Origin of the sequence: Anaeromyxobacter soli, from assembly GCF_022808855.1 — a bacterium.
In the GTDB taxonomy this organism is placed as follows: domain Bacteria; phylum Myxococcota; class Myxococcia; order Myxococcales; family Anaeromyxobacteraceae; genus Anaeromyxobacter; species Anaeromyxobacter soli.
Window position 1 is genome coordinate 1 of the sequence record NZ_JAKZLF010000032.1, and the last position, 55,844, is coordinate 55,844.

The 55,844-nt window shown below is 73.2% G+C and carries 50 protein-coding genes (1 of these 50 running past the window's edge); 24 read left to right on the top strand and 26 right to left on the bottom strand.

The genetic code is table 11. The features are described from left to right. Nucleotides 1-113 precede the first annotated feature (113 nt). Nucleotides 114-314 carry a hypothetical protein gene (locus MLV88_RS18665; RefSeq protein WP_242333179.1) on the bottom strand — a complete coding sequence of 67 codons (201 nt, stop codon included), beginning with the start codon at nt 312-314 and terminating at the stop codon, nt 114-116. A gap of 221 nt (nt 315-535) precedes the next feature. On the opposite strand from MLV88_RS18665, the gene MLV88_RS18670 reads away from it, so the two are divergent. Next, nucleotides 536-1,390, top strand: a complete 855-nt coding sequence (locus MLV88_RS18670) for an NmrA/HSCARG family protein (protein WP_243338365.1) — start codon at nt 536-538, stop codon at nt 1,388-1,390. 105 nt (nt 1,391-1,495) lie between these two features. Next, nucleotides 1,496-3,160 (top strand): energy-dependent translational throttle protein EttA, encoded by a 1,665-nt coding sequence (ettA, locus tag MLV88_RS18675; protein WP_242333184.1) that lies wholly within the window; start codon nt 1,496-1,498, stop codon nt 3,158-3,160. A 69-nt stretch (nt 3,161-3,229) separates the two neighbouring features. Here the strand turns inward: ettA and MLV88_RS18680 are convergent, their stop codons facing one another. Together MLV88_RS18680 and MLV88_RS18685 are read right to left on the bottom strand one after the other, a co-directional pair. Beyond that, nucleotides 3,230-3,646 (bottom strand): hypothetical protein, encoded by a 417-nt coding sequence (locus tag MLV88_RS18680; protein WP_243338367.1) that lies wholly within the window; start codon nt 3,644-3,646, stop codon nt 3,230-3,232. Between the two features lie 139 nt (nt 3,647-3,785). Then, nucleotides 3,786-6,125 (bottom strand): aldolase/citrate lyase/malate synthase family protein, encoded by a 2,340-nt coding sequence (locus MLV88_RS18685; protein WP_243338368.1) that lies wholly within the window; start codon nt 6,123-6,125, stop codon nt 3,786-3,788. 264 nt (nt 6,126-6,389) lie between these two features. Between MLV88_RS18685 and MLV88_RS18690 the strand changes: the two genes are divergently transcribed. Beyond that, on the top strand, nt 6,390-7,352 hold the full coding sequence (locus tag MLV88_RS18690; protein ID WP_242333190.1) for a sigma-70 family RNA polymerase sigma factor: 963 nt from the start codon (nt 6,390-6,392) through the stop codon (nt 7,350-7,352). Here MLV88_RS18690 and MLV88_RS18695 read toward each other — a convergent pair. Further along, the gene (locus MLV88_RS18695) at nt 7,306-8,256 is read right to left on the bottom strand and encodes an NAD-dependent epimerase/dehydratase family protein (protein ID WP_242333192.1); all 951 of its coding nucleotides are present in this window, start codon (nt 8,254-8,256) and stop codon (nt 7,306-7,308) included. The two genes, MLV88_RS18690 and MLV88_RS18695, sit on opposite strands and share 47 nt — an antisense overlap. Before the next feature lie 258 nt (nt 8,257-8,514). Here MLV88_RS18695 and MLV88_RS18700 point away from each other — a divergent pair, with 258 nt between their 5' ends. Next, the gene (locus MLV88_RS18700; RefSeq protein WP_243338369.1) at nt 8,515-9,231 is read left to right on the top strand and encodes a succinate dehydrogenase; all 717 of its coding nucleotides are present in this window, start codon (nt 8,515-8,517) and stop codon (nt 9,229-9,231) included. 19 nt (nt 9,232-9,250) lie between these two features. On the opposite strand, the gene MLV88_RS24700 is transcribed toward MLV88_RS18700, so the two are convergent. Then, on the bottom strand, nt 9,251-10,063 hold the full coding sequence (locus MLV88_RS24700; RefSeq protein WP_242352044.1) for an SWIM zinc finger family protein: 813 nt from the start codon (nt 10,061-10,063) through the stop codon (nt 9,251-9,253). 81 nt (nt 10,064-10,144) lie between these two features. After that, on the bottom strand, nt 10,145-12,892 hold the full coding sequence (locus MLV88_RS18710) for a DEAD/DEAH box helicase (RefSeq protein WP_243338370.1): 2,748 nt from the start codon (nt 12,890-12,892) through the stop codon (nt 10,145-10,147). Between the two features lie 93 nt (nt 12,893-12,985). Here MLV88_RS18710 and MLV88_RS18715 point away from each other — a divergent pair, with 93 nt between their 5' ends. From MLV88_RS18715 to MLV88_RS18725, 3 genes are all read left to right on the top strand, one after another. Next, complete coding sequence (locus MLV88_RS18715) at nt 12,986-14,200, top strand: pectin acetylesterase-family hydrolase (protein ID WP_243338371.1); 1,215 nt, start codon at nt 12,986-12,988, stop codon at nt 14,198-14,200. A 142-nt stretch (nt 14,201-14,342) separates the two neighbouring features. Continuing rightward, nucleotides 14,343-16,193: a glycoside hydrolase family 15 protein gene (locus tag MLV88_RS18720; protein ID WP_243338372.1), complete on the top strand. Its 1,851-nt coding sequence runs from the start codon at nt 14,343-14,345 to the stop codon at nt 16,191-16,193. Further along, a complete protein-coding gene (locus MLV88_RS18725; protein ID WP_242333204.1) occupies nt 16,190-16,672 on the top strand; it encodes a hypothetical protein in 483 nt (160 codons plus the stop codon). The genes MLV88_RS18720 and MLV88_RS18725 overlap by 4 nt, the downstream gene beginning before the upstream one ends. A gap of 25 nt (nt 16,673-16,697) precedes the next feature. On the opposite strand, the gene MLV88_RS18730 is transcribed toward MLV88_RS18725, so the two are convergent. Further along, a complete protein-coding gene (locus tag MLV88_RS18730; protein WP_242352048.1) occupies nt 16,698-18,431 on the bottom strand; it encodes a cache domain-containing protein in 1,734 nt (577 codons plus the stop codon). A 203-nt stretch (nt 18,432-18,634) separates the two neighbouring features. Here MLV88_RS18730 and MLV88_RS18735 point away from each other — a divergent pair, with 203 nt between their 5' ends. Together MLV88_RS18735 and MLV88_RS18740 are read left to right on the top strand one after the other, a co-directional pair. Then, on the top strand, nt 18,635-20,560 hold the full coding sequence (locus tag MLV88_RS18735) for a DUF294 nucleotidyltransferase-like domain-containing protein (RefSeq protein WP_242352049.1): 1,926 nt from the start codon (nt 18,635-18,637) through the stop codon (nt 20,558-20,560). Between the two features lie 11 nt (nt 20,561-20,571). After that, entirely contained in the window at nt 20,572-21,288 is a 717-nt protein-coding gene (locus tag MLV88_RS18740) for a 3'-5' exonuclease (RefSeq protein WP_242352050.1), read from the top strand. Between the two features lie 70 nt (nt 21,289-21,358). Here the strand turns inward: MLV88_RS18740 and ureG are convergent, their stop codons facing one another. From ureG to MLV88_RS18770, 6 genes are read right to left on the bottom strand one after another with little or no spacing between them, the layout of a single operon-like run. After that, on the bottom strand, nt 21,359-22,063 hold the full coding sequence (gene ureG / locus MLV88_RS18745; RefSeq protein WP_242352051.1) for an urease accessory protein UreG: 705 nt from the start codon (nt 22,061-22,063) through the stop codon (nt 21,359-21,361). 2 nt (nt 22,064-22,065) lie between these two features. Beyond that, entirely contained in the window at nt 22,066-22,722 is a 657-nt protein-coding gene (locus tag MLV88_RS18750) for an urease accessory protein UreF (protein WP_242333214.1), read from the bottom strand. Beyond that, nucleotides 22,722-24,437 (bottom strand): urease subunit alpha, encoded by a 1,716-nt coding sequence (gene ureC, locus MLV88_RS18755; RefSeq protein ID WP_242359906.1) that lies wholly within the window; start codon nt 24,435-24,437, stop codon nt 22,722-22,724. The genes MLV88_RS18750 and ureC overlap by 1 nt, the downstream gene beginning before the upstream one ends. A 1-nt stretch (nt 24,438) precedes the next feature. Next, nucleotides 24,439-25,212: an urease subunit gamma gene (locus tag MLV88_RS18760; RefSeq protein ID WP_242333218.1), complete on the bottom strand. Its 774-nt coding sequence runs from the start codon at nt 25,210-25,212 to the stop codon at nt 24,439-24,441. A 13-nt stretch (nt 25,213-25,225) separates the two neighbouring features. Beyond that, nucleotides 25,226-26,119 (bottom strand): urease accessory protein UreD, encoded by an 894-nt coding sequence (locus tag MLV88_RS18765; RefSeq protein ID WP_243338373.1) that lies wholly within the window; start codon nt 26,117-26,119, stop codon nt 25,226-25,228. Nucleotides 26,120-26,176: 57 nt separating this feature from the next. Beyond that, entirely contained in the window at nt 26,177-27,784 is a 1,608-nt protein-coding gene (locus MLV88_RS18770; RefSeq protein ID WP_243338374.1) for a PocR ligand-binding domain-containing protein, read from the bottom strand. A gap of 297 nt (nt 27,785-28,081) precedes the next feature. On the opposite strand from MLV88_RS18770, the gene MLV88_RS18775 reads away from it, so the two are divergent. Together MLV88_RS18775 and MLV88_RS18780 are read left to right on the top strand one after the other, a co-directional pair. Further along, nucleotides 28,082-29,383 (top strand): phospholipase D-like domain-containing protein, encoded by a 1,302-nt coding sequence (locus MLV88_RS18775; RefSeq protein ID WP_242352055.1) that lies wholly within the window; start codon nt 28,082-28,084, stop codon nt 29,381-29,383. Continuing rightward, nucleotides 29,371-29,853, top strand: a complete 483-nt coding sequence (locus tag MLV88_RS18780) for a VOC family protein (protein WP_243338375.1) — start codon at nt 29,371-29,373, stop codon at nt 29,851-29,853. The genes MLV88_RS18775 and MLV88_RS18780 overlap by 13 nt, the downstream gene beginning before the upstream one ends. A gap of 54 nt (nt 29,854-29,907) precedes the next feature. On the opposite strand, the gene MLV88_RS18785 is transcribed toward MLV88_RS18780, so the two are convergent. Further along, nucleotides 29,908-30,546 carry a DNA-3-methyladenine glycosylase I gene (locus tag MLV88_RS18785; protein ID WP_242333228.1) on the bottom strand — a complete coding sequence of 213 codons (639 nt, stop codon included), beginning with the start codon at nt 30,544-30,546 and terminating at the stop codon, nt 29,908-29,910. Between the two features lie 102 nt (nt 30,547-30,648). Between MLV88_RS18785 and MLV88_RS18790 the strand changes: the two genes are divergently transcribed. From MLV88_RS18790 to MLV88_RS18800, 3 genes are all read left to right on the top strand, one after another. Continuing rightward, nucleotides 30,649-30,906: a hypothetical protein gene (locus MLV88_RS18790; RefSeq protein ID WP_242333229.1), complete on the top strand. Its 258-nt coding sequence runs from the start codon at nt 30,649-30,651 to the stop codon at nt 30,904-30,906. A gap of 104 nt (nt 30,907-31,010) precedes the next feature. Then, the gene (locus tag MLV88_RS18795) at nt 31,011-31,448 is read left to right on the top strand and encodes a thioredoxin family protein (RefSeq protein ID WP_242352056.1); all 438 of its coding nucleotides are present in this window, start codon (nt 31,011-31,013) and stop codon (nt 31,446-31,448) included. Between the two features lie 68 nt (nt 31,449-31,516). Next, complete coding sequence (locus MLV88_RS18800) at nt 31,517-31,732, top strand: hypothetical protein (RefSeq protein WP_242352057.1); 216 nt, start codon at nt 31,517-31,519, stop codon at nt 31,730-31,732. A gap of 136 nt (nt 31,733-31,868) precedes the next feature. Here the strand turns inward: MLV88_RS18800 and MLV88_RS18805 are convergent, their stop codons facing one another. From MLV88_RS18805 to MLV88_RS18825, 5 genes are all read right to left on the bottom strand, one after another. Beyond that, nucleotides 31,869-33,422 carry a methyl-accepting chemotaxis protein gene (locus tag MLV88_RS18805; protein ID WP_242352058.1) on the bottom strand — a complete coding sequence of 518 codons (1,554 nt, stop codon included), beginning with the start codon at nt 33,420-33,422 and terminating at the stop codon, nt 31,869-31,871. Nucleotides 33,423-33,435: 13 nt separating this feature from the next. Beyond that, nucleotides 33,436-34,161, bottom strand: a complete 726-nt coding sequence (locus MLV88_RS18810) for a rhodanese-like domain-containing protein (protein WP_242352059.1) — start codon at nt 34,159-34,161, stop codon at nt 33,436-33,438. 91 nt (nt 34,162-34,252) lie between these two features. Further along, on the bottom strand, nt 34,253-34,801 hold the full coding sequence (locus tag MLV88_RS18815) for a rhodanese-like domain-containing protein (RefSeq protein ID WP_242333239.1): 549 nt from the start codon (nt 34,799-34,801) through the stop codon (nt 34,253-34,255). A 267-nt stretch (nt 34,802-35,068) separates the two neighbouring features. Next, on the bottom strand, nt 35,069-35,275 hold the full coding sequence (locus MLV88_RS18820; RefSeq protein ID WP_242352060.1) for a hypothetical protein: 207 nt from the start codon (nt 35,273-35,275) through the stop codon (nt 35,069-35,071). Nucleotides 35,276-35,374: 99 nt separating this feature from the next. Continuing rightward, nucleotides 35,375-36,475 carry an ATP-dependent DNA ligase gene (locus MLV88_RS18825; protein ID WP_242333243.1) on the bottom strand — a complete coding sequence of 367 codons (1,101 nt, stop codon included), beginning with the start codon at nt 36,473-36,475 and terminating at the stop codon, nt 35,375-35,377. Between the two features lie 91 nt (nt 36,476-36,566). Between MLV88_RS18825 and MLV88_RS18830 the strand changes: the two genes are divergently transcribed. Together MLV88_RS18830 and ppk1 are read left to right on the top strand one after the other, a co-directional pair. Further along, complete coding sequence (locus MLV88_RS18830) at nt 36,567-37,817, top strand: DNA polymerase domain-containing protein (protein WP_242352061.1); 1,251 nt, start codon at nt 36,567-36,569, stop codon at nt 37,815-37,817. 286 nt (nt 37,818-38,103) lie between these two features. Continuing rightward, a complete protein-coding gene (ppk1, locus tag MLV88_RS18835) occupies nt 38,104-40,338 on the top strand; it encodes a polyphosphate kinase 1 (protein WP_242333246.1) in 2,235 nt (744 codons plus the stop codon). Nucleotides 40,339-40,363: 25 nt separating this feature from the next. Here ppk1 and MLV88_RS18840 read toward each other — a convergent pair whose 3' ends face one another. Beyond that, nucleotides 40,364-40,552, bottom strand: a complete 189-nt coding sequence (locus MLV88_RS18840) for a hypothetical protein (RefSeq protein ID WP_242333248.1) — start codon at nt 40,550-40,552, stop codon at nt 40,364-40,366. Between the two features lie 421 nt (nt 40,553-40,973). On the opposite strand from MLV88_RS18840, the gene MLV88_RS18845 reads away from it, so the two are divergent. From MLV88_RS18845 to MLV88_RS18875, 7 genes are all read left to right on the top strand, one after another. Beyond that, a complete protein-coding gene (locus MLV88_RS18845) occupies nt 40,974-41,174 on the top strand; it encodes a hypothetical protein (protein ID WP_242333250.1) in 201 nt (66 codons plus the stop codon). A 63-nt stretch (nt 41,175-41,237) separates the two neighbouring features. After that, complete coding sequence (locus tag MLV88_RS18850) at nt 41,238-42,188, top strand: sigma-70 family RNA polymerase sigma factor (protein ID WP_242333252.1); 951 nt, start codon at nt 41,238-41,240, stop codon at nt 42,186-42,188. A gap of 217 nt (nt 42,189-42,405) precedes the next feature. After that, the gene (locus tag MLV88_RS18855) at nt 42,406-42,822 is read left to right on the top strand and encodes a VOC family protein (protein WP_242333254.1); all 417 of its coding nucleotides are present in this window, start codon (nt 42,406-42,408) and stop codon (nt 42,820-42,822) included. A gap of 16 nt (nt 42,823-42,838) precedes the next feature. Further along, nucleotides 42,839-43,312, top strand: coding sequence for a VOC family protein (locus MLV88_RS18860; protein ID WP_242333256.1), 474 nt, complete (start codon nt 42,839-42,841; stop codon nt 43,310-43,312). A 940-nt stretch (nt 43,313-44,252) separates the two neighbouring features. Continuing rightward, nucleotides 44,253-44,921 carry an NADPH-dependent F420 reductase gene (locus MLV88_RS18865; RefSeq protein ID WP_242352062.1) on the top strand — a complete coding sequence of 223 codons (669 nt, stop codon included), beginning with the start codon at nt 44,253-44,255 and terminating at the stop codon, nt 44,919-44,921. 69 nt (nt 44,922-44,990) lie between these two features. Beyond that, complete coding sequence (locus MLV88_RS18870; protein ID WP_242352063.1) at nt 44,991-45,395, top strand: VOC family protein; 405 nt, start codon at nt 44,991-44,993, stop codon at nt 45,393-45,395. Continuing rightward, complete coding sequence (locus MLV88_RS18875; protein ID WP_243338376.1) at nt 45,395-46,105, top strand: SDR family oxidoreductase; 711 nt, start codon at nt 45,395-45,397, stop codon at nt 46,103-46,105. Before MLV88_RS18870 ends, MLV88_RS18875 begins: the two co-directional genes overlap by 1 nt. Before the next feature lie 43 nt (nt 46,106-46,148). Here MLV88_RS18875 and MLV88_RS18880 read toward each other — a convergent pair whose 3' ends face one another. Then, on the bottom strand, nt 46,149-47,312 hold the full coding sequence (locus MLV88_RS18880; RefSeq protein ID WP_243338378.1) for an esterase/lipase family protein: 1,164 nt from the start codon (nt 47,310-47,312) through the stop codon (nt 46,149-46,151). Between the two features lie 148 nt (nt 47,313-47,460). Then, on the bottom strand, nt 47,461-48,483 hold the full coding sequence (locus MLV88_RS18885; protein ID WP_242359897.1) for an AraC family transcriptional regulator: 1,023 nt from the start codon (nt 48,481-48,483) through the stop codon (nt 47,461-47,463). 133 nt (nt 48,484-48,616) lie between these two features. On the opposite strand from MLV88_RS18885, the gene MLV88_RS18890 reads away from it, so the two are divergent. Continuing rightward, on the top strand, nt 48,617-50,125 hold the full coding sequence (locus tag MLV88_RS18890; RefSeq protein WP_242359896.1) for a nitrilase-related carbon-nitrogen hydrolase: 1,509 nt from the start codon (nt 48,617-48,619) through the stop codon (nt 50,123-50,125). 48 nt (nt 50,126-50,173) lie between these two features. Here MLV88_RS18890 and MLV88_RS18895 read toward each other — a convergent pair whose 3' ends face one another. From MLV88_RS18895 to MLV88_RS18910, 4 genes are all read right to left on the bottom strand, one after another. Next, nucleotides 50,174-50,578 carry a DoxX family protein gene (locus MLV88_RS18895; protein ID WP_242359895.1) on the bottom strand — a complete coding sequence of 135 codons (405 nt, stop codon included), beginning with the start codon at nt 50,576-50,578 and terminating at the stop codon, nt 50,174-50,176. Nucleotides 50,579-50,807: 229 nt separating this feature from the next. Beyond that, entirely contained in the window at nt 50,808-52,172 is a 1,365-nt protein-coding gene (locus MLV88_RS18900) for a TAXI family TRAP transporter solute-binding subunit (RefSeq protein ID WP_242359894.1), read from the bottom strand. A gap of 185 nt (nt 52,173-52,357) precedes the next feature. Next, a complete protein-coding gene (locus MLV88_RS18905) occupies nt 52,358-53,593 on the bottom strand; it encodes an anaerobic sulfatase maturase (protein WP_243338380.1) in 1,236 nt (411 codons plus the stop codon). Then, nucleotides 53,593-55,844, bottom strand: partial view of an arylsulfatase gene (locus tag MLV88_RS18910; RefSeq protein ID WP_243338382.1) — the 3' portion only. It continues 112 nt past the right edge of the window; the window shows 2,252 of its 2,364 coding nt (coding positions 113-2,364); its start codon lies beyond the right edge, outside the window; it ends in the stop codon at nt 53,593-53,595. Before MLV88_RS18910 ends, MLV88_RS18905 begins: the two co-directional genes overlap by 1 nt.

Below are 55,844 nucleotides of genomic sequence, written 5' to 3' on the forward strand. Positions count from 1 at the left end.
GACGCCGCGGAAGCGGCGAAGCCGCTCGCGGCGTCGCACGGGACCCGGCGAGCAGGGGTGGGCCCCCGACGAGCTTTGCTCGGCGGGGCGGGGGCGCAGCCCCCGTTCGACGTTCAGTGCAGCTTGTCGGCCTCGCTCTTCAGCTCGTTCCAGGCGGCGTCGAACTCCTTCTTCAGCGTCGGCTGGCGGTCGGCGCCCGCGTCGACGATCTCGTCGATGCGGTGATCGAGCTCGTCGCGGAGCGCCGCGAGGCGCGCGGCCCGGGGTTGCGACGAGGCGGACGGCGTCTGCTGCGGCTCTGCTGGGTTCGCCATGGGAGCTCCTCTTCGTTTCCTGGTCACTGCTCAATTGCGCCGTGCGGGCAGGCGACGCTCGAACAAGGTGGGCGTCGCGGGGGGAAGGATGGGATCGCCTGCACGGGCATGCCGCCGTCCGGGCGAGCGCCCGGTGGGTCCCGCGCGGTGCGTGGCGGCGCCGGCCTCGACAGGAAATGGAGTGGGCCTCGCCGCCGAGGCTCGTCGAGGAGGGACAGCGCATGGCCGAGGAGAGGATCGTGCTCGTCACGGGCGCCACCGGCAGGCAGGGCGGCGCCACGCTCCGTCACCTCGCGGAGCGCGGCGGCTTCGCGCTCCGGGCGATGACGCGCAAGCCGGAGGGGGACGCTGCGAAGGCGGTCGCGGCGCTCGGGGCGGAGGTGGTCCGGGGCGACCTCGACGACGCCGCGTCGCTCTCGCGCGCGCTCACAGGCGCGTGGGGCGTGTTCGCGGTGCAGAACACCTGGGAGGCGGGCGTCGAGCGGGAGGAGCAGCAGGGGAAGCGCCTCGCGGAGCTGGCGCGGCGCCAGGGCGTGCAGCACTTCGTCTACAGCTCGGTGGGCTCGGCGCACCTCGCGACCCGGATCCCGCACTTCGACAGCAAGGCGCGGGTGGAGGAGTCCTTGCGGTCGCTCAGGTTCCCGTCGCACGTGATCCTGCGGCCGGTCTTCTTCATGGATAACCTCGTCTCGCCCGGGTTCCTGCAGGGAGACGCGCTCGTGAGCGCGCTCAGCCCGGCGACGAAGCTGCAGATGATCGCCTCCGACGACATCGGGCGGTTCGCGGCGCAGGCGTTCGCCGAGGCGGAGAAGTGGAGCGGCTCCGAGACGGACCTCGCGGGCGACGCCGTGACCCTGCCGGAGGCGGCGGAGGCGGTGAGCGGGTTCGTCGGGCGGAAGGTCGCCTACCGGCAGATCCCGATGGAGGCCGTGCGGGCGAACAGCGAGGACTTCGCGCTCATGCTGGAGTGGTTCGAGCGGGTCGGCTACTCGGCCGACATCCCGGCCCTCGAGGCGCGCTGGGGCATCCGGCCCCTGACGCTGCGGGAGTGGGCAAGCCAAAAGCGCCGCCGCTGAGGCGAGAGGCCGCTCCCCGGAGCGTGGGGCCATCGCGCCCGGGCAACGGGGCGGGTTTTCGATTAGGCTCTCGCGCCTTCCACTCCACCTTCACCCCCGAGCGCCATGGCCCAGTACGTGATGTCGATGCTCCGCGTGAGCAAGGTCGTCCCGCCCAAGCGGCAGATCATCAAGGACATCTCCCTCTCCTTCTTCCACGGCGCCAAGATCGGCCTCCTCGGCCTGAACGGCGCCGGCAAGTCCACCGTGCTGCGGATCATGGCCGGCGTGGACGAGGAGTTCGACGGCGAGCTGCAGCGCCAGAACGGCATCAAGATCGGCTACCTGCCCCAGGAGCCGAGGCTCGACGGCGACCGGAGCGTGCGCGAGGAGGTCGAGTCCGCCCAGGGCGAGGTGGCGGAGGCGCAGAAGCGGCTCGAGGCGGTCTACGCCGCCTACAGCGAGCCCGACGCCGACATGGAGAAGCTCGCCGAGGAGCAGGCGCGGCTCGAGGCGATCATCGAGAGCGCGGGCGCCGACACCGGCAACGCGCTCGAGATCGCCGCCGACGCGCTGCGCCTGCCGCCCTGGGACGCGACCATCAAGCACCTCTCCGGCGGCGAGAAGCGGCGCGTGGCGCTCTGCAAGCTCCTGCTGTCGAAGCCGGACATGCTGCTCCTCGACGAGCCGACGAACCACCTCGACGCGGAGTCGGTCGAGTGGCTCGAGCAGTTCCTCACCCGCTTCCCGGGGACGGTCGTGGCGGTCACGCACGACCGCTACTTCCTCGACAACGCCGCCGAGTGGATCCTCGAGCTCGACCGCGGCCGCGGCATCCCGTGGAAGGGCAACTACTCCTCCTGGCTCGACCAGAAGGAGCAGCGGCTCGAGGTCGAGGCCAAGCAGGAGAGCGCGCGCATCAAGGCGATGAAGCTCGAGCTCGAGTGGGTGCGGCAGAACCCGAAGGCGCGGCAGGCGAAGAGCAAGGCGCGCCTCGCCCGCTTCGAGGAGCTCTCCAGCGTCGAGTACCAGAAGCGCAACGAGACGCAGGAGATCTTCATCCCGGTGGCCGAGCGGCTCGGCGACAAGGTCATCGAGTTCAAGGGCGTCACGAAGGGCTTCGGCGACCGGCTGCTCATGGACGACCTGTCGTTCATCGTCCCGCCGGGCGCGATCGTCGGGATCATCGGACCGAACGGCGCGGGCAAGTCCACGCTGTTCAAGATGATCACCGGCGCCGAGAAGCCCGACGCGGGCGAGGTCGCCCTCGGCCAGTCCGTGAAGCTCGCGTTCGTCGACCAGAGCCGCGAGAACCTCGCGAGCGACAAGACCGTCTTCGACGAGCTCTCGGGCGGGCGCGACGTCATCCAGGTCGGCCGCTTCGAGATGCCGAGCCGCGCCTACATCGGGCGCTTCAACTTCAAGGGCGCCGACCAGCAGAAGATCGTCGGCGCGCTCTCCGGCGGGGAGCGCGGCCGGCTCCACCTCGCGAAGACGCTCATGACCGGCGGCAACGTGCTGCTCCTCGACGAGCCGTCGAACGACCTCGACGTCGAGACCCTGCGCGCGCTCGAGGACGCCCTGCTCGAGTACGCGGGCAGCGTCATGGTCATCTCCCACGACCGCTGGTTCCTGGACCGGATCGCGACGCACATCCTCGCCGCCGAGGGCGAGTCGAGGTGGACGTTCTTCACCGGCAACTACCAGGAGTATGAGGCCGACAAGCGGCGGCGGCTCGGCGAGGAGGGGGCGAAGCCGCGGCGCATCCGGTACAAGCCGATCAGCCGGTAGGCGCGCGGCGCGGCGCGCCTCACCGCGCGGGCGGCCGCGCAGCGCCGGGCCGGCGGCCGGGGCGAGCCGCTACTGCTTCTGCGCCCGGAAGTTGATCGTCCCGGTGGTGTGCGTGAAGTCCACGACGATGGTCCAGTCGCCCGCGGCGCCGGCCACGGTCGACACCGAGCCGGTCGCGCCGTCGAGCGCGCCCTGGTAGACCTGCGCGCCGGCGGCGTCACGCAGCGTGAGCGTCACGCTGCCGGCGCTGACGGCGCTCGAGCGGTCGACGGAGGCCATCGTGCCGGTGTTGTGCCACGTGTACGAGAGCGTCCCGTCGCCGTTCGCCACGCCCGTGAGCTGGAAGCCGAAGCTGTCGGCGACGTTCGTGATCTGCGGCTGGTACTGAGGCTGGACCGGCGCCGAGCCGGAGTCCGACCCGCCGCAGGCCGCGAGCGAGACCGCGAGGATCGTGGCGAGGGCGACGGACGGCAGGCGCAGGCGCATGAGTGACCTCCAGTGGAGGTCCCACGCTAGCGGCTCGATTGACGGGCATCAAGGGAGCGGAGGTGCGCGGAGAGCGCACCTCGCCGGCGCCACCCGCGCCCCGTGACGTCGCGTCCCGCGGGGCGCCCCGCGCGGCCGCTCAGCTCCGCGCCGGACCGACCGGCTGCGACGCGGAGTCCCCTCCGAAGACGTCGTGCACGTAGTCGTGCGACGAGAGCGCGGCCGGAGCGAGCGCGCCCGTGCGGACGCCCTCGACGATCTCCGGGCGCTCGAGGTCGAAGATCGCGTCCAGGATCTGCCCGCGCTCCCGCGCGTTCGCCTGCCCGACCACGAACAGCACGCGCGCGCTGTGCTGGACGTAGCGGGGCGAGAGGAGCTGGCGCTTCAGGAGCTCCATGATCACGTCGGCCTTGGAGCGGTCGAAGCGCGGCGGGTCGCCCCGACGGTCCTGCTCCGCGAAGAACTCCCGCGTCCACTCGAAGTGGTAGTCCCAGACCTTCTGGAACAGGTCGCGGGTGAAGCGCGTCCCGGCCTTGATCGGCTCCGCGTTCGCGCCGATGACGACGCCGTCCTCGGTGAGGGTCTGCCGCTGCAGGTGGCCGTCCTTCGTGATCGGCGCCTGGTGCTGGACCAGCGTCCACAGCCACGACACGTAGATCCGGTACGTGGCGAGGTCGTTCATGAACCGCTGCCGGAGCTCGTAGTCGTCGATGGCCGCGGCGAAGTTGCCGTTCAGGATCTGGAAGCCGTAGTTCGCGGCCATGTAGAACGAGTGCTGCACGTGCTCGATCGTCACGTCGCCCCTGGGCGGCGCGTAGATCGCCTCCCAGCGCTCGGCCGAGAAGATCTTCTCCGGCGCGTCGAGCTGCTCCTTGCGGACGATCGACGGCGTGATCCTGCCCTGCGCGTCGAGGAGCCCGCGCGACTGGAAGAGCTGCCGCTCGGCCGCGTCGAGGCCGCTCGCCACCGTCGGCACCGCCTTCCCCTTCACGTCGATGGTCTCGAGCTTCGCCTCGACGAGCGCCTGGAGGCCGGACAGCTCGGCGCGGAGCGGGCCGTTGCCCGCGGCGACGTACTCCGCCTCCGGGCTCGCCACCCAGCTCTGCCGGAAGGCGTCGTGGAGCGTGCCCTTCACCTTGCCGGCGAGGATGTCGGCGAGCGTCGGCTGCGCGTCCGCCGCGAGCGGCGCCTCGGGCATGAACATGAGGCCCAGGATGCGCTCGCGGAGCTTGTCGATCGTGATGGCGCGCAGCGCCACCGGGTTGTAGCGGGAGCGCCCGTACGGATCGCCGCCCTGGTAGATCATGACGGCGGCCATCCCGCCGATGGGCGCCGCGTTCGTGAGCGCGCCGCCCTTCATTCCGGCCATGAGCATCATGAGCGCGGCGTAGCGCTGGTAGGCGATCATGATCGGCGTCGCCATCCCGATGCTCTGCGGGTCCGGGAAGATCCCGGCGGGATCGTCCTTCCAGAGCTCGATCATGCTGCCGAGGTAGTCCCAGCGGCCGACGTTCATGCCGAGCAGCCGCCGGCGCAGCACCCACGCGATGCCGGGGAGGTAGCGGCCCGCGTTCCCTTCCTCGTACAGCATCTTCACCTTGAGGGTGCCCGCGGGGACGCCGATGAGCCCCTCCAGGCGCGAGAGCAGCCGCTCGACGATGAGCGCCTCGCGCGGCGTCTGGAGCTTCGGGATGTAGTAGTAGACGCCGCTGCCGGCGCGGGTGAGGGCGTCGTAGTTGTTGAGGGCCCACAGCGTCGTGATGACCACGAGCCCGGGCGCCGGCTCGCCGTCCACGAGGACGTGGTCGTAGCGCAGGTGCAGGCTCGGCGGCCGGGCGAGCCGCGTCGGCCACTGCGCCGGCGGCTTCGTGATCTGGTACGCGCGCTTCTTGCCCTTCTTCACCACCTCGTACGGGCGGCCGGTCCAGCGGCCCTCGTGGATCTCCTTCGCGTTCGCCATCGCGGCGAAGATGCCCACCGGCTGGTTCGTGGGGGTGCCGTCGGGCTGGAAGTGCGGCGGCGACGCGTCCTCGAAGTCCGGCATGTTCATCGGCGCCGGCGAGTTGAGCGCGTTGAACGCCATGTCGAGCGGGTGCCATGGCCCGGTGAGCTCGAGCCCCGGGTTCTTCGTCGGGTGGACGTGGTCGGGGATGGGCACCTCGTCGTTGAGGCGCCAGCGCCGCTCGCTCTCGCGGCCGAGGAAGTTGTCCACGAGGCCCTGGACGATCTCGCGGTACGTCCAGGCCTTGCCGCTCACCGGATCCTCGAACGTCTCGTCCCAGCGCGGCCACGCGTACTTCGTGCGGGCCGGCGCCGGGTCCTGCAGGAGGGCCCGGCGCGCGGTGAGGGCGGCGGCGATCGCGGGGCGCAGCTCGCGGGTCAGCGTCGCGATCGTCTGCTCGACGTCGATCTCGCGGCCGTTCACGCGCTGGGTCCCGAAGAGCTGCGGGAACTGCTGGAGGATGTCCGGACGGATCATGGGCTCTGGTCCTCTCTCTGCAGGCGCGCCTGCGCGATCAGGTGTAGTGGCACACACGCGCGCCATGGGCATGGACCAGGAAGGTTGGGTCCCTCGCGCCACCCGCGGCGGAATCCGGCGAGACCCTTCCGGGCCCACCGGCCGGAGGCGCCGGGCTGCCAACGAGGTGGACTCCGCCCGCCCGCCGCCCCATTGCGCGCTGCGCGCGGCGATGGCCTCGTTACCTTCTGCCACCGTCGGGCGTGATCGCCCCCCATGACCACCATGGCTGCGAAGGCCCCAGCTCTCGAACCGAAGAACCGCGCGCTCGGACAGGCGCTCGACGGGCACCGGCGTGCGGTGTGGGGCATCTGCTACCGCATGACCGGGGTCGCGGCGGACGCGGACGACCTCGTCCAGGAGACGTTCACGCGCGCGCTCACGGCGCGCCCCGATCGGTCGGGCGAGCCGCTGCGGCCCTGGCTCGCGCGGGTCGCCGTCCGGCTCGCGATCGATCACCTGCGCCGCCGCCGCGTCCGCGGGTACACGGGCCAGTGGCTGCCCGCCCCGGTCCCGACGGACACGCCGGACCTGGAGCCGACGCCGGACGCGCGCTACGACGCCGCGGAGTCGGCCTCCTACGCGTTCCTCGTCGCGCTCGAGCGGCTGACGCCGCTGCAGCGCGCGGTGCTCCTCCTCCGCGACGTGCTCGGCCACTCGGTGCGCGAGGCGGCGGCGGTGCTCTCCACCACGGAGGGGGCGGTGAAGGTCGCGCACCTCCGCGCGCGGCGCGCGATGGAGGGCTACGACGCGGCGCGCCTGCCCGCGTCTCCGGCGCTGGAGGCGCGCACGCGGGCGGCGCTGGAGGCGTTCGTCGGGGCGATCCTTGCGGGCGACCTGGCCCGGGCGGAGGCGCTCCTCGCCGCGGACGCGCGCGCCGTCTCGGACGGTGGCGGCGAGTACCTGGCGGCGCCGCGGGTGCTCGAGGGCGCGCGCAACGTCGCGCGGTTCTTCGTCGGGGTCACGCCGCGAGGCGGCGGCGAGCGGAGAGCGACCTGGGTCCGGCTCAACGGCCTCCCCGCGCTCGTCGTGGACCTGCCGGCGGGCGGGCCGCGGGTCGCGCCCCGCATCGTGCTGCGCGTCGATCTCGACGCCGAGGGCCGCATCGCGCGCATCCACGCCATCGCCGCGCCGCGCAAGCTCACGGCGCTGCCTCCAGCTCCGCCGGCGCAGCCGGCTGCTCGCTGAGCGCGCCGATCGTCGCCGCCCAGCCCTCGCGCACGCTCGGATACCGGGGCGCCCACCCCGCGGCCTCGCGCAGCTTCCAGTTGGAGATCCTGAGCGAGCGCGCCAGGAGCTCGCCGAGCGAGCCGGAGACGAGCTTCACCCAGGGCGGAAGCAGGCGCGGCGGCGGGACGCCCAGGGCGGCCGCGAGCAGGTCGAAGTACTCGCGGCGGCGGACGGGCTCGTCGTCGGCGACGTCGTAGACGCCGGGGGGGACCCTCAGCGCCGCCACGACCGCCGACGCCGCGTCGTCGTGGGAGATCGACGAGATGAAGGCGTCGCCGGCGCCCGGCAGGGCGGCGAAGCCCCGCCGCGCCGCGGCCAGGAGCGGCCGCAGGTGGGAGGCGTCCGGGCCGTAGAACGCGGCGAAGCGGAGCACCACGCCCGCTCCCCCATGGCTCGCGAAGCGGGCCGCGGCGCGCTCGGCGTCCAGGACCGAGCGGTTGTAGCGGACCGGCCGGATGCGGGAGCGTTCGGCCACCCACGCGTCCCCGGCGTCCTCGTAGACGAGCGCGAAGGACTCCTGGACGAAGCGAGACGCCCCGCCGGCGAGCGCCGCCTCGCAGAGGTTCGCGGAGGCCTCGCGGCGGAGGCGGTCGTTCTCGCGCCACGCGAAGGGCAGGAGCATCCGCCCCGGCGACGGGATGTGCGTCGCGAGGTTCACGACGATCTCGTGGCCCGCGACGGCGCGCCGAACGGCGGCTGGGTCGAGCAGATCGAGCGCGATGGCGTTGGCCCCGGCGCGGACGAGCCGCTCGCGCGCCTCCGGCGCCCGCGCCACCGCGGTGACCTCGTGGCCGGCCGCGAGCAGCGCGGGGACCACCCGCCGGCCGATGACTCCCGTGGAACCCGTGATGAAGATCCTCATCCTGCCTCCTTGCGCCACCTCACGAGCGAGGAGGCGCGAAGGTTACGTGGGGCCCCGGCCGAGCCCCCGATCCGACCGGCCTCGGGGCCGTGCGGGATGAGAGCCCCGGGTCGCGGGACCGACGCGTCCGCGTGCTCGACCTCCGGCGAGCGCGCCGCAGGGCCGCGGGCGCGTACACGGAGGAAGGTGACGCGGGCGGGGCTGCGCGAGCGCCGCGGGCGGCCGTAACCTCCGGGGCCGCTCGCGCGTGGACACGGCATGGCGAGCACGATCGAGGCGGAGCGGCCGGTCGGAGCCGGCGAGCGGCACGGGCAGCGGTCCGCTGCCGGCGCGCGTCCGGTTCGCGCCGGCGTCGTGGCGGGCACGTTCCTGGGCTCGAAGCTCGCGTCGCTCCTCGGGCTCCTGCCGGTGGGCGTCTGGACCGTGAACCACCTGTGGGACAACCTCGCCGCGCTGCGCGGGGGGGCGGCGTGGGAGCGCGCGGTCACCGAGCACTCGAGCCCGGCAACGCAGGCGGTGACGCTCGCGGTCGTGCTCGTGCCGCTCCTGCTCCACTCGGGCTGGGGCCTCGCGCGGCTCCCGCGGACGCGCGTGCCGCGCCACGTGGGCCGGTTCGCGAGCCTGCGGCATGGCCTGCACCGCCTCTCCGCCCTGGGCCTCCTCCTGTTCCTGGGAGCTCACCTGTGGCTCGCGCTCATCCGGCCGCGCCTCCTCCAGGGCGGACCCGAGCCGTTCGAGCATCTGGCTCACCAGATGCGGTTCCACCTGCCGACACTCGTCGTGTACGTGCTCGGGGTGCTCGGGACGGCGTACCACCTCGCGAACGGCCTGCAGGCGGTCGGGGTCGGGTGGGGACTCCGCTTCGGGCGCGGGACGATGTCGCGCCTGAGCCTCACGTCGGGGGCGGCCTTCGTCGTGCTCCTCGCGATGGGGTGGACCGCAGTCTGGGCCCTGTGGCGGGCGGGGGGAGGGTGACGCTCCCGCCGTGCCCGCCTCACCGGCCTCGCCGCGAGCCCCTCGCACGCCGGCGCCGCGGGGCCGGCGCCGCGGGCCTCGCGCCTCGCCCGCGGGGGCGCGCGGGCCGGGAGAGCTCGAGCTCGATGCCGAAGATCTCCGCCAGCCGATCGTCCGCGACGAGCGCGGCGCCGGGCGGCGCCTCGGACGCGACCGTCCCGGCGGCGCCGGCTTCCTCGACGAGCTCGGCCATCTCCACGCCGCGCAGCGTGAAGAGCAGCTCCGGGGCCTGGTCGAGGCGCGCGCCGACGCCGTAGAGCACGGCCGCGAGGTGCTTGCAGAGCCGGGCCTCGTCGGGACACGAGCAGCGCAGGTCGAGCTCTGCGCTCGTCGGGAACAGCCCGCGCTCGCGGTCGCACAGCACCTCCATCACGGCGGAGGAGAGCCGCCCGGAGAGGAGCTCCACGACCGTGGCGATGCGGCCCGCGCAGGCCCGCCTCACGGCGCGCCAGCGCGCCGGCGACAGCGGGCGGATCCGCACCTCGGCCTCGTAGAGCTCGGTGCCGCTCACGAACGCGCTGACGAGCCCGCGCGAGATCGCGAGGTGCACGACCGAGCCGTTCCGCGCGTAGGCGCGGCCGCGCGGCAGGCGCGTCGCGAGATCGGCGAGAGACTCGAGCTGGTCGCACCAGGCCCTGCCCCAGAACGTGGTGGCGAGGTCGCGCCCCTCGATGGCGACGGGCTGCGGCACGATGCCCTTGCGCACGAGGCGCTTGCGCGCGAGCTCGGCGCGCAGCCGGCGCTCGGCCGCCGTCACGTACTCGGGGAACCGATCGCCGTCCTCGAACGCCACCGTGCGATCTTAAGCGGCGACCGGCGCGCGAGGCGAGTCCGCCGGGGCGGGGGGCGCAGCCCGGGGCGGCTCCCCTCACGATCAGAACTCCGCGCTGCGCAGATCGAGCGACACGAGGCGGAGGAGCTCCCGGTCGTCGAGCTCCGTCAGGCGGATCTCGTCCGTCCCCTCGAGGAGCTCCTGCGAGAGCCTCCGCTTGTCCTCGAGCATCGCGTCGATGCGCTCCTCGATCGTGCCCCGGCAGACGAGCTTGTGCACGAGCACGGCCTTCCTCTGGCCGATGCGGAACGCGCGGTCGGTCGCCTGGGTCTCGACGGCGGGGTTCCACCACCTGTCGAAGTGGACGACGTGCGAGGCCGCCGTGAGGTTCAGGCCCGTGCCGCCGGCCTTGAGCGAGAGGACGAAGAACGAGACGGTCTCGTCCTCCTGGAACCGCCGCACGAGCGCCGCGCGGTCCTTCACGGGCGTCTGCCCGTGCAGCACGAGCCCGGGGCGCCCGAAGGCGCTCGCGAGGAAGCGCGCGAGCGGAGCGGTCATCTCGCGGAACTGCGTGAAGACGAGCGCCTTCTCCTGGCGAGAAGCGACGGTCTCCGCGATCTCGGCGAGCCGCGCGAACTTCCCGCTCGCTCCGGGGGCGTACTCGCCGTCCCCGAGCCACTGCGAGGGGTGATTGCAGATCTGCTTCAGCCTGAGGAGGTACGCGAGGACGACGCCGCGCCGGCGCGCCCTGTCGCCGGAGGACACGGCCGCGAGCTCGCGCGCGAGCGCCTCGACCGACTCGACGTAGAGCGCGGCCTGCGCCCGCGAGAGGGCGCAGAAGGCCTTCACCTCCGTCTTGGCGGGCAGGTCGGCGATGACCGCGCGGTCCGTCTTGAGGCGGCGCAGGAGGTACGGGCGGACGAGGGCCCTGACCGCGGCGTACGGCGAGGGCTGCGCGGCGCCGTCCAGGGCCGGCGCCGGAGGCGGGGGCGGGGGCGCGGCGGCGGCCGACGCGGTGCGCTTCAGGAACGTCGCGAACTCCTTCGCCGAGCCGAGGAGCCCCGGGTTCACGAAGTCGAAGATGGACCACAGGTCGCCCGGGCGGTTCTCGACGGGCGTGCCGGTCAGGGCGAAGCGGACGCGCGCGCGGATCGCCTTCACGGCGCGCGACTGCCGCGCCGCCGGGTTCTTCACCGCCTGCGCCTCGTCGAGCACCGCGAGGCCGAAGTCGGCCTGCGTCGCCCACGGCAGACGGGCGACCGCGCCGTACGTCACGACCACGAGGTCGTGCGCGGCGAGGGCGTCGGCGTCGAGGGCGGCGAGCGTCTCGCGCGGCGTGGCGGAGGGATGCGCGACGAGCACCCGGAGCGACGGGGCGAACCGCTCGGCCTCCGCCTTCCAGTTCGCGAGCAGCGACGCGGGCACGACGAGGAGGTGGGGCCCTTCGAGGAGGCGGCGCCGCTTCAGGAGCAGGAGCAGCGCCAGGATCTGGACGGTCTTGCCGAGCCCCATGTCGTCGGCGAGGCAACCGCCGAGGCCGAGCCGCGCGAGCGTCCAGAGCCAGCGGACGCCCTCGCGCTGGTAGGGGCGGAGCGTGGCGTGGAGCGCGGCGCCGGGGTCGGCCTCCTCGGTGCCGCGGGCGCCCCGGAGCGACGCGAGCGTCTCCTCGAGCCACGTGCCCGCGCGGACCCCCGTCCACTGCCGGTTCGGGTCGAGGAGGACCACCTCCGCGCCGAGCTCGGCGCCGGCCACGAGGCGCATCGCCTCCACGAAGGAGACGCCCTCGGCCGCGGTCCGCTGCGCGTCCTGGAAGCGCTTTAGGACCAGGTCGAGCTGCTCGCGATCGATCTCGACCCAGCGCCCCTTGAACAGGACGAGCCCGCTGCCGGCGGCCCGCAGCGCGCGCAGCTCCGCCTCCGTGAGCTCGGCCTCTCCGAGCGTCAGGCGGACGTCGAAGTCGAGGAGGGCGTCGAGCCCCAGCGCGGCGGGCTTCGTCTCGCCGACGCGCATCGTCACGCGAGGCCGCGGCGCGTGCCGTCCGCTCCACCACGCGGGGACGCGCACGAGGACGCCGCTCTCCTCCAGGGCGGGCACCTCGCGCAGGAAGAGGTGCGCCTCGGCGGGGGTCCAGGCGAGGGGCTGGAAGAGCGCGCCGGAGTCGGCGAGGGCCTTCACGAGAGGGCTCCGCTCGGACGCGCGGTGGACGGGCTGGAGCAGCGCGAGGAGACGGCGCCGGTCGGCGGCGGAGGACGCCTCGCGGACGGCGTCGCCGAGGCGGCGGTGACGGGGCCTGCCGCTCGGGGCGAGGCCGGTCGTGTACGTCGCGAGGAACGCGAAGGGACGCTCGGGGTCCTGGCGGTTCTCGGCGAGGTGCAGGTGCACGCGGCCGACGACGCTCCAGGCCGGGTCACGCTCCGCGAGCCAGGCCTGCACCGTCCCCGCCGCGCGGGCGATCTCCTCGCGCCAGGCGGCGAGCGTGTCCGCCCAAAGCGAGCGCAGCACGGCGGGGGAGAGGTACTCGCCCCCGAGCAGCGGAGGCGCGGACGCGGCGAGCTGCTCGAGCTCGCCCGGGCTCGGCTCCGGATCGGCGTCCTCCCGCCGCTCCTCGAGGTCCGGGACGGCGCAGAGCGCGGCGACGAACGCGCGCGCGAAGTCGCGCCAGAACGCGAGCGCCGGCGGCAGCGCGGTGCGCGCCTCGCGGGCGCCGAGGTGAAGGAGGCCGGGGCCGTGACCCCGCTCGAGCGCGGCCCGGATGCGGCGGGCGACGGTCTCGCCCAGGGCGTCCACCGGCTCGCCCGGGCGCAGGACGAGATGACCTGACGGGGTCAGCGCGACGGTGAAGGGCTCCACGGCCGCGGAAGATAGCGCGCTCGGGGGCCGCTCGCGCCTTCGCCGCGCACGCGAGCGCTGCTCGCTCCCGAGCGCGGAGGTACGATGCAGCGCATGCGGATCCCGGACGCCGTGCGCCGCCTCCTCGCCGTCGCGCTCCTCACCGCGGCTGCCTGCGGAGGCGGAAACGACCCGGCTCCGGGCGGCGACGCCACGCCGCCGCCGCTGGGCGCGCCGATCTCGCGCACCGAGGGCGCTGCGATCGCGGGGGCCGCGGGGTGGACCTGGATCCCGTTCGAGGACGCGTTCTGCACCGACGCGGTGCTGCAGCCGTCGGGGGACTATCAGTTCGGGACGAGCACGACCGGACTCGCGCTGAGCTGGGGCTCGCCGGCGAGCACGGACCTCGTCGTGTTCCTCCAGGGCGGCGGCGCGTGCTGGGACTTCTTCACCTGCGGGGGTGCGCCGGAGCTCGTGCAGAAGACCGCGAGCAGCGGTCCGTTCGGGCCGGACGAGTTCGCGCGCGACATCTACGCGAAGTACCCGCGCTCGTGGGTGAGACGGGAGAACCTCCCGGCCGCCCTGCGCGACGCGACGATCGTGTTCGTGCCGTACTGCACGGGCGACGTTCACAGCGGCGACGCGGTCGCGACATACGCCTCACCCATCCAAGGCCGGCCCTCGGTCACGTGGCACCACGTAGGGCACGCGAACGTGCTCGCGTTCCTGAAGCGGCTCGGGGCCACGTTCCCGAGCCCCGCGAAGCTCGTCGTGTCCGGCTCCTCGGCGGGCGGCTTCGGCTCGCTGTCGAGCTACTCCGCCGCTCGACGCTACTGGCCGCACGCCAAGGGCTATCTCGTGGACGACTCCGGCCCGCCCCTCGCCGGCGCCGCGATCCCCGCGAGCACGCGCGACACCTGGTACGCGCGCTGGGGCATGGGCGCGTCGCTCGACGGCTTCTGCCCGGGGTGCCGGACGGACCTGTCGCAGGGCCTGCGCGAGCTCGCCGAGCGCTACCCGGGGGACCGCATCGCGCTCCTCTCGCACCTCCAGGACCTCACCATCCGGGGCTTCTTCGGGACGTTCACGCTCCTGCCGAGCCCGGCGTTCACGCCGATGCCCGCGGACCGCTTCGAGGCGGAGCTCCGCCTGCTCGGCACGAGCGTCATGGATCCGGCCACCTCGAACGCGAAGTACTTCTTCACCACGGGAGACGCGCACCCCACGCTCGAGGATCCGACCGTCGTCACGACGCCGGCCCCCGGGCTCGAGGCCTGGCTCGAGCTCATGCTCGCGGACTCGGCGGCCTGGGTGAGCGAGACGGACTAGGGCTCAAAGGGGGGCGCGACGCCGTGCTGCGCTGCCGACGGCGTGCCGGTCCGGGGCCGCGTGCTCAAGCTCGCGTGGACCGGGCTCGCTCGCGCGTCACCCGACCCCGGCGCCGTGCGTCTCTCCGGAGGAGGGCGAGGCGGTGGAGCGGATCGGCGATCACGCGGTCGTGGGGAACGGCCGGGCGGCCGCGCTCGTGTCGCGCGGCGGCACGGTCGACTGGCTGTGCTGGCCGCGATTCGACAGCCCTTCGATCTTCGCCGCGCTCGTCGACGACGGCGCCGGGCGCTGGACGCTCGCCCCGGCCGCGCCGTTCCGCTCGGAGCGCCACTACCTCCCGGAGACGAACGTCCTCGTGACGCGGTTCATCACGGCGACGGGCGCGCTGGCGGTGACGGACTTCATGCCGGTCGCCTCGCAGGAGGAGCAGCGGCGGCTGCTCCTCCCGGACCACGAGCTCGTGCGGATGGCCACGTGCGAGCGCGGGACGGTGGAGCTCGAGACCGTCTTCGAGCCACGGCCCGACTACGGCCGCGTGGGGCCGCGGCTGCGCGACGCCGGCGGGCTCGGCCTCCGGGCCGAGACACGGGCGGGCCTCCTCACGCTCCGCGCGGATCTCCCGCTCGCGATCGAGCCCGCCGGGCGTGCGACCGGGAGAGCGGTCCTGCAGGCCGGCGAGACGCGGCACCTGTCGCTCTCCTACGCCGACGAGTGGCCCGCGATCCTGCCGCCGCTCGGAGCGCCCACGCGCGAGGCGCTCGCGCGCACCGTCCGCTGGTGGCGCGCCTGGGTCGGGCAGCTCCGCTACGACGGGCCCGGGCGCGACGCGGTGGTGCGGAGCGCGCTCGCGCTGAAGCTCCTCGTGTACGCGCCGTCGGGCGCGGTCGTCGCGGCGGCGACGACGTCGCTCCCCGAGCGCGTGGGCGGCGATCTCAACTGGGACTACCGCTTCTGCTGGCTGCGCGACGCGGCGCTCACCGTGCGCGCGCTCTTCGGGCTCGGCTTCCGCGACGAGGCCGACGCCTTCGTGAGCTGGCTCCTCCACTCGACGCGGCTCACCCAGCCCGAGCTGCGGGTCCTCTACGACGTGCACGGCAACGCGCCCCCGCGCGAGCGCACGCTCGAGCACCTCGCGGGCCACCGCGGGTCGCGACCGGTGCGGGTCGGGAACGGCGCCGCGGATCAGCTCCAGCTCGACGTCTACGGCGAGGTGATCGACGCGGTGACCCACTTCGTCCGGAGCGGCGGGACGCTCGACCGGGAGACGCAGCGGATGCTCTGCGCGCTCGGGGACGAGGTGTGCCGGAGCTGGCAGGGCGCCGACGAGGGGATCTGGGAGCCGCGCTCCGGGAAGGGGCACAACACCCACTCGCGCGTGCTGTGCTGGACCGCGCTCGACCGGCTCCTCGAGCTGCACGCGAAGGGGCACCTCTGCAGCGCGCCGGTCGAGCTGTTCGAGCGGAACCGCGCCGCCATCAGGCGCGACGTGGAGGAGCACGCCTGGAACGCGCGGCTCGGGAGCTACACCGCACGGCTCGGCGGCGAGGAGCTCGACGCGGCGCTGCTGCTGCTCGCCTGGTACGGGTTCGAGGACGCGCGCTCGGCGCGCATGCGCGCGACGTTCGCGCGGATCCGCGAGCGGCTCGGCGCGCGCGACGGCCTCCTCTACCGCTACCGGAGCGGCGACTCTCCCGGCGAGGGCGCGTTCGGGATCTGCAGCTTCTGGGGCGCCGAGGTGCTGGCGCTCGGCGCGGGCAGCGCAGCGGAGGCGCGCGAGACCTTCGAGCGGCTCTGCCGGCTCTCGAACGACGTGGGGCTCTTCGCGGAGGAGCTCGACCCCGGGACGGGCGAGGCGCTCGGCAACTTCCCCCAGGCGTTCACGCACGTGGGGCTCATCAACGCGGCGCTCTCGCTCGAGCAGCGGCTCCGGGGCGAGGCGCCGCTCACGCACGCGGTCCCGCCGCGCGCGGCGCTCGAGGAGGCGGACGCATGAGCGTCGGGAGCTGGCTGTTGTGGGGCTTCGTCGCGACGATCGTGCTCACGACGATCCTGGCGGGCACCCAGGGGCTGCGCCTCACGCGCATGAACCTCCCCTACATGCTCGGCACCATGTTCACCCCGAGCCGCGATCGCGCGAAGCTCCTCGGGTTCGCCGTCCACCTCGTGAACGGCTGGCTCTTCTCGCTCCTGTACGTGGCCGCCTTCGAGGCCTGGGGCCGGGCCACCTGGTGGCTCGGCGCGGCCATCGGCGTCGTGCACGCCGCCTTCGTCCTCACCGCCGGCATGCGGATCCTGCCCGGCCTGCACCCCAGGATGGCGAGCGAGACGCACGGCCCCACGGTGACGCGGCAGCTCGAGCCGCCCGGCTTCCTCGCGCTCAACTACGGGGTCCGGACGCCGCTCGGTGCGCTCGCGGCGCACGCGGTGTTCGGCGCGATCCTCGGGGCGTTCTACCGGCTCGCCGGCGGGTGAGCGCCCGCTGAGCGCGCGGGGACGCTCAGCGCGCGGGCGCCTCCGGCGGGAGCGCGACGAACACGCCGAGCACGCCGATGAGGTTCCCGGCCTGGTCGCGCAGCGGCACCCGGCTCGCCAGGCAGTCGATGTCCCCGCCCGACGCGTCGCGCAGGGTCTCGCGCGCGTCGAGCAGCGGCGCTCCGGCGTCCATGACGCCCCGGTCCCGCTCCAGGAGGCGCGCGCGCTGCTCGTCGCTCCAGCCGAGCTGCGCGTCGGTCTTCCCGACGATCGCCTCGGCGGAGGGGAGGCCGAACCGCTGCGCGAAGCGGTCGTTGCACCCGAGGTAAACGGAGCGCCGGTCCTTCCAGTAGATGGAGTGCGGGACGTTCGACAGGACGCTCTGGAGCAGCTCGCGCTGCTCGCGGACGTTGCGGAAGCTCGCCTCGACCCGCTCGGCCATGTGATCGAACTCGGTGGCGAGCTGACCGATCTCGTCCTTCGAGCGCAGGCCGATGCGGCGCGACAGGTGCTTCTCGTCGTCCGCGATGTCCCGGGACAGGCCGACCAGCGTGGCGAGGGGCCGCGTGAGGGTGGCGGCGAGGAAGCTCACCCCGGCCACCGCCAGGATCACCACCACGAGCGACGCCAGCATGATGCGCCGGACGAGGGCGCCGACCTGCGCCTCGGCGGCCGCGGTCTTCTCGGCGATGGCGACCTCGATGTCGTCCACGTACCGGCCCGTGCCGATGATCCAGTCGAGCGGCCGGTAGCGCTTCACGAACGAGAGCTTCGGCGCCGCGGCGCCCGGGGTCCCCTCCGCCGTCGGCTTCGGCCAGGAGTACTCCACGAAGCCCTCGCCGGTCTTCCAGGAGATGTCCCGGAACGCCGAGAACAGGTTCTGGGCGCGGCCGTTCACCGCGAGCTCGAACTCCTTCGCGTCCATCGTCCGGCCGTCGAGCTCGGGCCGGATCGGATGCATCACCATGCGCGGGACCGGCGTCTCGGCGGTGCTGATCCAGAAGTACTCCGAGCCGTAGCGGATCTTGCGGATGCCCGAGGTGATCTCGGCGAGCTTCTCCCGCACCGCCTCGTCCACGTAGATGCCGGTCCCCACCACCCAGCCCCACTCCTTGAACAGGCGGACATAGGAGAACTTGGGCATGCGCGGCAGGAGCGCGTTCCCGTCCGGCTCGGGCCAGCTGTAGCGGATGAAGCCCGCCCCGCGCGCGGCGGTGAGCTCGACGGCGAGCTGGAACAGGTTACGGTCGTCGTCGCCCGCGCAGTCGAACTCGGGCGCGTCGAGGACCGTCCCCTCGAGCCTCGGGACGAGCGGGTGCATGAGCATCGTCGGGTAGGGCCGGCCGACGGTGTTGATCCACAGGTACCCCTTGCCGCCGTCGAACCGCATCGCGCGGAGCGTCTCGAGCGCGTCCGCCTGCGCGCGCGCGACCGACACCTCGCCCCGGCGCGCCCGCGCGAGGTGCTCGCGGAGGGTCGCGCCCGCGACGTCGAGGATCGCCTCGAGCCGCTGCCCGTACTTCTGCTCGAGGTAGCGCTCGTCCGCGGCCTCCCGGTACTGCGCGTCGATGAGCGCGTAGACGGTGTTCACCTTGTCGGTGAGGTCCTGCTTCACCTGCGCGGTCTTCTCGGCCCGGATGCGCGCGATGTCCTCCGCGGCCCGCGAGCGGATGCTCCCGACGGCGTAGCCCGCGAGGACACCCGCGGTGACCAGCACCGCGACGGAGATGGCCAGCTGCAGCTTGAGCTTCAGGGTCAAGAGCGCTCCGGGACCGGCGGTGGCGGGATTCTGGCCGACCCGCGAAGGCGGATCAACGAGGGGTTGTGGAGGCGCGTCGGGGGCTGGGATAATCGCGGGCGCTCGACAGATCGTCGCAGGCCACGCACGCCACGAAGGACGGGGGCAGGCAGAGCTCGAAGGAATCGGGGAGCCGATTCGTTCACGGGCGCCGGGGACCGCCGATGCTCGATCGCCTCCTCCACTTCGTGACGGGAAGCCCGGCGTTCCAGTTCTTGCGCTCGGTCACGCCGTTCGACTTCCTCCCGGACGCCGACCTCGAGCGCATCAGCGACGCGCTCTCCATCGAGTACCACCCGAGGGGGAGCACGCTCTTCGCCCAGGGGCAGTCGGCGGTGACCGACGTCTACGTCGTCATGAAGGGCTCGCTCGAGCTCCTCGACGACGCGGCCGCGCCCGGCTCCCAGGGGCGCGCCGCCGGCCTCGGCCAGACCTACGGCGGGGCGTGCGTCCTGACGAACGGCGGGATCGCCCTGTTCACGGTGCGTGCGGTGGAGGACACGTTCCTCTACGCGGTGCCGGGGGCGCTGTTCCTCGAGGCGTGCGCGAGGCACCGCGAGTTCCACGACTTCTTCGCCGAGAGCCTCGGGCCCCGCATGCTCGAGCGCGTGGGGGCGCGGCTGCGCCAGAAGTGGCTCCTCACCTCGCCCGATCCGGACTCCGTCGGCTTCAGCCGCACGGTCGGGGAGATCTGCGATCGGGAGGTGGCCTGGTGCTCGCGAGAGGAGTCGGTGCGGGAGGTCGCGCAGCGGATGGCCGTGCGGCGCTGCCACACGCTGCTCGTGCGCGACGCGGGCGGCGCGCTCGTGGGGCTCGTGAGCGAGCGGGACCTCGTCACGCGGGCGCTGGCGAGCGGCCTCGACGCGGCGCGGCCCGTCTCGGAGGTCATGACCCCCGCCGGCGAGGCGATGGCGGCCGGGTTGCCGCTCGCCGCGGCGATGGAGGTGATGGTGCGCTCCGGCGTTCGCTCGCTGCCGGTCGCCGGAGAGGGTGGGGAGATCGTCGGGCTGCTCGCGGACGACGATCTGCTCGTCGCGCACGGGAGCTCTCCGCTCGAGTACCTGCGGGACATCGCGCAGACCCGGCTCCGCAAGGACCTCGCCGAGAAGCGGGCGCGCCTGCCCCGGCTGGTCCGCGCGCTCATGCTCGAGGGGGCGCGGGTGGACAGCCTCACCTGGCTCATCAGCGCCGTGTCCGACGCCACGGTGAGGCGCGTGCTCGACCTGGCGCTCGCCGAGATGGGCCCGCCCCCCGCGCCGTTCGTGTTCCTCGCCCTCGGCAGCGAGGGGCGGCGAGAGCAGACCCTCGTGACCGACCAGGACAACGCCCTGGTGTTCGCCGACGTCCCCGGGCGCGAGGCGGAGGCGGCGGAGTACTTCCCGCGGCTCGGCGAGCGCGTCTGCACCTGGCTGAAGGAGGTCGGGGTCGAGTACTGCGACGGGGAGGTGATGGCGAGCAACCGGGAGTGGTGCCAGCCGCTGTCCGTCTGGAAGGAGTACTTCCGCAAGTGGGTGAGGGTCCCGGAGCCGGAGGCGGTGCTCAACTCCAGCATCTTCTTCGACTTCCGGGAGGTGCACGGAGACCTCGCGCTCGCCGAGGAGCTCCGCGGCCACGTGACCCAGCTGCTCGCGCCAAGGCCCGGGATGTTCTTCAACCTCCTCGCGCAGGCGGTGGTGGACAAGGAGCTGCCCGTCGGCCTCTTCGGGCGGATCTCGGTGGAGACGCGCGGGAGCCGGGAGGACGTGTTCGACATCAAGCAGCCCATCGCGCGCATCTGCGAGCTGACGCGGCTGCAGGGCCTCTGGAACGGCATCGGCGCGACGAGCACGCTCGAGCGGCTGCGGAAGCTCTCGCAGCAGGGCGAGGTGGACGCGCGGGTCTGCCTCGACATGAAGCACGCGTACTCCTTCCTCATGCAGCTGCGGCTCGCCCGGCAGGTGGCGGCGCTCGGGAGCGGGGGCGTGCCGGCCGACAACCTCATCAGCACGCACGAGATCTCCACCCTCGAGCAGCGGTTCCTCGAGGAGACCTTCGGGCTCATCGGACGTGCCCAGGCGAGCGCGCGCAGGAAGTTCCTGCGCCAGGCGTGAAAGGGAGCGCAATGAGCCGAACCACCGGGATCGCGGCGCTCCTCCGGCTCGTCCGGCGCAAGGCCACCGGCGCGGCCGCGGAGGTCCGCTACGCGCGGCGCAAGACGCTCGGCGCGGAGGAGTGGACGCAGCCGATCCGGACGATGACGTTCACGGTGCTCGACTGCGAGATGACCGGGCTCGACCCCGCCAAGGACGAGATCCTCTCCATCGGCGCGGTGCGGATCCGCAACGGCCGGATCGTGATGAGCGAGCGCTTCTACCAGGTGTTCAAGCCGACCGAGGCGGTCTCGCCGAAGGAGGTCATCCTCATCCACGGCCTCGGCCCCGACGAGGTCAGCCGCGGCATGCCGCTCCTCGACGCGCTCGACCGCCTGCTCGCCTTCATCGGCGACAGCGTCGTGATCGGCCACTTCACGGCGGTCGATCTCGGCTTCCTGAACGCGGCGCTCGCGTCGCGGAAGGAGCGATCGATCAAGAACCCCGCGCTCGACACGCGCCTCCTGTACGGCTGGTGGCGCCGGCGGACGTCGCCTGCGAGCCAGGCCTCGACCGACGCCGCCCTCGAGGACATCGTCATCGAGATGGGGCTGCCGCGCTACCCGGCGCACCACGCCTTCTACGACGCGCTCACCACCGGCATGGTGTTCCTGAAGCTGCTGGGCGACTTCGAGGCCTCGGGCGCCGTTCAGTTCCGGACGCTGTACCGGGAGGCGGGGGTGTACTGACGCGCGAGCGGGGAAGGATCACGTGCTGGCGAGCAGGGGCGGGGCGCAGCCAGCGCGGTCCCCGGCGAGATCATCCGCCGATCGCGTGCCGGTATGCGTGGAGGACGTGCTCGGCGATCTCCGCGACGCCCACGCCCCGGGTGACCTGCGCGAAGACCACCGGGCCGTCGCCGCGCATCCGCGCGGCGTCGCGGGCCATGAGGCCGAGGTCGGCGCCGACCGCCTCGGCGAGATCCGTCTTGTTCACCACGAGGAGATCGGCCTGCGTGATGCCGGGGCCGCCCTTGCGCGGCACCTTGTCCCCGCCCGCGACGTCGATGACGTAGATGGTGTAGTCGGCGAGCTCGCGGCTGAAGTGCGCGGCGAGGTTGTCGCCCCCCGACTCGCAGAACAGGATCTCGGGGTCGTGCGCCAGGGTGAGCTCCTCGAGCGCGAGCAGGTTCGCGGTCACGTCCTCGCGGATGGCCGCGTGCGGGCACCCTCCGGTCTCGACGGCGCGGATGCGCTCGGCGGGCAGCGCCTGGTTCCGGACCAGGAACTCGGCGTCCTCGCGGGTGAAGATGTCGTTCGTCACGACCGCGAGGGAGCGTGAGTGGCGCAGCGCGCGGCAGAGCGCGAGGACGAGCGCGGTCTTCCCGCTCCCGACCGGACCTCCCACTCCGACCGTGAAGGCGCGCCGCCGGAGGTCGCCGCGCGCGTGAGGGGCGCCGCGGTCCCGGAACGAGCCGGGCCCGGGGGCGTGATCGTGACCGGAGTGGAGCGAGAGCGCGTTCATGGTCAGCTCTGGAAGAGCCTCGAGTAGAGGCGGTCCTGGTGGGACTGCAGGAGCTCGAGGAGCGGCGAGGCCGCCGCGGCCTCCTCGGGTGGCCGACCGGCCGTCGCGGCGAGGACCGCGTCCGCGACCGCGCCGGCGCGGACGAGGGCGGCCTGGGCCTCGAGCGGACCGCAGAGGCCGAGCCGCACGCCGGCGGAGACGATCCCCCGCGCCGCGAGGAACAGGTGCAGCCGCGCGGCCTCCTCCTCGGACGCGCCGAGGCGGCCGAGGACCACCCCCGACACCGGGGCGAGGTGCCCCGCGAGGCCGGCGTGCCGCACCTCCTCCTCGAGCTCCCGCGCGGCGGGCCCGAGGGAGACCGCGGCCCGGAGCAGCGCACGCCCCTGCGCGCGGCTCGCGCGGTTGGCGACGTGCCCGGGAATGGCGGCGTCGCAGCGGGCGTCGAGCTCGGCGAGCCGCTCCGGCGCGCGCAGCGCCGCGACGACGAAGGGGACCGCGAGCGAGCCCGCCTGCCAGAGCGACTCGACCACGAAGGCGTCGAGCCCCGCGACGCCGGCGCAGCGCCCGAGCTGCACGGCCGCCTCGAGCCCGCCGGAGTGGGCGAAGCCGCCGGTGGGGAACGCCGAGTCGGCGAGCTGCCAGGAGAGCCAGGGGGTCATCAGAAGAGGAAGTAGCGCTGGGCGAGCGGGAGGCGGGCGGCAGGCTCGCAGCGGAGGAGCACGCCGTCCGCGCGCACCTCGTACGTCTCCGGATCTACCTCCATCCGCGGCAGCGCGTCGTTGAGCTTCATGTCCTTCTTGCCGAGGGCGCGGCAGCCGTGCACGGCGACGAGCCGCTTCGCGAGCCCGAGGCCTTGCACCTCGCCCGCCTGAAGCGCCGCCCGCGACACGAACGCCACGCTCGTCGCCCCGAGCGCGCGCCCCAGCGCGCCGAACATCGGGCGCGCGAGGACCGGCTGCGGAGTCGGGATCGAGGCGTTCGGGTCGCCCATCTGGGCCCAGGCGATGAGCCCTCCCTTGAGCACCAGCTCGGGCTTCGCGCCGAAGAACGCGGGCCGCCACAGGACCAGGTCCGCGAGCTTCCCGGGCTCGACCGAGCCGACCTCTTCCGCGAGGCCGTGCGCGATGGCGGGGTTGATGGTGTACTTCGCGACGTAGCGGCGGATGCGGAGGTTGTCGTTGTCGCCGCGCTCCTCCGCCAGCCGGCCGCGCTGCCGGCGCAGCTTGTCGGCGGTCTGCCAGGTGCGGGTGACGACCTCGCCCACCCGGCCCATCGCCTGCGAGTCCGAGCTCATCATCGAGATCGCCCCGAGGTCGTGCAGGACGTCCTCGGCCGCGATCGTCTCGCCCCGGATCCGGCTCTCCGCGAAGGCGAGATCCTCGGGGAGCGTGGGGTCGAGGTGGTGGCAGACCATGAGCATGTCGAGGTGCTCGTCGACGGTGTTCACCGTGTACGGCCGGGTCGGGTTCGTGGAGGAGGGGAGGACGTTCGGCTCGCCGCAGACGCGGATGATGTCCGGCGCGTGGCCGCCGCCCGCGCCCTCGGTGTGGAAGGTGTGGATCGTGCGGCCCGCGAACGCCGCGATCGAGTGCTCGGCGCAGCCGGACTCGTTGAGGGTGTCGGTGTGGATGGCGACCTGCACGTCGAGCGCGTCGGCGACGCGCAGACAGGTGTCGATGGCGGCCGGGGTGGTCCCCCAGTCCTCGTGCAGCTTCAGGCCCACGGCCCCGGCGCGGATCTGCTCCGCGAGCCCCTCGGGCGACGCGGCGTTGCCCTTGCCGAGGAGCCCGATGTTGACGGGGAGCGCGTCCGTGGCCTGGAGCATGAGGCCGACGTGGCGGGCGCCCGGCGTGCACGTCGTGGCGTTCGTTCCCGTCGCCGGACCGGTGCCGCCGCCGAGCAGGGTCGTGACGCCGCTCGCGATCGCCTCGTACGCCTGCTGCGGCGAGACGAAGTGGATGTGCGTGTCGATGCCGCCGGCGGTGAGGATGAGCCCCTCGCCGGCGATGCACTCGGTGCCCGGGCCGATGGTCATCCCCGGCGTCACCCCCGCCATCGCGTCGGGGTTGCCCGCCTTGCCGATGGCCCAGATCCGGCCGCCCCGGACGCCCACGTCGGCCTTGAAGACGCCGCCGTGGTCGAGCACGAGCGCGTTCGTCACCACGAGGTCGAGCACCTCGTCCGGCGGCGCGCCGGCCGCCTGGCCCATGCCGTCGCGCAGGACCTTGCCGCCGCCGAAGACGCACTCGTCGCCGTACACCGTGAGGTCCCGCTCGACCTCCAGCACGAGCGTCGTGTCGCCCAGGCGGACGCGATCGCCGGTCGTCGGGCCGTACACCTGGGCGTACTGTCGCCGATCCATTCGCCGCGTCATCTCAGCGCTCCTCCGCGTGGGCGAAGCCGCGCCGGCGGGCCTCCGCCACGACGCGCTCCCGGCCCTCCTCCGTGACCGGCCCCGGCGCGAGGGCGTTGCCGCCGCGGACCACGCGGCGCCCCCCGATCTCCACGAGCGCGACCGTGCGCGTCTCGCCGGGCTCGAAGCGGACCGCCATCCCGGCGGGCACGTCGAGCCGGCGGCCGTACGCGCGCGCCCGGTCGAAGCGCAGGAGCGGGTTCACCTCGGCGAAGTGGTAGTGGCTCCCCACCTGCACCGGGCGGTCGGCGAGGTTCGTCACGGCGAGCTGGATCGCCTCGCGTCCCTCGTTCAGCACCACCTCGCCGGGCGCCGGCAGCACCTCGCCCGGGCTCGCCTCCTCCGGTCCGCCGGGAGCTTCCTCCGCGAAGGCCGACAGGGGCGGGACCGGGAGGAAGGATCCGTAGAGCGCCAGCGCGAGGTCGCCGTCCTCCGCCGCGATGGGGTGGTGGACCGTGACGAGCTTCGTGCCGTCGGGGAACGTCCCCTCCACCTGCACCTCCGCGACGAGCTCGGGCACGCCCGGCAGCACCTGCCGCCGCCCGAGCATCCGCCGGCCGAGCGCCATCAGCTCGGCGACGCGCCGCCCGTCGCGCGCGAGCTCGAGGAGCTGGGTGGCGACGAGCGCGACCGCCTCGGGGTGGTTGAGGCGCAGGCCTCGCGCGAGCCGTTTCTGCGCGAGGACGCCGGCCTGGTGGAGCGTGAGCTTGTCGATCTCTCGTGGGGTCAGGTGCATCGTGCCTCCGGGTTCACGGAATGTGCGTAAACGGATCCACGCCGGTGACGGCCGCGACGAATGCGAGGCGCTCGCGCACGAACGCGAGCCCGTCCTCGATGCTCCGGCTCGCGATGCGCACGAGGACGCCGTCGCCGAGCGGGCTCGCCGCCGCGAGGACGGGCGAGTCCGGGGTGGCCGGCGACGACGCGAGCCGCTCCTGGAGCGCGCGGGCGTGGCGCGCGCTCGCCGGTCCGAGCGCGACCACCGTCGCGAGGAAGTCGACGCCGGAGAGCCGCTCGCCGAGGGGAGGACCTTCGCCGGGCACGAGGCGGAGCCCGTCCGCCAGGATCGTCCGGCCGCCCATCACGACCTCGACGCGCGAGCGGTACTCGTCGAAGGCCCAGCGCTCGCCGCGAGCGACGCGGCCCGCGACCAGGGCGTCGAGCCAGAGAAGGCTCGCGCCGGGCGCGAGCTCGAGCCGCTGCTCCTGGCGGTAGCGCGCGCTCGCGAAGCAGCTCACCGGCTGCGGCAGGACCGCGAGGACGGCGCCCGGGCCGACGCGCGCCCCGAGCCGCTGCGTCGCGATCGCCCCGCGCGAGCGGTAGATCTTGGTCCCCGCCTGCGTGGAGAGGAGCGCGGTAGAGTCCCCTCCGACCTCGACCTCGAGCGACACCTCGTCCCCCGCGAGGAGCCCGCCGCCATGGCTCGCGGAGATGATCCAGGCGCAGCGCCCCCGCGGAGAGGGCGAGAGGAGCTGGAGAGGGCTCGACGCCATGCACGCGACGATGGCGCTCGCGCCGCCCACGCGCGCCGTCGCGACCCGTCCCGCGCCGGCGCGGAGCCCGTGTTCCGGGCGCGGCTGCCCGATGGACGTGCAGCGTGCCTCGGGGAGATCGAGGATCGGCTCGGGATCCAGGCAACGCATCGGACACGGGCGGCATCGTGCAGGGCGCGCGCCAGTCCCCGGCCTCGCCAGGCGGGCTCACGCCAGGAGCCGCTCGATCACCGCCGGGTCGGGCGGCTTCGCCACGTGCCCGTCGAAGCCGGCGTCCGCGGCGCGCCGCAGGTCGTCCGGCTGCGCGTAGCCGCTGACGGCGATGAGCCGCACGCCGTCCGGGCCGGCGGCGCGGAGCGCGCGCGCGACGTCGTAGCCGCTCATCCCGGGGAGCCCGAGGTCGCACAGCACGACGTCCGGGGGGCTCGCCAGCGCCCTCGCGAGGGCGGTCGGGCCGTCGTAGGCCACCTCGGTGGTGTGGCCGAACAGCTGCACGATCTCCGCGAGCGAGTCCGCGGCGTCCGGGTTGTCGTCCACCACGAGGACGCGGAGGCCGTGGGGCACCGGAGTGATCCCGGCGGCCACCGCGACGGGCACGCTGGCCTCCGCGGCGAGCGGGAGGCGGACGACGAGCTCGGCGCCTCGTCCCGGCCCGGCGCTCTCGGCGCGGACCGTCCCACCGTGCAGCTCGGTGATGCCCTTGACGAGCGCGAGGCCGAGCCCGAGCCCGCCGTCGGTCCGCGCGAGCGAGCGCTCCGCCTGCACGAACGGCTCGAAGATCCGCTCGAGCTGGTCCGGCGCGATGCCGACGCCGGTGTCGCGGACGCGGAGCTCCGTCGCGTCCGCGCTCGCGCGAACCGAGACGGTGACGGCGCCGCCGCGGGGCGTGAACTTGGCCGCGTTCTGGAGGAGGTTCCCGAGCACCTGCCCGAGCCGCGTCGCGTCGCCGCTCACGAGGACCGGTCCGGCGGGGAGCTCCAGCGCGAGCTCGAGGCCTCGGCCCGCGAGGACGGAGCGAAGATCCTCGGCCGTCCGGCGCGCGATCCCGACGACGTCCACCCGATCGCAGCGCAGCTCGATCTTGCCCTTCGCGATGCGGGTCACGTCGAGCAGGTCGTCCACGAGCCTCGTGAGGTGCTCGGTCTGCCGCTCGATGACCGCCCGCGCCCGGCGCGCCTGCTCTCCGGCGGGGTCGGCGTGCTCGAGGATGTAGATCGAGTTGCGGATGGGGGCGAGGGGGTTCCGCAGCTCGTGCGACAGCACGCTCAGGAAGGCGTCCTTGCGCCGGTCCACGTCGCGCAGCGCCTCCTCCGCCTTCCGCTGGCGGAGCGCTCCCTCGGCGAGCTCGCCGATGAATCGCACGAGCGCCCGGTCATAGGCGACGATGTTCTCGACGGCGGCGTGGTCGAAGACCGGCACGCGATCGAGCGCGGCGAGGTACGCCGCCTCGTCGTACCCGAACTGCTTCGCCTGCTGGACGAAGAAGCCGCGGTCCGCCGACTCCTCCACGTAGAAGAACTGGCCCAGGAAGAGCGTCGCGAGGTGCTCGCCCGCGACGACGATGGGGACGCCGATGTCCCGCAGCCCGTTCTTGCACAGGTACTCGCAGGAGGAGCCCTCGGCGAGGTGGCCCTTGATGTAGTCGTCGCTCTCCCGGCAGCGCTCGAGCGAGCGGGGATCCGCCCGGTGGAAGTGGACGCAGATGTCCTGCCAGCCGCAGCCGACGAGGACGGAGCCGTCGAAGGCGTCGATGATGCCGATGGGCATCCCCGTGGCGTTGTAGTTCGCCTCCGCGAGCCGCTGGACGACGGACATGTCCAGGAGCTCGGCCAGCCGGACGGAGGGTATTGAGGTTGGCGCCATCGGAGCATCAATCAAAAAAGGTGCGGTGATATTCGTACATTGCGACATGTAATCTCCGTCCGTGCAAGCAGGCGGGTCACGGGCAAGCGGGGAAGGTCCTGCGGACGCGGGTCACGACGCGCAGCGTCATGGGGGTTGCCGCGCACGTCCGGGGGAGAAGCGCGCGCTCGGAGTGAAGCCCCTTGTAGGCTGGGGCGGAGCCTCGACCCGGGCGCATCGGGAGCTGCGAGCGCGGCCTAGCTTGCAGACATGAAGCGCGCGCTCGCGGCGGGGCTCGTGGTCGGGACGGGGTTGGGCGTGCTGGCGCGTCGCTTCTGGGACCGCCGGACCCGCTACGGCCCCTGGGGCTCGCTCGGGCTCGGCCTGCCCGGAGGGGTGGACGGGGTCGGCCTCGCCCTGACGCAGACGACCGCGACGTCGCTCGTCGACGGGAACCGCGTCGCGTGGAGGGACGACGCCGAGGTGTTCGACGCGCTGGAGGAGGCGATCGGCGACGCGCGCCGCAGCGTCCACGTGGACGTGTACATCTGGAAGCCGGGGGGCGCGGGAGATCGCCTGGCGGACCTCGCGTGCCGCAAGGCGCGCGAGGGCGTGCGGATGCGGATCCTCGTCGACCCCATGGGGAGCACCGGCTTCGACGAGGAGCTTCGCCCCCGGCTGAGCGAGGCCGGCTGCGAGGTGCGCTACTTCAGGCCGCTCAAGAAGCGGCCCTTCTCCCTGACGGGACGGAACCACCGCAAGCTCGTCGTGGTCGACGGGCGGGTGGGCTTCACCGGGGGTTTCGGCATCGCGCCCGAGTGGAGCAGCGGCGCGCCCGGCTCGCCCGTGTGGCGAGACTCGAACGCGGAGATCGAGGGGCCCGTCGTGCAGCAGATGCAGGTGGCGTTCGCGAACCACTGGATCGAGACGGGGGGCTGGATGCTCCCCGCGGTCGAGCTCGAGCGGCCGAGGCCGGCGGGGGAGGCGCGCGCCGCGTACGTGACGAGCACCGACGTCATCGGCCTCTCCCACGCGCGCTGGGTCACGCACATCGCGCTCGCGGCGGCGGAGCGGCGGGTGTGGATCGCGAACGCCTACTTCGTCCCGCCGCCGGCGGTGCTCGGCACGCTCTGCGCACGGCGCGAGATGGGGATCGACGTGCGGCTGCTCCTGCCCGGGCCGTACCAGGATCATCGCAGCGTGACGTTCATCCAGCGCCGCCATTACCCGCGGCTCGAGGCGAGCGGGGTGACGGTCTACGAGTACCTCCCCGCGATGATGCACGCGAAGACCATGCTCGTCGACGACCGGCTCTCCCTGGTCGGCTCCATGAACCTCGACTTCATGTCGATGGAGTGGCTCGAGGAGGGCGCCCTGGTGGTGGACGACCGCGCGTTCGCGCGCGCGTTCGAGGAGCGGTGGCAGGAGGACATGTCGCGCTCGCGGCAGGTGACCGGGCTGGGCGCGGAGGACGCGAACGGCCGCTTGCGACCCGCCGAGACCTCGACCTCGCCGCGCGCGCTGGTTAGCTCGACCACCTCGAACCAAGGAGGAGCGCCATGGCCACGGTGAGACCCATCCCGGAGGGGATGCACACGCTCACGCCGAACCTCGTCATCCGGGGAGCGGCGCAGGCGATCGAGTTCTACAAGCGCGCGCTCGGGGCGCAGGAGGTGGCGCGCATGCCGGCGCCGGACGGGAAGAGCATCTGGCACGCCGAGCTGCGCATCGGCGACTCGATGTTCTTCCTGAACGACGAGATGCCGGGCATGGGCACCGGGGCGCCGAGCGCCGCCGTGCCGGTGCCGGTGACGATGTGGCTCTACGTGCCCGACACGGACGCGGCGTTCAAGCGCGCCGTCGACGCCGGCGGGAAGCCGACGATGCCGCCCGCCGACATGTTCTGGGGCGACCGCTGCGCGGGCGTCGCCGACCCGTTCGGCTACATGTGGTCGTTCGCGACGCACCAGAAGGACCTCACGCCGGAGGAGATGCGGCGGGCGGGCGAGGAGTTCGCGAGGTCGATGGGCGCGAACCGCTGAGGCTCGGCGCGGCGCGGGCGCCGCCGGGAGGGGCGCTCGCGCCGTGACGGGACGTCAGCGCGGCCGCTCGAAGGCGCGACGCGCCCGCTCCGCCCGCGCGCGGAAGGCGCAGCCGTCGAGGTGATCGTTCACGATCCCGACCGCCTGCATGAAGGCGTAGAGGGTGGTCGGCCCGACGAAGGTCCAGCCCCGCTTCCGGAGGTCCTTCGACATCGCCACGGACTCGGGCGTCGTCGTCATCGCGCGGAGGTCCGCCCAGGCGAGCCGCTTCGGCCGCGAGGCGGGAGCGGGCTCGAAGCGCCAGAAGTAGGCGGCGAGGGAGCCGAGCTCGTCCCGGAGCGCGCAGGCGCGGCGGGCGTTGTTCACGGTGGACTCGATCTTGCCGCGGTGGCGCACGATGCCCGCGTCGGCGAGGAGCCGCGCCACGTCGCGCGCCCCGAAGCGCGCCACCGCCTCGAGGTCGAACCCGGCGAAGCCGCGCCGGAAGGCCTCGCGCTTGCGCAGGATGGTGAGCCAGGAGAGGCCGGCCTGGAAGCCCTCGAGGCAGACCTTCTCGAAGAGGCGCACGTCGTCCGCGGTGGGCTGGCCCCACTCCTCGTCGTGGTAGGCCAGGTACTCCGGAGCGGAGGCGCCCCACACGCAGCGGAGCTTTCGATCGGGGCCGGGGGTCAGGCCTTCGGGAGGGGTGGGCATCGCGGGCATGAGTCCTAGCGCGGAGGGAACGGACGGGCACGGCCCGGCGGCATCATGGGTCGGTTCCCGGCGCCGCTCGTCGAAAGGTGTTACGAGAGGTAGATGACCGCGTTCATCGCAGCCCTGCTGATGAACGCGATCCCCGGCTGGCGCGAGCTGTCGCGCCGTTCCTGGTGCACGAAGCAGCGAAGCCGCCTGCGCTCGCCCGATCGGAAGATCGTGTGGGTGCACGACGGCGAGAAGATGCCGTGGGCGCTCTGGGGCGTGGACCACGGCTTCTTCGAGCTCGAGTGGGCGGGCCGGCTGGCGTACCTGCGAGCGGTGGCGGCGGCGGTCGAAGCGCCGCTCGCGACGAGCTGAAAGCGGTCGCGATCCGCGGCCGTTCCTGGATCACCGCAGCACGCGCGACGAGCGTGGGCGCCTCTGCGCCCGGCCTGGACCCGTCCGCGCCGAGAGGACGTCGAATGGGAAGCCGATTCAGCAGCGGAAAGGGAAATCGCTTCAACGTGAAGCTCCCCGTGACCGAGGACCCGAACGGCAAGGAGACCGAGGCGCTGCACGTGAAGGAGATCGCCGAGAAGGACTACGAAACCGAGGTGGTCGCGACGGCGCTGCCGGTGGTGCTCGACTTCCACGGCGGCAAGGAGTCCAAGGCCTGCGAGACGCTCGCCCCCAGGTTCGCGGCGGTGGCGGAGCGTTACGCCGGGAAGGTCCGCTTCCTGAAGGTCAAGCGGGAGGCGAACCCGCGGCTCGCGGCGACGCTCGGCGTCACCGTCAGCCCGACGCTCGTCTTCCTCCAGGGCGGGAAGGAGAAGGGGGAGCGGTTGAGCGGCGAGGACATCCAGCGGACGGCGCTCAAGGCGCGCGTCGAGGCGATGCTGGGGACCTCGGCGGCGAAGTGACGGACGATCCGTCCGCCGTCTGCTTCGAGTCCCTCTGCAACGAAACCCGCGCACCATCGAGGTGAACCATGAGCTTCAAGGATCTGTCGAACAAGAGCGTCTCGCCGCACGTGGACACGCCGGCCCAGGCCGAGGCGAGGGCCCAGGCCGCCGCCGACCAGAAGACCAGGGCCGATGCCAAGGCCGCGAAGAACGCCACCCAGCGTGAGGCCAGGGCGCAGGAGGCCGCCGCGAAGCCGGCCCCCGCCGCGAACGAGGCGAAGGGCGGGCCGACGCGCACGTAGCGCGGCGAGCGCCTCGCCACCGCGAGGCGCGGCGCCTCGGGGCCGGCGGCTCTCGCGCTCGCGAGGGATCGGAGGCCTCGGCGCGCTTCGTCCCGGACGAGCGCGTCCGGAGCCCCGGGGCTCTCGTCGCCGCGAGCTACCCCTCCGCGACCCGCAAAGCTCCCGTCCGCTCCGGCGCGAGCGCGAGACCGGGCTGCACCGGCCCGTCGCGGCCGTCCGTGCGGAAGAACCCGACGAGCTCGCGGAGCGCCTCGGCCTGCGCCGCCATCTGCTCGGCGGTCGTGGCGAGCTCCTCCGCCGCGGAGGCGTTGCGCTGCGTCACCTGGTCCACCGAGGCCATCGCGCGGTTGATCTGTCCGACCGCCGAGGTCTGCTGGGTGGAGGCGGCCGCCACGTCCTGCACCAGCGCGGCCGTCCGCTGGATCGCGGGCACGAGGCGAGCGAGCCGCTCGCCCGAGCGCTCCGCCACCTCCAGGCTGGTCGTGGCCACCCCGCCGATCTCCTTCGCGGCCTTCTGGGCGCGCTCGGCGAGCTTGCGCACCTCGCTCGCGACCACGCTGAACCCCCTGCCGTGATCGCCGGCGCGGGCGGCCTCGATCGCGGCGTTCAGCGCGAGCAGGTTCGTCTGGTAGGCGATCTCCTCGACGACGCCGATCCGCTCGGCGATGGAGCGCATCGCCGCGACGCTGTCGCGCACCGCGTCGCCGCTCTCGCGGGCGTCGCGCGCGGCGTCGAGCGCCACCCGCTCCGTCTCGCGGCTCCCGTCAGCGTTCTGCGCGATGGACGCGCTCATCTCCTCGAGGCTCGCGGTCGTCTCCTCGACGGACGCCGCCTGCTCTCCCGTGCCGTGCGAGAGCGCCTGCGACGTCGCGGCGACCTGCCCGGAGGCCGCGAGCAGCCCGTCGGCGCCGGCGCGCAGCTGCCCGAGGACGCGCCCCAGGTTCTCGGTCATCCCCTGCATGGCGCGCTGGAGGTCCGCGATCTCGTCATCCGACCGCGGCGCGTGGCCCGCGGCGGCGTCGCTCGCGAGGTCGCCGTCCGCGACGCGCCGGGCGAGCCTCGAGAGCTCGACGACCGGCGTCGCGACGCGGCGGTGCAGCAGGAACGCGAGCGCCGCCCCGACGGCGAGCGCCGCCGCGAGCGCGGCGGTGAACAGCGCGCCGCGCCGGTGCGCCGTGTCTCGCGTCGCCGCGAGCGTCTCCTGGACCGCCGCCGCCTCGTCCGTGCGGAGCCGCTCCAGGCCCGCGACGGCCGCGGCGGACGCCGCCTTGAACGCCTTCGTCCGCTGCCCCGCCTCGAGCCACTCCTGGTCGGCGGTGGCGCGCACCATGCGCTCTCCGTCCTCGACGACGCCGCCGAACAGCCGCTTCGCCTCGGCGGAGGCGGCCGTCGCGCCGCCCGCCGCCTCGAACCGGGAGAGCGCCTTCCCGAAGCCGTCGCGCGCGGGGCCGAGGTCCGCGAGGTCCGAGGTGCCGGCCGCGGCCTGGCCGGCGAGGAGCTGGAGCGCGGTCCGCGCGAACAGCTCCAGCTCGCTCGCCGCGACGGCGCGCTCCACGGCGGCGGGGACGGCCGCGCCGAGCTGCGTGGCGGTGGCCTGGTTCGAGGCGAGCCCGAACGTGCCGAGCCCCGCGACGACGAACAGGAGCCCGGCGAAGGTGGCGGCGACGCGTCTGCCGAGGGTGAGTCGCAAGGCGTCCTCCCGTTCAGCGCGCGACCGGCAGGCCGTCCGCCTGCCAGCGCAGCATCCCGCCGTCGAGCCGCTTCACCTCGGTGCGCCCGAGCTGCCGGAGCAGGCGGGCGGCGATCGGCGCCTGGTGCCCGGCGTGATCGACGATGACGATGGCGCGGCCGGGCTCGACCTGCTTCAGGCGCGCCTCGATGTCGTCGAGCGGGATGCTCACGGCGCCGTCGAGGTGGAACGCGCCGAACTCCTGCGCGTCGCGGATGTCCATCGCGAACGGCGGGCGGCTCGACGCGAGCGCCGCCTGGAGCGCGGCGGGCGCGATCGCGGGGGCGTCGAACGCCCGCATGCGCTTCCCCGCCGTCGGTCGGCCGGACTTCCCCCAGCCCGGCAGCCCATCCCTGTACTCGGCGACGTTGGTGTACCCCGCGGCGGCCGCGGCCTTCGCCGCCACCACGGTCTTCGTGCAGTTCGGGCCGTTGCAGTAGAAGACCACGAGCCGCGCGCGGTCCTTCACGAGGCGCGGCAGCTCGGCCTCCACCGCGCGCGCGGGCACGAGCACCGCGCCCGGGATGCGCGACTCCGAGAACTCGACGCGGGTCCGCGCGTCGACGAGCGTGAAGTCCCAGCTCGCGGGGGCGCCCTTCATCCGGGCGGCGAGCGCCTCGGTGGAGATCACGCGGTGCTCCTCCGCGCGCGCACCGGAGGCGAGCGCGGCGAGGACGGCGGCGAGGATTGCGATGCGCATGGTGCGGCTCCGTGGGGAGGGGAGGCGGAACGAGGCGCCGCGGCCGTCCCTCGGGGCGGCCGCGGCGCGGGTGCGGCGAGGACGGCGAGGGCTACCGGACGAGCGGGCCGGCGAGCCCGAAGATCGTCTGGACCTGCGACGGCGAGTAGATCTTCTGGTTGGAGCTCGCGTTCCAGCCCATCATCGAGAAGCGCAGCACGTAGGCGTTGTAGCCGAGCGACACGAGGCCGCCGAGCGCCATGGAGGCGGTGTGGCCGGTGTGGCAGACGAGGATGAGCGGCGTGCCGTCGGTGGGAAGCTGCGCCAGGTTCTCCGAGCGGAAGAGCGCCGCGAGCGGCATGCTGATCGCGCCGGGGATGTGGCCGGCCGCGTAGTCGGTGGCCGGCCGGACGTCGATGACGAGCTGGTTCGCGCCGGCGTCGATCCGCGCCTTGAGGTCGGTGGCGAAGACGGTGCGGGCGCCGCCCGTGGCCGCGAAGAACTCGGCCAGGCGCGCGGCGGTGTTCGCGTAGATGCCGGGCGGGACGTCGAGCGGGCGGCCCGCGGACACGGAGGACGCGTACTCGCCCGCCCCCACCTCCTGGGCGAGCACGGGAGCGGCGAACGCGAGGGCGGCGAGGACGGCGACGAGCTTTCTCATGGGGTCGATCTCCTGGGCGCGGCTCGCCGCGACGGCGGGGATGAGCCGCGGTTCGCGCGGGAGTAGTGCACACGTCGCGTGTGGGTTGGAATGCGCGCCGGAGTGTTCATTTTCGGACGGTGAAAGACCCCGAAATCTGCGCAGCGTTAACGGGTTAACGGTTCGTTAACGTTAACGCGCGCAGCAGGAGCGGCGCCCGCGCGTGCTCGGGCGCGCTCACTCAGCGTGCAATCGGCGTAGAGGGCGCGGGGACGCGCCGGCCGCGCCTCAGCCCTCGTCGGGGAGGGCTCCCTTCTGCGCGGAGGACTCGGGCTGGCTCCAGCCCTCTTCCTCGCGGGGATCGATGTCCTCCCACCCCTCCGCGCGCTCGCTCCCGGGGCGGTCGCTCGCTCCGCGGCGCTGCTCCCGCTCGCGCTCCGGCTCCGGCTCCTGCCGGCTCGGAGTGGCCCTGTCGTTCTCCGGCGCCCCAGCCATCGCTCACCTCCGCGAGCCGGCGCTCCGACCGCCGCCGGCTCCTGCCTCGTCTCGGCGCGCCGCGAGGTTCGCGGGCGCGAGACCCGTCCGCCTCGGGATCTATCGCGGCGCCTGCGGCCGCACCCCGAAGATGCGGGAGAGCTCGAACGCCGGGGTCTCCTCGAGCTGGTCGTAGCGGCACTCGCGCGGCGAGCGGTCCGGACGCCAGCGCAGGAAGTGGGTCGCGTGCCGGAAGCGATCGCCCTGCAGGTGGTCGTAGGCGACCTCGCAGACGCGCTCCACCCGCAGCGGCTCCCAGGAGAGGTCCTTGCCGCGGTTCCAGCGGCTGCTCGCGCCAGGCATGCGCTGCGCGGGCTCGGCGTCCGCGTCGGCCCACTCCGCCCAGTCGCGCCAGGGGTGGCCCTCCATCGCGTTCTCGCGCAGGGGCGAGAGCTCCTCCACGAGCTCCTTGCGGCGCGCGGTGGTGAAGCTGCTGCAGATGCCGACGTGGTGCAGCTTGCCGGCCTCGTCGTAGAGCCCGAGCAGGAGCGAGCCCACCATCGTGCCGGGCCCGTTCTTGTGCCAGCGGAAGCCGGCCACCGCGCAGTCGGCGGTGCGCGCGTGCTTCACCTTCACCATCGCGCGGACGCCGGGCTGGTACGTCGAGTCGAGCCGCTTCGCGACGACGCCGTCGAGCCCGGCCCCCTCGAAGCGCGCGAACCAGTCCTGCGCCACGGCGCGATCCCGCGTGGCGGGCGTCAGGTGCACCTGGGGCGCCGCGCCGGCGAGGCGCTGCTCGAGCAGCGCGCGCCGCTCGGAGAGCGGGGACGCGCGCAGGTCGCGGTCGCCCAGGGCGAGCAGGTCGAACAGCACGATGCCCGCGGGGCTCTCCTGCGAGAGGAGCTTCACCCGGGACGCCGCGGGGTGGATGCGGAGGAGGAGCGCCTCGAAGTCGAGGCCCGCCGGGCCGGCGATGACGATCTCGCCGTCCACCACGCACCGCTCGGGGAGGCTCGCGAGGAGCGGCTCGGCGAGCTCGGGGAAGTACCGGTTCAGCGGCTTCAGCTCGCGGGACTGGAGGTACACCTCGGGACCGTCGCGAAAGACCAGCGCGCGGAAGCCGTCCCACTTCGGCTCGAAGAGCCAGCGGTCCCCCTCGGGCAGGCTCTCCGCGGCCTTCGCCAGCATCGGCTCGACGGGGGGCGCGATCGGATAGGCCATCGCGGGGAGATAACGCCATGGGCGTGGCGAAGCGCGAGCCGCTCGAGCAAGAACACCCGCCAGAGCCATGTCACCGCGCAAGAAAGAACACTTGCAGATCGCCGGACGGGAGGTCGCCATCTCCAATCCGGACAAGCTCTACTTCCGCGAGGCGGGCGTCACCAAGCTCGAGCTCGTGCAGTACTACCTGAGCGTGGCCGAGGGAGCGCTGCGCGGCGTGCGCGGCCGGCCGATGGCGCTGAAGCGCTACGTCGACGGGGCCGAGGGCGAGTTCTTCTTCCAGAAGCGCGCGCCGGAGTCGCGGCCGCCCTGGGTCGAGGTCGTCGAGCTCAGGTTCCCCTCGGGTCGCAGCGCCGAGGAGATCGTGGTCCGGGACGCGGCGCAGCTCGCCTGGGTGGTGAACCTGGGCTGCATCGACCTCAACCCGCATCCGGTGCGCGCCGCCGATCTCGAGCACCCCGACGAGCTGCGCGTGGACCTCGACCCGATGCCGGGCGTGGAGTGGGACCAGCTCCGGCGCGTCGCGCTGCTCGTGGACGAGGTGCTGCGCGAGCACGGCCTCGTGGGCTGGCCGAAGACGAGCGGCTCGCGCGGCATCCACGTGAACGCGCGCCTCGAGCCGCGCTGGACCTTCACCGACGTTCGCCAGGCGGCGCTGGCGCTCGCCCGCGAGGTGGAGCGGCGCGCGCCGGAGCTCGCGACGAGCAAGTGGTGGAAGGAGGAACGGCACGGCGTCTTCATCGACTACAACCAGAACGCGAAGGACCGCACCGTCGCCTCCGCGTACTCGGTGCGGCCCACGGCCGACGCGCGGGTGTCCGCGCCCATCACCTGGGCCGAGCTGCCCGCCTGCGACCCGGCCGACTTCACGCTGCGCACGGTCCCGGCGCGCTTCGCGCGGCTCGGGGACGTGGGGGCCGGCATCGACGACGCGGCAGGCTCGCTCGAGTCGCTGCTCGAGCTCGCGGCGCGCCAGCGTGCGGAGGGCCTCGGCGACGCGCCGTGGCCGCCGCACTACGCGAAGGGGGCCGAGGAGCCCGCGCGCGTCGCGCCCTCCCGGCGCAAGGGGGCGCCGCGCCGCCCGAGCCATCCGCTCGCCGTCGTCGCGCGCGCGGCGAGGAAGGAGGACGCGCTCGAAGGTCTCGAGCGCTGGAAGGCGCGCCACCCGGAGGCCGCCGCGCGCCTCGCGCCCGAGGACGTGCTCGTGGACGCGATGCGCGGCCGGTACACGACCTGGACCCGCGTGCGCGTGAATCTGAGGAACGTGCCGGAGGGCGAGCGGCCTCGCGACGAGCCGCCCGACCCGGACTTCGACCAGGCGATGTGGGATCCGCGCCAGTGAGGCCCGGGCGATCCTCGCGAGCCGTGCCTAAGACGCGTCCTCGAGATCGCCCGCGCCCTGAGGCCGCGGTCGTCTCACCTGCCCGGGGCGAGCTCCCCCTTGCGGAGCGCGCCGGCCTGCGCCGAACCCCCCGCGCGGCGTCCGAGGCGCCGAGCGCACGGGCTCGCCTGGAGGTCCCCGTGCGCTCGTGCACGCCTTCACGCGTTCGTCACCTGCGGTCGCGTGCACTCCCGCCGGCGCGGCGCTACGCTCGCCCGTCGAGGCGCGAGGTCATCGCGGAGGACGGATGGAGAGCCCGGCGCACGCCGTGCCCAAGGAGGTGCTCACCCCGCGCACCGGCGCCGACGTGGCGCCGGCCGGCGGAGCCGCGGGCGTGGCCGCCGACGCCGCCGCGGCGGTCGCGCGCGAGCTCGCGGCCCCCACCGCCAAGCTCGACCCTGCGCTGCTCGTCAACCGCGAGCTCTCGCTCGTCGCGTTCCAGTGGCGCGTCTTCGACGAGGTCCGCGACCCCGCGAACCCGCTGCTCGAGCGGGTGCGCTTCCTCTCCATCGTGTCGTCGAACCTCGACGAGCTCTTCATGATCCGCGTCGCCGGCCTCGAGCAGCAGGTGGCCTCCGGGGTGACGGAGCCTTCGTCCGACGGGCTGACGCCGCTGCAGCAGCTCGCCGAGCTGCGCCGCGAGACCTTGCGGCTCAACCGCGAGCTCGGCGTGGCGTGGCAGGACGAGCTCCTGCCCGCCCTCGACGCGGCCGGCCTCCACGTCCTCGATCACTCCCAGCTCGACCCGAAGCAGGCCGCGTGGGCGCGCGCCTACTTCGACGAGATGGTGATGCCGGTCCTGACGCCGCTCGCCTTCGACCCCGGCCGTCCGTTCCCCCACATCTCGAACCTGAGCCTCAATCTCGCCGTGGTCGTGGAGGACGAGGGCGTCGCCCGGTTCGCCCGCATCAAGGTCCCGGACACGCTCCCGCGGCTCGTGCCGATCGGCCGATCCAGCGCGGGCTTCGACGCGTCGGGGACGGCCCGCCGGCACCACGCGTTCGTCTGGCTCGAGCAGCTCGTCGCCGCGCACGTGGACCGGCTGTTCCCCGGGGTGCGCGTCAAGAGCGTGCACCCGTTCCGCGTCACCCGCGACGCGGAGATGGAGCTGCAGGAGCTGGAGGCAGCGGACCTGCTCGCCTCGGTCGAGCACGGGGTGCGCGAGCGCCGCTTCGGCTCGGTGGTGCGGCTCGTCGTGACGCCCGGCATGCCCGAGCCCGTCCGCGACCTCCTCGTCCAGAACCTCGAGATCCAGCCGCGGAACGTGCACGTCCTCGAGGGGCCGCTGGGGCTGTCCGGTGTGGGCGCGCTCGCCGCCGTGGAGCGCAGCGATCTCAAGTTCCCGCCGCTGTCCCCCGCCGTCCCGCCCGCCTTCGCGCGAGGCGACGAGGACGTGTTCGCCGCGATCCGGCGCCGGGACGTGCTCATCCACCATCCGTTCGAGTCGTTCGGGCCCGTCGTCGAGTTCCTGAGGGCCGCCGCGCGGGATCCCGACGTGCTCGCCATCAAGATGACGCTGTACCGCGTCGGGCGGAACTCGCCGGTCGTGGAGGCGCTCCTCGAGGCGAACCAGAACCGCAAGCAGGTGGCGGTGCTCGTGGAGCTGAAGGCGCGCTTCGACGAGGAGAGCAACATCGGGTGGGCGCGGGCGCTCGAGGCCGACGGCGTCCACGTCATCTACGGGCTCCTCGGGCTGAAGACGCACTCCAAGATCGCGCTCGTCGTCCGGCGCGAGGGCGACCGGCTCGCGCGCTACGTCCACCTGTCCACCGGGAACTACAACGCGGTCACCGCCACCGCGTACACGGACCTCGGGCTCTTCACGGCGGACCCCGAGATCGGCGAGGACGCGACGCAGCTCTTCAACTACCTCACGGGCTACGCGCACCCGAAGGTGTTCCAGCGCCTGCTCGTCGCGCCGGTGAACCTGCGCGAGCGGCTCGTCGAGCTCATCGACCGCGAGATCGCCCACGCGCGCGCCGGCCGCGGCGGGCACCTCGTGTTCAAGGTGAACGCGCTCGCCGACGAGCAGATGGCGGAGCCGCTCGTCCGCGCGGCCCAGGCGGGCGTCAAGGTGGACCTGCTCGTGCGCGGGATCTGCTGCCTGCGCCCGGAGGTCCCGGGCTACACCGAGAACGTGCGCGTCACGAGCATCGTGGGGAGGTTCCTCGAGCACAGCCGGATCTTCTGGTTCCGCAACGCCGGGGCGGAGGAGGTCTACCTCGGCAGCGCAGATCTCATGCGCCGGAACCTGTCGAGGCGGGTCGAGGTGCTGTTCCCGGTCAGGGATCCCGCGCTCGTGCGCCACCTGCGCGACGGCGTGCTGTCCCTCTACCTCGCCGACAACTGCCGGACGCGCCGCATGCGGCCGGACGGTGAGTACGAGCGGCTCCGTCCGGCCGAGGGCGAGCCGCAGGTGGACGCGCAGGCGCGGCTGCTCGCCTCCCCGTCGGCCCCGGTCGCGCCGGACGCTCGCGACTGATGCGCCCGGCGCTGCGCGGCGCGGATCACTCACCCAGCGCGGCGCCGTCCACGGACTCCACGCGGATGTCCGCCACGCGCACTTCCCCCACGTCCGGCTCGAGCTCGCGCGCGAAGAGCTCGGCCGCCTCGCGATCATCCCAGGCCAGGACGTGACCGACGTGCTCTGCGCCTTCGGCGCCATACGAGCAGACGAAGACGGATTCGCGCAGCATGCGAGCTCCTCGGGCGAGAACGAGGCCCGGTTCTAATCCGCGTCGCTCCGGGCGCGCCAGCCCTCGAGGTGTCCGCGCCGACCGTCACGAGTTCGTCACGCGTCCGTCGCATCGTTGCCGTGCCAGCGGGCCGTCGGCCACGGGCGAGCGTGGGCTCCCCCGTTCTCGGAGCAACGATCGGGTCATCGCCCGGCCGGGTTCCCGTGCCGACCGCCGGCCGTGCTCCGCGCCGTCCGGCCATCGAGCGCCCCGCTCCGCCGATCGCAGCGAAGCGGCGCCGTGCCCGGCGTGAGACGGCCGAGGAGGTCGCGGCGCGCGCGGACCGCGTCGCGCGTGCGGGCCACCCGCGATGATCCTCTGCGATCGGCCGGCGCGCGTGATGTGTCGGGCTTATTCGCGAGGATCGCGCTACACTTCATAGATGAATCCCCCGCGCGCCAGCTTCGCCGTTCGAGCGCACGTCGTAGGCATCGAGCAGATCGAGAAGAATCGCTACGTCGTCACGGTCGACGGGCAGCGGTTCGCGAGCTTCTGCTCCGAGAGCCGCGCGCGGGCGGCGGGCCGGCTCGAGGCGCGGCGGCTCGACTTCGTCGCCCACGAGGCGTCGGGCTCGCGGCGGTAGCGCAAGGGCGCGCGAGGCGAGCGGGGGAGAGCGGGGACGCGCTCCCCTCGTTATGTCCGGGCGATGCCAGAGAGCGTCACCGAGCTCGAGGAGCACCGCGCGGCCGTCACCGGGCACTGCTACCGGATGCTGGGCTCGGCCGTGGACGCCGACGACGCGGTCCAGGAGACGATGGTCCGGGCGTGGAGAGGCCTCGAGCGCTTCGACGGGCGCTCCTCGCTGCGCACCTGGCTCTATCGCATCGCGACGAACGTCTGCCTCGACGCGCTCGCCGATCGCTCCCGGCGAGAGCGTCCCGTCGAGGAGGGTCCCGCCGGAACGGTGGACGACCCGCTCGTCGAGCACCCTCGCACGCACTGGCTCGAGCCGGTCCCCGACGCGCACGTCGTGCCGTCGGACGCCGGCCCGGCGGAGCGGGCGGTGCTCCGCCAGAGCATCCGGCTCGCGTTCGTGGCGGCGCTCCAGCACCTTCCCCCGAGGCAGCGCGCCGCGCTCCTGCTCACGGAGGTGCTCGGCTGGTCCGCCGCGGAGGTGGCCGAGAGCCTCGACACCTCGATCCCGGCGGTGAACAGCGCGCTGCAGCGGGCGCGCGCCACGCTCGCCGCGCGCGACCTCGGCGAGTCGAGCGGCTCGCTCTCCGCAGCGCAGTCCGCGCTGCTCGCTCGCTACGTCGAGGCATTCGAGCGCTACGACGTGAACGCGCTCACCGCGCTCCTGCACGAGGACGCGACCCTGTCCATGCCGCCCTACACGCTGTGGCTCCGCGGCCCGGCGGCGATCCGCGACTGGCTCCTCGGCCGGGGCTGTGGCTGCCGCGGGTCGCGACTCGTCCCGACGGCGGCCTCCGGCTCGCCCGCGTTCGCGCAGTACCGTCCCGCCGAGCACGGGGGCCACGAGGCGTGGGGGCTCATCGTGCTCGAGCTCGAGGGCGATCGCGTCTCTGCCTGGACCTCGTTCCTCGACACCGCGACGCTCTTCCCGAGGTTCGGGCTTCCGCTCGTGCTCCCTCCGTAGGAAGCGGCGCGGAAGGGCGGCTCGGTGCGGCGGGCGCTCGCCGGTAGCTTCGCGCACCGGCTCCTGCCCTGGCCGACGGCATGAAGGCCGATGTCTGCCGGAGGTGCCGATCGGGGTGCACCGATGAGTCGGCGGCGCGCACGCGGTCCAGGGATCAGACGACATCGGGGTCGAGCTCGACGCGACGCGCGACTCCGACGAACCCCTGGAGGCAGACATGGCAACGAGGCGTCCCCGCAAGCTCTTCGTGAACCTGGCCGTGCGCGACCTGGACCGCTCGAAGGAGTTCTTCACCAAGCTCGGCTTCGAGTTCGACCCGAGGTTCACGGACGAGAAGGCCACCTGCATGCTCGTCGGCGAGGACGCGTACGTGATGCTCCTCACCGAGCCGTTCTTCAAGACGTTCACGAAGAAGGGCCTCTGCGACACGCTCCTGCAGAACGAGGCGCTCTGCGCGCTCTCGTGCGAGAGCCGCGCCGAGGTGGACGAGCTCGTGAAGAAGGCGGTCGCGGCGGGAGGCAAGCACGCGATGGAGCCGCAGGATCACGGCTTCATGTACGGCTGGAGCTTCTACGACCCCGACGGCCACCACTGGGAAGTGCTGTGGATGGACCCCAAGGCGCTCGAGCGCTGAGGAAAGGACGGATGCGATGAAGGGAATCACCCCGTTCCTGTGGTTCGACGGTAAGGCCGAGGAGGCCGCGAGGTTCTACACGTCCGTCTTCAAGGGCTCGAAGCTCGGAGCGATCACGCGCTACGGAGAGGCAGGCCCCGGGCCCAAGGGGTCGGTGATGACCGCGACGTTCGAGGTCGCCGGGCAGGAGTTCATCGCCTTGAACGGCGAACCGATCTTCAAGTTCACGCCGGCCATCTCGTTCGTCGTGAACTGCGAGACGCAGCAGGAGGTAGACGAGTACTGGGAGAAGCTCTCCGCGGGCGGCTCGACGAACCAGTGCGGCTGGCTCACCGACAGGTACGGGGTGTCCTGGCAGATCGTGCCGACCGCGATGGAGCGGCTCATGTCGGACCCGGATCCGGCGAAGGCGAACCGCGTGATGAAGGCGATGCTCCAGATGACGAAGCTCGACATCGCGGGGTTGGAGCGGGCTTACCGGCAGGGATAGTCGAGCCCGGCTCACGCCGTTGCTCGGAGAGTGGGAGCTCTCCGAGCAACGGCGCACTCGAGCCCGAGCCGCACGAGCGCTGACTAACGGTGACGTGGCGGTGCGGCGTGAGGGCCCGCGGCGACACCGCCCCCGCGGTGCGGCGCGGGCGCGATACCGCGCGAGGGGAAGCTGCCGCCGGACGGGGGCGGGGCGGGGCGCGCACCGAAGTAGGGGCCGGGACGGCCACCGTACGAGGGCCAGACGCCGCGATGTGGCCCAGGCCCGTAGTGCCACTGCCCCGGGTACCGCCACCAGCCATGCCCGTACCAGCCGAAGCGCGCCGCGCCGTAGAACCCGAAGTACGGCCACGGTCCGAAGCCCCAGACCCACGGTGCGACGACCCATGACCAGCCGTATGACGGATAGTAAACGTACATGTACGGCGCGCCGTAACCGGAAGGCGGCACATAGGTGAAGGCGTCCGCGTACGGCATCCAGATCCAGCCGTACTGCGCCGTGTAGACCCATTGGCCTTCCGGAACCGAGGAGGGCGGCGGCGGAAGCTTCGACGGAGCGGGCGGAGGAGCCTCTTCGAGCGGGGCGGTCGGAGGAGAGGGCGATTCCTGCTCCGTCTGCAGGCCGGACTCACCAGCCTGCGCCAGCTCGGGGACCGTGGTGATGAGCGGACCCGCGCGTGCTGCGAGAACCGCGCCGTCGTCGTTCCCACCGGCGAGGCCAGGTAACAGCGCGAGCGCCGCACTGAAGACGACAGCTCGAGGGTGCTTCGTCATGACCTCCACCCGCCTGGAAGCATAGCGGGCAGCTCCCCTCGATGCAGTCTCGTTTGGCCGATGAGAGGGCGTCACCGCGGCGGGCGTGGGCCGCGAGACCCGTGGCCAAGTTGGCTGTTGCGGGCAGGGCGCGCGCTTCGCATCTCTCCGCTCCGGGAGGGCGTGCCATGCGGATCGGGATCATCGGCTCGGGGAACATCGGCGGGACGGCTGCGAGGCTGTTCACGGAGGCGGGCCACGAGGTGGCGCTCAGTCATGCGAGCGGTCCCCACTCGCTGCGCGACCAGGTCGCCGCGCTCGGACCGCGCGCGAGGGCGACGACCGTCGAGGAGGCGGCTGAGCTCGGCGAGGTCGTGCTCATCGCCATCCCATGGCGCAACCGGCGGGAGCTCCCCGCCGAGCGGCTGCGAGGCAAGATCGTCGTCGACGCGATGAACCCGTATCGCCCCGACTTCAAGCTCTACGAGCTGGGGGACTCGACGTCGAGCGAGGAGGTCGCGCGGGTCATCCCCGGCGCGCGGCTCGTCAAGGCGCTCAACCACCTGTACGCGAACGACCTCGCGACGCGTGGCAGGCGCGACCGTCCGCCCGAGGAGCGGGTCGCGCTGCTCATCGCCGGGGACGACCCGGACGCGAAGCGGGTGGTCGCGAACCTCGTCGAGGAGATGGGGTTCGCTCCGGTGGACACAGGCTCCCTCCGCTACGGCGGGCGCCTCCAGGAGCCGGGCAGCCCCCTCTATGGCCGCATCGTGTCCGGAACCGACGCCCAGGCGGCGCTCCGGCGGGGAGACGAGGCGCGCAGCGGGAGCAGATCGGGAGCCGCGCGGCAGCACTAGGTCTGGACTCGTCAGTGTCGCGGGAGCTGAGCACAGTGATCATGGAGACGGACCAGGAAGGAGACGCACGTGGTCCAGGCCGCCACGAAGTCATTCGCCAAGAGCATTCACGGCGTTCGCTATCAGGTGAAAGACGTCGCTCGCTCTGTAGCGTTCTATACGCAACATCTCGGGTTCGAGCTGGAGCACCAGCAGCTCCCCGCGTTTGCGAGCGTCTCTCTGGGTGACGCGCAGCTTCTGCTCAGCGGTCCAGGCGCGTCAGGCTCGCGGCCGATGCCGAATGGGCAGCAGCAGGAGCCGGGCGGCTGGAACCGGGTAGTGCTGAAGGTCGCGGATCTTCCCGGATTCATCACTGAACTGAAGAAAGCAGGGGTTCACTTTCGCAACGAGATGGAAACAGGCCCTGGCGGTCGACAAATCCAAATCGAGGACGCAGATGGGAATCCCATCGAGCTCTTCGAGCCTGCTCGATGATGCCGCGCGCGATCGTGATCAGCGGAGCGGTCGGAGCGCTCGGGACCGCTCTCTGTCGCTACCTCGTGGAGCGCGGGTACCGGGTGGCCGGCGTCGGGCTCGCCCGTCACGCGGAGCGCCTCCGCAAGCTCGAGCAGGAGCTCGGGGCGGGTTTCGCCGGCTTCCCGCTCCAGGAGGACTCGACCGCGGCCTGGGACGCGGCCCTCGGCGCGGTGAGCGCGCGCCTCGGCCCGATCTCCGGCGCGGCGCTGGTCGCGGGCGGCTGGCGCGGTGGCCGGCGCTTCCACGAGGAAGGCGACGAGGGCACCTGGCGAAGCATGCTGGACGATAACCTCGAGTCGGCCCAGCGGGCGCTTCGCGCGCTGGTGCCGCGGCTGGTCGCGCAGCGCGCGGGCAGCGTGGTCGTGATCGGGTCCCGCAACGTCGAGCGGCCGTGGTCGGGCGCCGGCGCCGCCGCCTACACCGTCGCGAAGAGCGCCGTCGTCGCGCTCGCACGCGTGATCGCCGCGGAGGTACTGGACGCCGGCGTTCGGGTGAACGCTGTCCTCCCCAGCACGATCGACACGGCGGCGAACCGCGGCGCGATGCCGGACGCCGACGCGTCGCGCTGGGTGGAGCCGGAGTCGGTCGCCGCGGTCATCGAGTTCTTGCTCTCGGACGCGGCACGGGACGTGAGCGGCGCGGTCGTGCCGGTCTACGGGCGCGCCTGAGAAGTCAACGAGCACGCCGCCGGGAGGCAGCGCGAGAGCGCCGTCAGGAGGACAGCCAGGAGCGGAGCTTCGCGTACACCTCGGGTCGGCTCAGGAGGTCGAGGTGCTTCGTCCCGTGGGCGATCCACCGGTGCGCCTCCGGGAACCCGAGCGTCAGCTCCGGTCTCTCGTGCACGCCGAGCGCGCTGTCGACGGGGACGAGTCCGTCGGTCGGGCGCTTCCTCGCGGCGCCCTGCACGGCCGCGCTCCCGGCGATCGCGTAGCACCGCGCGCCCTGCGGCAGCGGGAGCGGGACGCGGTCGTCGCGACCGTGCGCGAAGCGGTCGCGGCCTTCCCAGTGCGCGTCGAGGACGTTGCCGTGGCGCATGTCGGTGACGCCGGCGCTCCGGAGCTTGCCGAGCCGCGCGAGCGGCGCGCTGTACCGGCTGACGCCGAGCAACAGATCGATCCAGTGGCCGCCGCGCTCGAGCGGTGCGCCGTGATGAGGCGTGCCGAGGCAGACGAGCGCGCGCAGCTTTCGCCGCCACGCGTGGTCCTCCGCCTCGCCGAAGTGGCACGCGCTCCGCGCCACGAGCCCGCCCATGCTGTGCGCCAGGAGGACGAGGTCGTCGACGGGCGTGGGCCAGGCCGCGACGAGCTGCTCGAGCAGCCCGGCGAAGGCGCGCCCATTCACCGACACGTGCAGGCCGGAGTTGTAGTGGAGGTAGATCGGCGTGAACCCGAGATCGCGGGCGAGCGCCGCGCCGTGGTCGTGCCCGCGCCGGGTCCACTGGCGATCGTTCACGCACGAGCCGTGCACGAGGACGAGGAGCTTGCCGGTCGCCCGCGGGAACGCGAGCCGCAGCGCGTCGGGGTGGAGCTCCAGCGGGCGACCGTCGCTGCGGAGCCGCATCTCGATCGCGAGCGGGTTCCCGCTCGCCGCCAGGTAGTCGCCGAGGACACCGTTCAGCGCGGCCACCACCGCTTCACGTCCGAGCCCCGGCGGGCGGTCGCCGAGCAGCGGCGCGGCGAGGGGTTCGAGCCGGGCGAGGGCCGCGTCGATCCCGTCGCCGACCAGCCGTGTCACCCCGCGCACGCTCCCGTAGACCGGGCGGGTGAGGAGCTGGACGGGGCGCTCGAGCGGGCGGCCGAGGACGGCCGGGCCGGCGCCGATTCCGTGATGCATCGCCTCGACGACGTCCGCGATGCGGTTCGTCGCCTCGATCACGAGACGACTCGCGCCCCGCAGGTCGAGGATCGGGCTGCGCGGTGCCTTCGGGGATCGTTCGCGCGGCGGCATCGCAAAGACGATAACGCCAGACCGAGAGGCTGCGTGGAGCGGCCCTACGAAGGCCCCCCACGAAGCGGCGGATGCCTCAGCGGGCGGGGCGCCGCCGTCCCGCGGCTTCGGCCCGGGTGCCGCGCCAGCGCGTCGGGGTCTCGCCCGTCCAGCGCCTGAACGCGCGGGCGAAGGCGCTCTGCTCGGCGAAGCCGAGGAGCCAGCTCACCTCCGCCATCGAGACGTCGCGCGCCTCGAGGTAGACCCGGGCGCGCTCGCGCCTCACCTCGTCGACCACGGCCGCGAAGCTCGTCCCCTCGGCGCCGAGCCTCCGCTGCAGGGTCCGGGACGAAGTGCCCAGCGAGCGCGCCACGCGGGAGAGCGACGGCTCCTTCCCGGGCAGGTCGGCGGCGATGGCGTCCCGCGCCCGGGCCGCTGCGCTCTCCGGTGGCGACGCGCGGGCGAGGAGGGCGCGCGCGTGCTCGTCCAGGGCGGCGAACAGCGTACGGTCGCCCGTGCGCGTCGGCGCGTCCCAAGCCGCTCGCGGCAGCGAGAGCGCCGGGGCGGCGGCGCCGAAAGCGGGCTCGGCGCCGAAGACGCGCGCGTGCTCGCGCGTGTCCGGCGGGCGCGGGAACGCAAGGCGCACCGCCACGACCGCACCGGGCGCCACGTGGCGAACGCGCGAGGCCAGGATCGCGAGCGTGTATTCCTCCGCCTGCGGCGGCAGCGCCACGCGGGTGCCGCGGAAGACGAGCGCGACCGCGTCCTCCTCCTCGTCGACGGCGAGCGAGGCGCGCGGATCCACGAGCGGGAAGTACGCGGCGACGCGGCGAAGCCCCTCGCCCACCGTCGCGCCGCTCGCCCCAAGGTAGTCGAGGACGCGGAAGGCGCCGAACGGCGTCTGCTCGGCGGCGTGGAGCGACAGGGCCGGGTCCGCGGCTGCGCCGTACGCCTCCCGCCAGACGGCGTCCGCGCGCGCGGCGGGGATCCGCGCGTCCGGGTCGTCGAGGAGCGCGCGGCCCACCCCGGCGCGCGCGAGGAGGGCGTCGGTATCGAGCCCGAGCCGCGCGCATGCCTCCACGAGCGCGCGGGTCGCGACAGGGAGGACGGTGACGCTCACGGCGCCGAGCCTAGCACCGCGCCTGGCGCGCACGGCCGAACGGTTGGCGCCCTCGGTCGAGACGGTCGGCGCCCCTCGCGCGTAGGTTCCGCCCATGAAGCCGCGGCAACCGCCGCGAGAAAGGAGAAACCCCGTGACCAGCCTCGCCGCCTCCGGCCCCATCGCCATCGCGTCGCCTGCCGAGCGCGATGGCGACTCGCTCGCCGACCGCGTCCCCGCCTGGGCGCTGTCCCTCGCGGGCATCGTCCTCGTCTTCCTCGCCGGAAATCGCGGGGGGACGGCGCTCCTCGCCTGGGTCGCTCCGGTCCCGCTCGCTCTCGCCGCAGTGCGCCTCCGCGGCTGGCGCCGCCGACTCGTGCTCCTCGCGGTATGCGCCGCGGCCCTCTCGCTGCAATCGCTGAAGATGGTGACGCCTCCCGTCGCCGCGCCGTTCGCGCTCCTCTTCGGCGTGCCGCTCGGCGCCCTCGTCTGGCTCACCCTCGTCCTCTGGGACGCGATCCGCCGGCATGCCGGGGCGGCGTGGTCGATCCTCGCGTTCGCCGCGCTGACCGCCCTCGGGGACGTCATCGGCTTCGCGCTGTCGCCCGCGGGCCACTGGGCGGCCTTCGCGGCGAGCCAGTCCGACAACCTGCCGCTCCTTCAGCTCGCCTCACTCGGCGGCCTCGGTTTCGTCGGTTTCGTCATGGCCCTGCCCGCCGGCGCCGCCGCGGCGCTCCTCGCCTCTTCCGCGCCGGACCGACCCTGGCGGACCTCCATCGCCGCCGCCACGATCGTCGTCGCGGCGCATGTCTGGGGATCGCTGCGCCTCGATGCCGCGGACGCAGGGCCGACGGTGCGCGTCGCCGCAGTCACGGTCGACTTCCCCGAGCCGCTCACGAGCATGGAGGACCTTCGCGGGAACGTGGACGTGCTCTTCGCCCGCTCCGAGCTCGCCGCCCGCCGCGGCGCCGAGCTCGTCGTCTGGAACGAGGTCGCGACGCTCGTGGAACCGAGCCAGGAGGCGGCGCTCCTCGCGCGCGGCGCCGACTTCGCCCGCAGGGAAGGCGTCGACCTGGTCCTCGCCTACGGCGTCGTCGTGTCGAGCGCGCCGTTCGTCATCGACAACGCCTACGTGTGGCTCGGCACGAAGGGCGAGACCCTCGAGCGGTACCGCAAGCATGTCCTCCCACCCGGCGAGCCGTCGCTGCGCGGCGAGGAGCCGCTGCGCGTCCTGGATCGTTCGTGGGGCCGGGCCGCCGGCGCGATCTGCTACGACTATGACTTCCCGGCGCTCGCGCGCGCCCACGCCCGCGGAGGCGCCGGCGTGGTCGCCCTGCCGTCCTCGGATTGGCGCGGCATCGACCCGCAGCACACGCTCATGGCGCGCGTGCGCGCCATCGAGGGCGGGATGTCGGTGGTCCGCGCCGTACGCGCGGCCACGTCGATGGCCTTCGACCCGTACGGCCGCGTGCGCGCGAGTCTGTCGGCCTGGGAGCGGAACGAGCGCGTCATGCTCGCGACGGTTCCCACTGCGCAGGTCAGGACCGTTTACGCGTCGCTCGGGGATGCGCCGGTGGTGTTCGCGGCGCTCGCGCTCCTGGGCGGAGCGGCGGCGGCGGGCGTGCGCCGCCGACTCGGCCGTCACGCAACCCGATCGAGCTAGAGGTCAATGGTGACGGCAGCGGGTATCCGACGGCTTCTCGATTGGCGCTCAACTCGGCACGAGGTCGCGGCGAGCCGGCGGACGCAGGGCCCAAGACCCGCCGACGAGGCCGAGCTGGATGATCGGGTAGACGAGAGCGACGGCGCCATCGCCGACGGCCAGGTGGGAGACGACTGCTCCCGTGTAGTTGAAGACCGCGCCGGCGTATGCCCACTCCTTGAGCCGGGGAAAGCGCGGGACGAGCAGCGCCACCGCGCCGAGAACCTTCCAGACTCCGAGGATGACCAGGAAATAGGCCGGGTAGCCCAGGTGCTCGATGACGCCGCGGACGTACGGTATTCGCAGGATGTCCCACACTCCTGCCAACGCCAGCTCCATGGCGACGAGCAGGGTCGTGACCCAATACGCGATGGCGCGCCGTCGCGAGGCGGCGCGGCTGTCGAGGTCCGGCATGACTCCTCCGACGTCAGGCGGATGAACGCTTCGCTCGGCGTCCGCGCCGCCCTGGGCGCAAGGGGAGCATTGGGCGTGCCGGTCCACCTCCTCGCACCAGGCGTGGATGAGGGGCTGGCCTACCGGCGTCGGGGGTCGGGAACGTCGCCTTTCCGACAGGGACGTAAAGAATCCCTACGCGCCGAGAACGTGGATCACACGCTCGCCAACACGGTCGCCGATGGCGTTCTCAGAGCGCTCGGCGCCGCTCGCCCGCGAGCGTGGTGAGCCGCCGCCGGACGAAGCCGATGTGCTCCCGCAGCACGTAGAACTGGTCGGCGAAGGCGACGGGGAGCTTGAGCGCGTCGGCACGACGCTCGATCGCGTCGAGCCGGTCGAGGAGCCCGGCCTGGTGCTCGGCCGCGTGGTCCAGCACGTCGCGCTCGAGCTCCAGGAGCGAGCCGTAGATCCGGTACAGGCGGGCCCGCACGCGCCAGGCGTAGACCTGGGGCACGAGCCGGAACACCGGGACGAGGAGGAGCACGAGCGGCACCAGCACCATCAGGAAACGATCGGCGAGGCTCGCCGCCCAGAACGGCAGCATGCGGTAGAGCCAGCGCTTGCCGGACTCGTAGTAGCGCCGGGCATCGGCGCTGAGCGGCAGATCGTGCTCGCGGGCCACCGGGAACTCGCCCGCTCTCTGCAGCAGGAACGGACGGCCGTGGACCTCGCGCATCGTCTCGATCAGCAGGTCCGAGATGGCCGGGTGCAGGTCGGCGCGCGCGACCAGCTCCACCGACGACGCGACCAGATCGAGGTCCGTGGCGGGCATGTTGTGGGCGAGATCGTAGGCGCCCATCGGGATGACGACGCGATCGAGGTCCTGGAACTTCCTCAGGTACGCCTCGACCTGCGAGAGCTGCAGCACGTGCACGCCCGGACGCTCGATGATGCTGCGGATCACCCGCGGCGACGCCGAGTCGCCCATGAGGAAGGCGGCGTCGACGTAGCCCTGCTCGAGCGCGTCTCCGACGAGGTCGTCGTCGAGGTCGAGCATCGTGGTGGGCCCTCCGGGCTCGATGCCGTTGGCCTTGAGCAGCGCGAGCGCGAGCACCCGGGTGCCGCTGCCCTCCGGCCCGATGACGAGCCGCTTCCCGGCGAGCGCCGAGAGCCGGTCGGGCGGCGCCGCGCCGTGCACGAGGATGTAGAGCGGCTGGCGCGAGATGGTGCCGAGCGAGGCGAGCTCGCGTCGCCGCTCTCCGGGCTGCGGGTCGGGCAGCTTCACCCCCACCTGGACGAAGCCCACGTCCACGCCGGCGTCCGGATCGGCGAGCCGCCTGAGGTTCTCGAGCGAGCCGTTCGACGGCCTGACCTTCAGGGTGACGCCGTTCGCGGCGAACGCCTTCGAGTAGCGTTCTGCCGCGCGCTGGAAGCTCGAGCCGTCGGGCCCGGTCGAGATGGTGATCGTGGACGGCGCCGCCGGGCGGACGAAGTGCAGCACCGCCCAGATCGCCGCCGAGAGCGCGAGCGCGACCGGTACCACGGTGACGAACAGGTCGCGCGACGAGACGCGCCGGAAGCGGGCCCAGCGGTGAGGCTTCTCGATCTTGTCCATGGCGGCTCTCGCGCGTTTTCTCATACTTCACCTTCGACCGGCAGTCGGACGCGCTCGCGTCGGGGCTCGCGTGCGTACTCCCGCGTCATCCCGATCTCGGACTCCGCTTCGTCGATGAGACGAGATCTCGAGCGGCAGCGGCTCGGGCATCGCCACCCCCGAGAGCGTAGATCAGATCTCTCGGATCAAGGCAGTGGGACACCGCCATGAGACAGGCCGCAGCGAACGCGCCCAACCCTGTGGGAGGCGTCCGCGAACGCCTTCCGGACGTCCGACGCGGGCCGGCCGGCGCGGAGGAGCGCGGCCATCGCCCGCATCGGCCCGTTCACGTGCCGGAAGAACGTCCGGTAGGCTGCGCAGAGGTAGTTGAGGCCGGGCTCCCCGTCCGGAGTCTCGATGAACCGGTCCTTGGGGCAGCCGCCGTGGCAGGCGAACCGGACGTCGCATCGGCGGCAATGTTCCGGCAGCGTGTCGCGCTTGTCCGTCCCGAACCTGCGCTGCCGATCCGATGCCACGAGCTCGGCGAGCCGCGTCTCCAGCACGTTCCCCAGACGGTGCGCGTCGTCGACGAAGTGATCGCACGAGTAGACGTCGCCACGGTGCTCGAGCACGACGGCGTCGCCGCACGTCTCCGCGAACACGCAGAGCGAGGAGCGGCCCAGGTACCAGGACTCGAGCGCCACGTCGAACGCCTGCACGTACACGTCCCCGACGTCCTCGCGGATCCACTCGTCGAAGATCTCGACCAGGAACTGGCCGTAGTCCTCGGCGCGTACGGAGCGCGTGGTCACCGCGCCCGCGCCCCTCGTCTCGTCCCGCTCGACGATGGGGATGAGCTGGATGAACGGTGACACCTCCTCCTTGAGGAAGCGATAGACGTCGAGCGGGTACGGCGCGTTCGCGGCGTGCACCGCGGCGAGCGCGTTGAGACGGACCCCGTGCGAGCTCAGGAGCCTCACGCCGCGCATCACGCGATCGAAGGTCGGACGACCGCTCTTGTCCACGCGGAAGGCGTCGTGCAGGGCGCGCGGCCCGTCGACGGAGACCCCTACGAGGAAGTCGTGCTCGGCGAGGAACGCGCACCACTCTTCGTCGAGCAGCGTGGCGTTCGTCTGCAGCACGTGCTCGACCGTGGTGCCGGCGCGCCGGTACTGCTGCTCGACCGCGATCGACCGCCGGAAGAAGTCGAGATCCAGCAGCGTCGGCTCGCCGCCCTGCCACGCGATCGTGACGGCGCCGCCCCGCCCCGCCTCGAGCCGCTGCCGCACGAACGCCTCGAGGACCTCGTCGGACATTCGAGACGTCGAGCCCGGATGGAGCCGCTCCTTCTCGAGGTAGAAGCAGTACTTGCAGTCGAGGTTGCAGATCGCGCCCGCCGGCTTGGCGAGGACGTGGAACGCCGCTGTCGGAGGCGCCGCCATCAGTCGAACCGGACCTGCTCCTCGAGCCGCTCGGCCGCGGTCAGCTCCACCGCCTCACCGAGATCGAGCTGGACGCGCTGGATGATCCCCGTGAACCGGAACGGGAGGCGATCGCGGTACCCGCCCCACACCGGCGAGAGCGAATCCTGGCCCACGTCGAAGCACTCCCCGAACCTGCCGGTCACCTGCTTCTCGACCCGCCCCTCGCCGACGACGCGGCCGTCACAGAGGAGCCGCACCGTCGCGCCGCCGCCGCGCTCGCGCGGATCGTCGCACCGGAACTCCAGGCGCAGCTCGACACGGCCGGCGGGGAGCGGTGCGTCGGAGACGACGTCGTACCGATCGTAGTCGAAGCGGTTGTAGTGGTAGCGGAGCCGGCCGCCGTCCACGAACAGCGTCCACCCGGAGCAGTCGCCGCCCATGCAGGCGATGACGCCCTCCGCGCCGCCCTCCGGGACCTCGGCCGTGACCGTGAGGACGTGATCCACGTTCGACGTCCGCGGCGCACTCCCCTCCGGCAGCCGCACGAGGCCCGGGTCGAGCACGAGCCGGGTCCGCCCGGCGAAGAACCCCGGGCGCAGGGATGGATCGGCCCGCTCCACGAACCGGTCGTCGAGCGGCAGCACCCCGTGCTTCCCGGCCTCGGCGAGGAACAGGTCCCGGAGCTCGCGCAGCTTCTCCGGATGGCGCGCCGCGAGGTCCTCGGCCTGGCTGAAGTCGTCGCGCAGGTCGTAAAGCTCCCAGCGGTCCTCGGCGAAGTCGGCGCTGCCGCTCGTCTCCCACGGAAGCCGCCCGTGGCGGCAGGCCGCGAACCAGCCGTCGCGATAGATGCCGCGATTGCCGAGCATCTCGAAGTACTGCGTGTGCTTGCGGGTGGGCGCGTCCGCGTTCAGCCGGTCGAACGTGTACGCCATGCTGACGCCTTCGATCGGCTTCTGCGTCACGCCGTTGAGCATCGTCGGCTCGGCGATCCCTGCCACCTCGAGGAGGGTCGGCACCACGTCCACGACGTGGTGGAACTGGAACCGCTTCGCGCCGCGGTCCGCGATCCACGCTGGCCAGCTCACGATGAGGCCGTTGCGCGTCCCGCCGAGGTGCGAGGCGACCTGCTTCACCCACTGGAACGGCGTGTCGCCTGCCCAGGCCCAGCCCACGGCGTAGTGGGGCCAGGTCCCCGGGAGCCCGATCTCGTCGATCCGCGCGAGGGTCTGATCGAGCGGCGGCTCGACGCCGCTCATCGACGCCGTCTCGTTGATCGTGCCGTGGAGGCTCCCCTCCGCGCTCGAGCCGTTGTCGCCGAGGATGTAGAGGAAGAGCGTGTTCTCGAGCTCGCCGAGCTCCTCGAGCGTCTCGACGAGGCGACCGACCTCGAAGTCGGTGTGCTCCTGGAAATCGGCGAAGTTTTCCATCTGGCGCGCGAAGAGCCGCTGCTCCTCCGGACCGAAGGAATCCCAGGCCGGCAGCTCCGCGGGGCGCAGCGTCAGCCGCGTGCCGGGGGGAACGACGCCGAGCTCGAGCTGGCGCGCGAGGACGAGCTCGCGGTAGCGGTCCCAGCCCATGTCGAACCGCCCCGCGTTGCGGCCGCGCCACGCGAGCGGCGGCTGGTGCGGGCCGTGGACGGCGCCGGGCGCGAAGTGCACGAACAGCGGCCGGGCCGGCGCGATCGTCTTCTGGCGACGCATCCACGCGATGCAGTCGTCCGCGAGGTCCGTGGTGAGGTGATACCCCTCCTCCGGCGTCCTCGGCGGCGCGACGGGCGTGGTGTCGCGATACAGCGCCGGGTAGAACTGATCCGTCTCCCCGCCGAGGAACCCGTAGAAGTAGTCGAAGCCGCGCCGGCTCGGCCAGTGGTCGAACGGCCCGGCCGCGCTCGTGTGCCCGTCGGGCACGTTGTGGTTCTTGCCCCACCAGCCCGTCGACCAGCCGTTCTGGGACAGGATCTCGGAGATCATCGCGCAGCTCCGCGGGATCATCCCCGAGTAGCCCGGATAGCCGGTCGCCATCTCCGCCACGACGCCCGTCGCGGCAGAGTGGTGGTTGCGGCCGGTCAGCAGGGCCGCGCGCGTCGGTGCGCACAGCGCCGTCGTGTGGAACGCGCAGTACTGCAGCCCTTCGCGGGCGAGCCGCTCCGCCGTCGGCATGCGGCACAGCCCCCCGTACGCGCTCGACACCGCCCAGCCGGCGTCGTCCAGCAGCACGATCACCACGTTCGCCGCGTGCGGCGGCGCCTGCGCGGGCGCCGGATAGTCGG

Excerpts from the sequence above, each read along its gene's own strand:
- MLV88_RS18665 (WP_242333179.1), bottom strand. The coding sequence starts at position 314 with ATGGCGAACCCAGCAGAGCCGCAGCAGACGCCGTCCGCCTCGTCGCAA.
- MLV88_RS18670 (WP_243338365.1), top strand. The coding sequence starts at position 536 with ATGGCCGAGGAGAGGATCGTGCTCGTCACGGGCGCCACCGGCAGGCAG.
- ettA (WP_242333184.1), top strand. The coding sequence starts at position 1,496 with ATGGCCCAGTACGTGATGTCGATGCTCCGCGTGAGCAAGGTCGTCCCG.
- MLV88_RS18680 (WP_243338367.1), bottom strand. The coding sequence starts at position 3,646 with ATGCGCCTGCGCCTGCCGTCCGTCGCCCTCGCCACGATCCTCGCGGTC.
- MLV88_RS18685 (WP_243338368.1), bottom strand. The coding sequence starts at position 6,125 with ATGATCCGTCCGGACATCCTCCAGCAGTTCCCGCAGCTCTTCGGGACC.
- MLV88_RS18690 (WP_242333190.1), top strand. The coding sequence starts at position 6,390 with ATGGCTGCGAAGGCCCCAGCTCTCGAACCGAAGAACCGCGCGCTCGGA.
- MLV88_RS18695 (WP_242333192.1), bottom strand. The coding sequence starts at position 8,256 with ATGAGGATCTTCATCACGGGTTCCACGGGAGTCATCGGCCGGCGGGTG.
- MLV88_RS18700 (WP_243338369.1), top strand. The coding sequence starts at position 8,515 with ATGGCGAGCACGATCGAGGCGGAGCGGCCGGTCGGAGCCGGCGAGCGG.
- MLV88_RS18715 (WP_243338371.1), top strand. The coding sequence starts at position 12,986 with ATGCGGATCCCGGACGCCGTGCGCCGCCTCCTCGCCGTCGCGCTCCTC.
- MLV88_RS18725 (WP_242333204.1), top strand. The coding sequence starts at position 16,190 with ATGAGCGTCGGGAGCTGGCTGTTGTGGGGCTTCGTCGCGACGATCGTG.
- MLV88_RS18735 (WP_242352049.1), top strand. The coding sequence starts at position 18,635 with ATGCTCGATCGCCTCCTCCACTTCGTGACGGGAAGCCCGGCGTTCCAG.
- MLV88_RS18740 (WP_242352050.1), top strand. The coding sequence starts at position 20,572 with ATGAGCCGAACCACCGGGATCGCGGCGCTCCTCCGGCTCGTCCGGCGC.
- ureG (WP_242352051.1), bottom strand. The coding sequence starts at position 22,063 with ATGAACGCGCTCTCGCTCCACTCCGGTCACGATCACGCCCCCGGGCCC.
- MLV88_RS18750 (WP_242333214.1), bottom strand. The coding sequence starts at position 22,722 with ATGACCCCCTGGCTCTCCTGGCAGCTCGCCGACTCGGCGTTCCCCACC.
- ureC (WP_242359906.1), bottom strand. The coding sequence starts at position 24,437 with ATGACGCGGCGAATGGATCGGCGACAGTACGCCCAGGTGTACGGCCCG.
- MLV88_RS18760 (WP_242333218.1), bottom strand. The coding sequence starts at position 25,212 with ATGCACCTGACCCCACGAGAGATCGACAAGCTCACGCTCCACCAGGCC.
- MLV88_RS18765 (WP_243338373.1), bottom strand. The coding sequence starts at position 26,119 with ATGCGTTGCCTGGATCCCGAGCCGATCCTCGATCTCCCCGAGGCACGC.
- MLV88_RS18770 (WP_243338374.1), bottom strand. The coding sequence starts at position 27,784 with ATGTCCGTCGTCCAGCGGCTCGCGGAGGCGAACTACAACGCCACGGGG.
- MLV88_RS18775 (WP_242352055.1), top strand. The coding sequence starts at position 28,082 with ATGAAGCGCGCGCTCGCGGCGGGGCTCGTGGTCGGGACGGGGTTGGGC.
- MLV88_RS18780 (WP_243338375.1), top strand. The coding sequence starts at position 29,371 with ATGGCCACGGTGAGACCCATCCCGGAGGGGATGCACACGCTCACGCCG.
- MLV88_RS18785 (WP_242333228.1), bottom strand. The coding sequence starts at position 30,546 with ATGCCCACCCCTCCCGAAGGCCTGACCCCCGGCCCCGATCGAAAGCTC.
- MLV88_RS18790 (WP_242333229.1), top strand. The coding sequence starts at position 30,649 with ATGACCGCGTTCATCGCAGCCCTGCTGATGAACGCGATCCCCGGCTGG.
- MLV88_RS18795 (WP_242352056.1), top strand. The coding sequence starts at position 31,011 with ATGGGAAGCCGATTCAGCAGCGGAAAGGGAAATCGCTTCAACGTGAAG.
- MLV88_RS18800 (WP_242352057.1), top strand. The coding sequence starts at position 31,517 with ATGAGCTTCAAGGATCTGTCGAACAAGAGCGTCTCGCCGCACGTGGAC.
- MLV88_RS18810 (WP_242352059.1), bottom strand. The coding sequence starts at position 34,161 with ATGCGCATCGCAATCCTCGCCGCCGTCCTCGCCGCGCTCGCCTCCGGT.
- MLV88_RS18815 (WP_242333239.1), bottom strand. The coding sequence starts at position 34,801 with ATGAGAAAGCTCGTCGCCGTCCTCGCCGCCCTCGCGTTCGCCGCTCCC.
- MLV88_RS18820 (WP_242352060.1), bottom strand. The coding sequence starts at position 35,275 with ATGGCTGGGGCGCCGGAGAACGACAGGGCCACTCCGAGCCGGCAGGAG.
- MLV88_RS18825 (WP_242333243.1), bottom strand. The coding sequence starts at position 36,475 with ATGGCCTATCCGATCGCGCCCCCCGTCGAGCCGATGCTGGCGAAGGCC.
- ppk1 (WP_242333246.1), top strand. The coding sequence starts at position 38,104 with ATGGAGAGCCCGGCGCACGCCGTGCCCAAGGAGGTGCTCACCCCGCGC.
- MLV88_RS18840 (WP_242333248.1), bottom strand. The coding sequence starts at position 40,552 with ATGCTGCGCGAATCCGTCTTCGTCTGCTCGTATGGCGCCGAAGGCGCA.
- MLV88_RS18845 (WP_242333250.1), top strand. The coding sequence starts at position 40,974 with ATGAATCCCCCGCGCGCCAGCTTCGCCGTTCGAGCGCACGTCGTAGGC.
- MLV88_RS18850 (WP_242333252.1), top strand. The coding sequence starts at position 41,238 with ATGCCAGAGAGCGTCACCGAGCTCGAGGAGCACCGCGCGGCCGTCACC.
- MLV88_RS18855 (WP_242333254.1), top strand. The coding sequence starts at position 42,406 with ATGGCAACGAGGCGTCCCCGCAAGCTCTTCGTGAACCTGGCCGTGCGC.
- MLV88_RS18860 (WP_242333256.1), top strand. The coding sequence starts at position 42,839 with ATGAAGGGAATCACCCCGTTCCTGTGGTTCGACGGTAAGGCCGAGGAG.
- MLV88_RS18865 (WP_242352062.1), top strand. The coding sequence starts at position 44,253 with ATGCGGATCGGGATCATCGGCTCGGGGAACATCGGCGGGACGGCTGCG.
- MLV88_RS18875 (WP_243338376.1), top strand. The coding sequence starts at position 45,395 with ATGCCGCGCGCGATCGTGATCAGCGGAGCGGTCGGAGCGCTCGGGACC.
- MLV88_RS18895 (WP_242359895.1), bottom strand. The coding sequence starts at position 50,578 with ATGCCGGACCTCGACAGCCGCGCCGCCTCGCGACGGCGCGCCATCGCG.
- MLV88_RS18900 (WP_242359894.1), bottom strand. The coding sequence starts at position 52,172 with ATGGACAAGATCGAGAAGCCTCACCGCTGGGCCCGCTTCCGGCGCGTC.
- MLV88_RS18905 (WP_243338380.1), bottom strand. The coding sequence starts at position 53,593 with ATGGCGGCGCCTCCGACAGCGGCGTTCCACGTCCTCGCCAAGCCGGCG.